The following is a 40529-nucleotide window of genomic DNA, read 5'->3' on the forward strand; positions in this document are numbered from 1 at the left end:
CATCTGTCTTTCCTGGATGGGCATTTACCCAGTTGGATGGAATCATGACAGTAAAAAAGAATGTGCCTTGGCACATTCTTGCGCCTCGCGCGGTCGCTTGCGACAATCTACATCTTCGCGCGAGTGCGCATCCCTGGCACGTTAGTGCCTTTTTATGTAACAGGGAATTCCTCGGAATTTCCTGTTACATAAAAAACACAGGGCTGCTGTTTCTTTAGCTGCCCTGTGCATGGTATCTTATTCTCACTTCGTTTACGCTTCCTTCACGGCCTTCACGGCATCGTCTAAGAAGTCTGCTTCCACGTACTCCACGGTTCCCTCGTCGACGGCCTTCGCGATCGCCGGACGGATCGGAATCTGGGCAAGAACCGGGATTCCATACTCTTTTGCTACTTCATCGAGATGGCTCTCGCCGAAGACGGAGATCTTCTTTCCGCAGTCCGGACATTCGAGGTAGCTCATATTCTCAACAAGGCCAAGGATCGGAACGTTCATCTTCTTTGCCATGTTAACGGCCTTCTCAACGATCATGGCAACGAGCTCCTGCGGGGAAGTTACGATGATGATTCCGCTTACCGGAAGAGACTGGAATACGGTCAGCGGCACATCGCCGGTTCCCGGAGGCATATCAACAAACATGTAGTCAATATCCTGCCAGAGTGTCTCACTCCAGAACTGTTTTACCGCACCTGCGATCACCGGACCACGCCAGATCACCGGGTCCGTCTCATTTTCCAGGAGCATGTTGGAGGAGATCACCTCAACACCTGTGGAGGAGACTGCCGGGACAAGGAGTTTTCCATCCGGAGTCACGGTCACACCGTCATGGATTCCAAATGCTCTCGGAATAGACGGTCCTGTGATATCCGCATCCAGGATTCCGACTCTCGCGCCTGTTGCACGCATGCGGCATGCCATCAGGGAAGTTACTAAGGATTTTCCGACGCCACCCTTACCGCTGACAACGCCGATGACTTTCTTTACGGAGCTTGCCGGATTTAACTTCTCAAGGAAACTCTGCGGCTCGCTCGTTCTGCTTCCGCAGTTTGCGGAACATGTTCCGCAGTTGTGGGTACAATTTTCTGCTGTTTCGCTCATTACTATCTCACTTTCTAACTTTTATTCTCCCACCAGATCCGTTATTCTCGGGTTCCGGGAGCCATGGCAGCCCGCGGCTGCCACATTGCATATTTTCTTGTATCGGTTCAACAGGTCAGCGCTTGCTGCTCTGACCGGAAGGTTACATTTTCTTTTAAATATGCGGTTCTTATTCCTTTAAGCCTGTCTCGATCAGATTGCAAACGGCCTCAACAGCCTCATTCTCATCCGGACCGTCACAATGTACTGTGATCTCATCGCCGCAGCGGATTCCGGATGCCATTACGTTTAATACGCTCTTCGCGTTGATTTCCTTTTCTTTATAAAAAATCATCACTTTAGAATCGAACTTCATGGATGTCTGGCAGAGCAGTCCCGCCGGGCGAAGATGAAGACCTGTCGGGTTTACGACTGTAACTTTTCTTTCTACCATAACCTGTTCCTCCTATTCTGTTTATAAAAGGTTCATAAACGTAAAAACCGCCCCAAATGATTACTTTTCATTTACGACGTTTCAGACTTTATGACTCAGCAGTCTCATTGTATACTACATTTTCCATGATGTCAATGGAGCGCTCCGGAATGAATTGACATTTTACATGGTCCGGGATAAAATCAAAACGATCTACGGTAAAAGCTGGAAATTTACAGGACTAAACCATTTTAGTACATCTAAGGAGTTTCCCAATGAAAACACTCGCCCCAAACTTATATAAGGTCACCCTGACCAACAAGGCCATGCGGACCTCATCGAGAAATCTATATATGATAAAAAGTGATGACCGCAGCCTCATGATCGACACCTCCTGGAAGGTTCCGGAGTGCTTAAACGATATGGAAAACGCCTTGAAGGAGCTTTCCATCGACTATAAAGACCTTGATATCTTCGTGACCCACAACCACGCGGACCACAGCGGATATGTCTCCTATTTTACGGACCGTGGTGCCCGGGCGTTCATGAACCCTGTGGAGATCACGGAAGCCTCCGACCGCTACCACCGCCTCTACGAGAACAACACCATGCGCCGGTCTTATACCAGGGAATGCGGAGTCACAAAGGAACTGGCTCCCGATGCCTGGCAGGAGATCAACACCGGTGCGGACCGGCTTGCAAAGGAAAACAACATAAATTTCAATTTTCCTTTTACTCCCATCTCGCCGGGAGACATCTTCTCCTGCGGAGACTATCATTTCGAGATTGTCCCTCTCTACGGTCATACTTCAGGACAGTGTGGCCTCGTGGAACGGAACAAAAAGCTTTTTTTCTGCGCCGATCAGGTGATCCTCGGTCTTACCCCCATCGTCATCACAGCAGGAAAAGACCAGCATCTCCTCGCCGAATATTTTGCGTCCTTAAAAGAACTGACGGCCGATTATACCGGATACCGCTTTCTCCCTGGACACTATGGAGAGTTCACCGAGATCCGCGAGGAGACTGACCGGATCATCTCTGAATATGAGACACGCTGCACCCAGCTCCGTCTGGCTTTAGCGGAAAGCCGCCGCCCGATGACACTTTTGGAGCTCGATCAGGCACTCTATGTCCAGCGCATGCAGACCTACCGGTATTCCTACCTTTTCTCCTATCTCAACACCTGGCCGAAGCTCTTTTCCTGCCTTGACTGGCTTGCGGAGACGGGCGTGATCAGGCGCGCCGAAAAAGACGGTATCCTATTCTGGGCGCTCCGCTGAGCGCGCTTCCGACTCTCTCTTTGAGAACACGCAGCCGCAGTAATTCTGGCGGTAGAGCGCGTGTTCTCTGGAAAGCTCCGTGGATCTCTTATATCCGTTTCTCTTCTTGAAATCTGAGGGCAGGAATTCTACACCATACTCCTCTCCCATCTCTTCCCCGATCCGGTTCAACCTCTCTGCGTCCTTTAAGGGGCTTATCGTGAGCGTCGTCGTAAAAAAGTCGAAGCCGCCGGCCTTTGCCTCCCTCGCCGCTTCGGAGAGACGGAGCTTAAAGCATTCCGTGCATCTGGCACCGCCTTCCGGTTCCTGCTCCAGTCCCTTTGCCGCCGCATAGAAGTCATCCGGCACATAGGTTCCTGCCACAAAATGGATCAGATGACGGTCCGCCTCATATTCCCACTCCCTATTGAACTCTCTGATCAGCCGTTCCTGCTCAGATGTCCGCTCCTCGTACTCTGACGGCGGGTAGATATTCGGGTTATAATAAAAGACCGTGATCTCAAAATATCTGGAAAGATACTCCAAAACGTAACTGCTGCAGGGCGCGCAGCAGCTGTGAAGAAACAGAGTGGGCATCTTCTCCTCTTTCTGCAGTTCTTCCAGTTTTTTATCTAATTCTTTCTGATAATTTCGCTTGTTCATATGTTCTCCCGGCAGATATCACTGCCCTGACTCACTCCCAACAGAAAAAGGCAGCTGGATCTTCTCCCGCTGCCTGTATTTCTATTTCTCCAAAACGAGATCTTACAGGAAATCCCTGATCCGTTTGCTGCGGACCGGATTTCTAAGTTTTCTCAGTGCCTTCGCCTCGATCTGACGAATACGCTCTCTCGTTACGTTGAACTCTTTTCCGACCTCTTCCAGAGTTCTCGGATGTCCGTCCTCGAGACCAAAGCGAAGCACAATGACCTGGCGTTCTCGCTCCTTGAGATCACCTAAAAGTGCGTCGATGTGCTCTCTCAACATTACGGACTCCACATTTCCCTCCGGTGTAACGGCGTTGCTGTCCGCAACGAAATCGCCGAGGTTGGAATCGTCCTCCTCACCGATCGGAGTTTCTAAGGATGCAGGCTCTCGCGCGATCTGCATGATCTCCATAACCTTGTCCTCGGACATCTCAAGCGCTTCCGCGAGTTCTGTCACGGACGGCTCATAGCCGAGTTCCAGAGTCAGCTTTCTCTGCATCTTTGACATTTTGTTGATCGTCTCTACCATATGCACCGGAACACGGATCGTTCTCGCCTGATCCGCAAGGGCTCTCGTCACAGACTGACGGATCCACCAGGTCGCATATGTACTTAACTTATATCCTTTTGTATAGTCGAACTTCTCAACGCCCTTGATCAGACCAAGGTTTCCTTCCTGTACAAGATCCAGGAAACTCATTCCACGTCCGGTGTAACGCTTTGCGATACTTACGACGAGACGAAGGTTTGCCTCGATCAGACGCTCTTTTGCAGACTCATCTCCCTCTGCCTTTCTCTTCGCGAGACGAAGCTCCTCATCCGCGGAAAGAAGCGGCACGGTACCGATCTCCTTTAAGTACATGCGGACCGGATCCTCTGTTCCGATACCTTCCAGAAGATCGATGGCGTCTAAGTCAATGTCCTCTCCGTCCTTGTCCTCACGGTAGTCATCATCCAGATCATCCAGAAGCATGGAATCATCCGCAAGCATTGCGTCATCAATTACCGGCACAACGTCGATATTGCTGTGCTCTAAGTAATTATAAATTTCATCCATCTGCTCCGGTCCGAGGTTATCTCCGGCAAAAAAGTCGTTGATCTCCGTCGCGTCAAGTGCGTTCTGTTTTGACTTGCCCAGTGCGACAAGTTTCTTAAGTTTGTCTAAAAATACTTCTTTTTCCACTGAATAACGTCCTTTCAGGTTGGGGCTGCTCAAACTGCTCCACGATAGTTCATTATATACTATCCAGCGACAATTTTCAATGCTTTTCTACGCCTTTTTTGTTGAATTTTAACATTTTATTAGCACTTTTTGTAATTATTCAGCAGGTCTGCGCACTTGCCGCCCCTGTCATCCCGCCGTCTTCTCCTCCTGCTTCTCCGGCTCCGGGCTGCAGCTTAAGGTCACTGCTTCCTTCACATTCTCGATCTTTGCCTCAGTAACCGATCCGCCAAACTCACCGTCGAGGACCCACGGGATCTCTTCCTTGGCGGTGACCGTAAACTTTGAAGATTTCACGCGGATCACGTCCTTATTTTCCTGTTCCGGGAACAGAAGCAGACCACTTATAATATTCGGAAGATCCGCCGGAGTCTTCGGTGTCCGGATAAACACGCCCTCAAACAGGCCGTCATGGAAGGAAACATCCTTCGGCGCAAGTCCTCTGAAGCCTCCGACACTTGTGGTGTTCGTCACCATTCCGAAAACGAACTCTCCATCCGTCTCACCGTCATCCCATGTCAAATGCATCCTGTAGGATTTGAGATTTCCCAGTGCCTTGATGGACTCCAGGATATATGCCTGATGCCCAAGAACGTTCTTGATGTCCTGGGGCGTGCTGTACGACACTTCCGTGAAAGCGCCAAATGCGGCGATATAAACAAAATACCGCTCATCCCCAAATTTTCCGATGTCGACGCCGTAGGACTTTCCGCTCACCACATCCTGTGCCGCCTTCGTGAGATTCGCCGGAATCTTTAAGCTTCTCGCGAAATCATTCGTGGAACCTGCCGGGAGATATCCGATCTCCGGGCGTTTTTCCAGCCTCATGATGCCGGAGATCACGCTGTTCAGCGTTCCATCCCCGCCGCTGCAGACGAAAAGTTCCACATCCTTACCGTATTCCTCGGCAATCTTCGCCGCATCCCCCGGTTCCTGGGTCACATAGACAGAGGGCAGATAGCCTGCTCCACAGAAAATCCCGAGAATATCGGACAACTGGTTCTTGATGGCTTCCTTCCCGGAACGGGGATTAAAAACAAATAACATTTTTTTCATTTTCATCATGAACACGCTCCATAAAAGACGCCCTTATGCGCCATAATACTAACAAATTTCAAGAGAATTTACAGCCATTATATCATGACTGGCTTTCCAGCAGCTTTCTATACGCCGCAAACGCGTTCGGGATCGGGTACTTCTCCTTCAATTCCCCTCTGTCCGCAAACAGCATTCCCGGGATCTCTTCCCCTGCCTTCACCAGGTACCCGCTCATATGCCACTCCACATGGCTAAAAATGTGCTTTGCCTCCGGCAGTTTTTCCTCCACCGATGCCCCGCCACCGAGACGTTCCAGCACCTCTTTCTCTGAAAATTTTCCTTCCAGATTCGGAAATTCATACAGGGATGCCAGCAGTCCGGTGTCATCCCGCTTTCTAATGGCTATTTTATCCCCGTATTTCACTAATAATACGGTCTTTTCCTCAATTTTCCTTTTCTTTTTCGGTGCCTTCACCGGGATCGCAGAGATCAGGTTTCTTTTTCTCGCCTCGCATACCGTATAGAATGGACATGGAAGATCGCAGAGAGGGGCACCATTGGGGACGCAGACGATGGCTCCGGTCTCGATGAGCGCCTGGTTGAAATCTCCTGGCTCATCCTTTTTGAGTGTCTTTAAGACCTCTTCGACCGCAGCTTCTGTCTTCTTCTTTACCGCTTGTTTTAAGATATCTTCGTAGCTTCCGGCAACTCTCGAAAGGACCCGCATGACATTTCCGTCCACCGCTGGGACAGGGAGTCCGAAAGCGATGGATCCAATGGCACCCGCCGTGTAGCTTCCGATTCCCGGAAGCGCAAGAAGCGCTCTGCGATCTGCCGGAAGTTCTCCGCCGTACTGGGAAACGATGATCTTGGCCGCTTTCTTCAGATTTCTGGCCCTGCTGTAATATCCGAGACCTTCCCAATACTTGAAAAGCTCTTCTTCCTCACACTCAGCCAATGCCTGCACCGTCGGAAAACACTCCATAAACCGGGCAAAGTAGGGCTTTACCGCCTCCACTCTCGTCTGCTGCAGCATGATCTCCGAGATCCAGATCCGGTAGGCATCCTGGTTCTCCCGCCAGGGGAGATCTCTTTTATTCCCCCGATACCAGGAAAGGAGTGGTCCTCTTGCGGCTTCCAGACGCTCCGTCAGGGTGAGGTCTTTCTCATCCGGAAAGATTTTCTGGAGACCGGAATAAAGATCCGCCCCCGAAACATTCATTTCTTCCTTATACATATCCATAGACTCCGCGGACGGAAACTTCCCCGGAGATAATCTCCTTTAATGTGCCATCGGAGAGACGGACTAAAAGTGCGCCTTCCTTGTTGATTCCCTCAGAGACACCGCGGTACTCGCCCGCCGGATCCAGAACGCACACCTCGTTGCCGAGATTTACAAGGTTTGCATTGTACTCTTCAATAAGTCCCGACATGTCCTGTGTCTCAATGAAGGTGTCATAATATCCCTCAAATGCCTCCATGATCGCCGCGATGATCTCGCTTCTCTTCTGGATCTTTCCGCTCTCGATCCGCAGGGACGTCGCTGTCGCCTTGATGTCATCCGGAAATTCCGTCTGGTTTACATTGATGCCGGTTCCCGGGATCACGTACTGGATTTCCATGAGCTCCGTGCTCATCTCCGTTAAGATTCCGCAGATTTTCTTCTTATTCAAAACAAGGTCGTTCGGCCATTTGATCTCAGATTTCAATCCTGTCGCCTTCTCGATTCCCTTTTTCGTGGCCAGCGCCATGACGAGCGTCAGCATGGATGCCGCCATGGGATCGATCTGTGGTCTTAAGAGCATGCTCATCCAGATCCCAACGCCCGCCGGAGATGTCCAGACACGACCTCTTCTGCCCTTTCCGCCGAGCTGGCGTTCCGCGACAGCCAGGGTTCCGTGGGGCGCGCCCTGTTCCGCGAGACGGCGGATCTCATTGTTCGTGGAGTCGGTCTCCTCGAAGAACGCCACCTGCGTTCCTGCCCATTTCGTGTGGATCGTGCTTTCCAGCTCTTCCTTTGAGAGCACATCCGCCGATCCCTTTAAAATATATCCTTTATTCCGGACGGCCTCGATCTCGTAGCCCTCCTCCTTTAACTGGTTGATGACCTTCCAGACCGCCGTTCTCGAGACACCGAACTTCTCGCAAAGCTCCTGACCGGAAATATAGCCATCTGTCTCCTTCAATAATTTCAGGATCTCTCCCTTCATCTCATTACCTCCACCAGATACTCATTGCGCTTAAAAATGTAAAGATCAGCAGAGTCGTTCCGAACACCATCTGGAACACCGCCGCCGTTCTTCTCCGCCTCTCCCGTTTTGCCCGGGACAGCCAGTATTTTCCTGTGACCAGATTTAAAACTGCCGCCAGGAAAAATATCGCCGGAAAGAGGAACATATACCTCTCCGTGTCAAGGAACGAGATAACTGCCATCACCACCACAGCGATGCCGATGATGATGTGCATGGCATCAAGAGCCATGGACTCGCTCCTGACTTTTCTTCTCTTATTGTTTTCCGCCATATTTCAGCGTTCTCCTCATATTTTCTGCCGGATCTGTCGTTTTCCCAGGATCAGCCGTGCTGCCTGGTACTTTTCCAAGACTTCCGATGTGCTGCCACGCTTCCCTATCCTATCGTCAGCCTGTCTGAAAAAAGTTCATGGATCTTCCCCACGATATCGTCCGGCGTGTAAACCTCGTAGACTTCCATCTGCATCTTTTTCGCGAACACTTCCAGGACTGCCCCGTAGAGATCCCTGTAATCCCATTCCGGCTGCAGCCGAAGCTTCCTGGCAAGAAACGGAAATATCTTCTCCGTGTATACACGATAGCCTGTGAGCTTTGCAAACTCATGTTCCTTTACATAAGGTCTCAGCCACTCCTTAAACATGTCAAGTTCCGACATGATCCTGCCAAAATAATACGCCTCGGAATATGGCATGTCAAGATAATATTTCCTTCCGCAGAGTCCGTAGAGGAATCTCAGCCCGTCAAAATAGCCGAGCTTCATGTTTTTCCTCGTTCTCGCACTGTCAAATTCCAGGATCCCGCCGAGATTTCTTCTTGGCGCGATCTCGTGGACCGTCACGTCCTCCGGGATATCCATGAACCTTCGCCGGTCCACGCCGATCCCATAGAGGCGGATCACGATGATATCCTTATATCCCCGGTCCGTCAGGAGATCCACCGGCACATTGTTGACGCTGCCGCCGTCAAGATACGTCTTTCCACCCAGCTTTTCCTGCTTAAATCCTGGGAAATAGGCGCTGGCCATCATTATATCCTTTATGGTCCCCAGAGGTGCTACCTTTACATCGAAGTCCTCCTCTTTCCGGTCCGTGACTGAAAAGGACGCGGCGCAGAAATCCCGTGGTGAGCGCCTGATCCGCTCCTCATCCACCGTCTCTTCCAGAAGTTTTTTGAGTGGGGCGATATCGAGCCCCCTGTCTGAAAACAGCCGTCTGAATTCTGCCGCCGCGTCGGTCACTTTCATGGATCGCACGCCAAATTTCTTTAATTTTCCGATCATGGAATCGTCCACATTGAACACGGTGGAGTAGGTCATGTTTCCCCAGATCTCCTCCGCCTTCCCGAGATCATCCATGCAGATCAGGGCGCCGTTTAACGCCCCAACGGACGTTCCCGCGACACCCTTTATCTTCATGCCGGCTTCCCGGAGCGCTTTCCAGACACCGATCTGGTATGCGCCCCTGGCACCGCCGCCCTCTAAAACGATTCCATATTCCTTTTCAAGATCAATTCTCAGTTTCACTCTTTTTTGCGATCTCCGTTACACTTGTCACAAGACCTGCGAGGGATTGGATCTCAGACGGGATGATGATCTTTGTTGCCTTGCCGTCTGCCGCCTTCGCGAACGCCTCAAGACTCTTTAACTGCAAAACTGTCTGGTCTGCTCCGGCTTCCTTGATCATGCGGATACCATCGGCGTTCGCCTGCTGGATCTTGATGATCGCCTCCGCCTGGCCTTCTGCCTCGCGGATCCGTTTCTCCTTCTCCGCCTCCGCGTGAAGGATCGCTGCCTGCTTATCTGCCTCCGCGTCGAGGATCGCGGACTGTTTCTTACCCTCTGCCACGAGGATCGTGGACTTCTTCTCACCTTCCGCACGAAGGATCGCCTCACGGCGCTCACGCTCTGCCTTCATCTGTTTCTCCATGGCATCCTGGATCGCTGCCGGCGGAATGATATTCTTTAACTCCACACGGTTTACCTTGATGCCCCACGGGTCCGTGGCAACATCCAGGGCGGAACGCATCTTTGTGTTGATGGTCTCACGGGAAGTTAAGGTCTGGTCGAGCTCCAGGTCACCGATGATGTTTCGAAGCGTGGTGGCTGTCAGATTCTCGATGGCCATGATCGGGTTCTCAACACCGTATGCGTAGAGCTTCGGGTCTGTGATCTGGAAGAACACGACCGTATCGATCTTCATGGTGACGTTATCCTTTGTGATCACCGGCTGCGGAGCGAAGTCAACGACCTGCTCTTTTAAGAGGACCCGCTTTGCAACGCGGTCAATAAACGGAACTTTGAAGTGGATTCCCACATTCCATGTCTCAAGGTACGCGCCGAGTCTCTCCACTACCATCGCCTGTGCCTGGGGCACGATGCGGATGCAGGAAACGAGGATCAGCAGAATGATAAAGATCAGTACTAATACTAAAATTGTTGGCATATTTATGTCCTCCTTTATGTTTTTATGGGGGATTATCTTTATCCCCCATTTTTTTCTTCAGCCCATTCATATTACTATGAGCAAGCCGGAAACTTTTTATCAGTTCCTATTCTCTGTTTCTGGAATCATCTCCACAATGAGCTTCACGCCCCGGACTTCCTTTATGACCACATGGGTCCCCACCGGGATCGTCACCGCTTCATCCGCGGATCTCGCCGTCCACTCCTGGCCGTCGATGACAGCGGCTCCGGACGGCTCATTGTTGTCGATTTTTTTGATCACTTTTGCCTTTCTTCCGATCAGCCCGTCCACATTCGTCTTCACGGTCTCCCGGTTGACGAACCGGATAGCGAGCGGTCTTGTAAAGAGAAGAAGGACAAACGATACGATCAGGAACACCACAAGCTGCGACTGCACGGAAAATTCCAGTACCGCAGCAAAAAACGCGAACACAGCCCCGCCCGCAAACCAGATCGTCGTAAGCGCCATGGTCGCCGCCTCGATTCCGATCAGAATTACAAAGGCCACCAGCCATCCGATCATATCCATAAAATCACTCCTTTATGCGCGCCGCTGTCTTGCCGTCTCAAACATCAGGATCGATGCAGCGATGGCGGCATTTAACGACTCCACCTTTCCGGCCATGGGGATCTTCACCCAGGTGTCTGCCATGTTGGAAAGCTTTTCCGTCAGCCCGTTTCCCTCATTTCCGATCAGGAACGCCGTATTACCAGTATAATCTTCCTGCTCGTAATTATTCTTTCCTGCGAGATGGGCCGCAAATACCCGGATCCCCCGCGCTTTCAGATCCAGAACGGTCTGCTCCAGATCGTCCGTGTAGAAGAACGGGACACGGAATACGGATCCCATGGTGGAACGGATCACCTTCGGGTTGTAGATATCCACAGTATCACGGCTCATAATGAGTCCCGTGATCCCCGCGCCCTCTCCGGCTCTCAGGATCGTTCCCAGGTTTCCTGGATCCTGAAGATTTTCCAGCACCATCAGATGAGCTGGACGGTCACTCTTTAAGAGCTCGTCCATTCCGTAGGAAAACTGTCTGACAAGTGCCAGCACACCCTGGGGCGTCTGCGTGTCGGACATCACCGCAAACACAGAGTCGCTGACAAGTTCGTATCCCGGGTACTCCGCAAGAATTGCGGCATTCTCCGGATTTTTCGCGAAAGTTTCAGAAACATAGATACTTTTAACCTGATCCTTCGGGAGCTCAGCGGCCATCCGCACTCCCTCGACGACGAAAAGTCCCTGCTCATTTCTCGCTCTCGCTTTTTTCTTTAATTCAATGACTGCTTTTACCTGGTCATTTTTTGTGCTTGTGATCATCTCCCTTCCTCCGGGTCAAGTTTCTCCACTTCATCCATCCAGATCCGTCTCGCTGCGTCGCTCGGCATTCTGAGATCACCTCTCGGAGAAACCGCAACAGATCCGACCTTCGGGCCGTCCGGCAGGCAGGAACGCTTGAACTGCTGTGCGAAGAACCGGCGGTAGAAGGTATTTAACCACTTGTAGATCACCTTGTCCTCGTAAACTCCCGCGAAAGCGATCTTCGCCAGGCGGTAGATCTTCGCCGGATGATAACCGTAACGGAGAATATAATAGAGGAAGAAATCGTGAAGCTCGTAAGGTCCGACCAGGTCCTCCGTCTTCTGGGAGATCTTTCCGTCCTCCGGCGGCAGAAGCTCCGGGCTCACCGGGGTATCGAGAACATCGTTGAGTACATCTGCCAAGGCCTTGTCGCCGCAGGTATCCGCGTAGTAGCGGACAAGATGACGGACAAGCGTCTTCGGAACAGACGCGTTCACGCCGTACATGGACATGTGGTCGCCGTTGTAGGTCGCCCAGCCAAGAGCCAGCTCAGACATATCTCCTGTTCCGATGACCATGCCGTTCGTCTTGTTCGCAAGGTCCATGAGGATCAGGGTGCGGTATCTTGCCTGGGAGTTCTCGTAAGTCACATCATGGATCGCCGGATCATGTCCGATATCCTCGAAGTGGGTGGAAACTGCTTTTCTTATATTTACCTCTCTTAATGTCGCACCCAGCTTCTTTGTGAGCGTGACTGCGTTGTTGTAGGTTCTGTCCGTAGTTCCGAAGCACGGCATCGTGACGGAGAGGATATTTTCTCTCGGAATGCCAAGCATATCGAAGGCTCTCGCTGTGATGAGAAGTGCCAGGGTGGAGTCGAGTCCGCCGGAGATTCCTACAACTGCGCTCTTGGCACCGGTGTGGGCGAGACGTTTCTTTAAGCCCATGGCCTGGATCGTTAAGATCTCCTCACAGCGGGCGGTTCTCTCTTTCTCGTTTGACGGAACGAAAGGTGCCGGATCGATATAGCGTTTTAATGTGAGCTCCGTTTTGTTTAAGGTGAAGTCCATGTAATCATAGTCCTCAGTCTCCGCACCCGGCTGACATGTGGTCATTCTTCTTCTCTCGTTTTTAAGTCTGTAAAGATCGATGTCCGCCGTGATCATGCCGTTTTTGAAACGCTCGGATTCCGCAAGGATATTTCCGTTCTCGGCAATGATATCATGTCCGCCGAAGACGAGGTCCTGGGTGGACTCGCCCTCTCCGGCATTGGCATAGATGTACGCACATACGAGGCGGGCAGACTGTCCGGCGATCAGTGTCTCACGGTATCCCGCTTTTCCTGTGGTCTCATCGCTGGCGGAGCAGTTTGCGATCACGGTAGCTCCGGCTTTCGCGTGGGAGACGCTCGGTGGATCCATCGTCCATACGTCCTCGCAGAGTTCTGCGGCGACTATGAGTTCCGGGATATTCGTGCAGCGGAACAGGATCTTGCTTCCAAACGGGATCAGGCTCTCTCCCCACTCTACCACATCCGGTTTTACCGGACCCGGGTTGAAATGGCGTAGCTCATAGAATTCAGAATAGTTCGGAAGATGTCTCTTCGGAACAAGGCCTAAAAGCTCGCCATCCTTGATGGCAGCCGCTACGTTGTAGAGTTTTCCGTCCTTCATCCACGGAAGTCCGATGAAGGTCAGCATATCCATATCCTTTGATGCGTCTAAGAGCCATAAGAGTTCTTCCTTCGCCTGATCGATCAGGGTGTCCTGCAGAAACAGGTCACTGCAGGTGTATCCGGTGAGACCGAGCTCCGGGAACACCAGGATCTTTACATCCCGGGATGCTGCCTCCTGCATCATCTTCCAGGTCTGTTCCCGGTTAAACACAGGATCTGCAACCTTTAAATCTGGGGTGGCCGCCGCCACCCGGATAAATCCGTCTTTCATTTTTGTTCTCCTTATTACATTCCGACTTTGATAGCCGCGCTGCAGCGCAGAATTTCAGTCAGTTTGGGAATATATGCCGTTATACAACAATTCAGTCATAAACGGGCTTTCTATTGTTTTGAAAATTTCCGTATGGCTGAATGATTACTTTTTATTATACACTTTTTTTCTGAAAAGGGCTATGGATTTTCATCTGTTTAAGAAATATTTCATGAATAGTCCGACCATGCGTCAGTCTGGCAAATATGTGTGCGCTGCACTCTTGCCTGCATAAGCACTCACATTCGCTGAACTGCATACGGGCAGCGCTTAAACGGCGAAAGGCTGTGCTCCCCCACTGAGCACAGCCTTTCATTCACGTACAATTTCCTTGCATTATACAGTTCCTCGAAATTGATACCCCTTCAATTTCAATGCTTATGCAGTATAACAAAATATTACCGGAAATGCTATGGTAAATATAGTTAAATTTGCACAATTTTATTGTATATATTTACTATCTTCCGCACAAATGTCCGCTGGGGAAAAGCAGATTCGTTGTTTTTACAAAAAAACAATCTATTCTATGGTGGTTCTGCCCAGTGGAATTGGAACTTTGTATACAGTACGCATTTTCGGCGGTTTGCAGGCCGCAGGTATCTCCCGTATAATTTCATGTTTTTTTGAAATAATATCTGCAAAATATCGTCTGAAGGAATCACTCCCCCTTCACGTGACTCATGACTGCCCCTTTCGATTATTGATCACCGGGTCTGCTTTTTAAAAGAAATGTACCTTGGCACATTCTCGCACCGAGCGCGGTCGCTTGCAACACTCTACATCATCATAACTCTTGAAAGGACATGATATCCATGAACATTTCATCCAATTTCGATCAGAACATCTCCCGCTTTCACGAGATCCTGGATGTCCAAAAAAACTTCGATATCGTCTACCACACTCTCACTATTGCGGACAAAAAAGCCTGCCTGTACTTCATTGACGGCTTCACAAAGGACGAGATCCTTCTGCGCCTGATGCAGGATTTCGCCTCCGTAAAACCGGACTCGTTCCCATCATCTGCCCATGATTTCGCAAAGCAGTACGTCCATTACGGCGAGACCACCGTGGAGACCGATGATAAAAATATCTTTACACAACTCCTCTCCGGCCTCTCCTGTCTCCTGATCGACGGGTATGACCGGGTGATCCTCATCGACTGCCGTACTTACCCGGCCCGCGGGGTCTCGGAGCCCGAAAAAGACAAGGTGCTCCGAGGCTCCCGGGATGGCTTCGTGGAAACCATGATCTTCAATACCGCCCTGATCCGCCGCCGGATCCGGGACGTGAATCTCACGGTGGAGATCATGCAGACCGGAGAAAGCTCCCACACAGACATTGCGATCTGTTACATGAAACGTCGTGTGGACGAGGACCTGCTAAATAAGATCAAGGACCGCATCGAAAATCTGCATGTAGATGCTCTGACTATGAATCAGGAAAGTCTGGCAGAATGTATCTTTCCCCACAAATGGTTCAACCCGTTCCCAAAATTCCGTTTTTCTGAACGTCCGGACACGGCTGCGGCGTCTATTCTGGAGGGAAACATCGTCATCCTTGTTGACAATTCCCCCGCCTGCATGATCCTGCCGTCCTCAGTCTTCGATATTATCGAGGAGGCAGATGACTACTACTTCCCGCCGGTGACCGGAACCTACCTGCGTCTCTCCAGGATGACAGTCTCCTTCCTCACCCTGTTTCTGACCCCGGTGTGGCTTCTCTTTATGCAGAACCAGAACTGGATCCCAGGCTGGCTGGAGTTTATCAAGCTGGCGGATGACATGTATGTGCCGCTGATCTTCCAACTCCTGATCCTGGAATTTGCCATCGACGGCCTGCGCCTCGCCGCTGTCAATACGCCCAGCATGCTGACCACACCGTTAAGTGTTATCGCCGGTATTGTTCTCGGCGAATATTCTGTAAAATCCGGCTGGTTCAATTCCGAAACCATGCTCTACATGGCGTTTGTCACCATAGCCAATTACTCTCAGGCAAGCTTCGAGATGGGTTACGCGCTAAAATTCATGCGTGTGATCCTGCTGATCCTGACCTCCCTCTTAAACGTCTGGGGCTTCATCCTCGGCACCGCCATCGCCGTCTGCTCCATCGTATTCAACCGCACCATCGCCGGAAAGAGCTATATCTATCCGCTGATCCCGTTTTCGTGGCCGGAGATCAAAAAGCGGTTTCTGCGGGGACGGCTGCCGCATACAGAGAAAAGCCAGCGATGAATCGTCTTAAAAAAGAATGTGCCTTTTGTGCAATGGGGAATTCCTCGGAATTTCTTATTGCACAAAAAATCCGTGTCCTGCAGATTTCGTTATGCAGGGCACGGATTTCTTCAATTGTAAACATATCAAATCTTTAACGACCACTTACTGAGATCCCAAACCTTTGACACCAGTCCGTCATAGAACTCCGGCTCGTGGCAGATGATGAGGACTGCTCCTTTGTACTCCGAAAGCGCTCTCTTAAGCTCGTCCTTCGCATCCACATCCAGATGGTTCGTCGGCTCGTCGAGAAGCAGAACGTTGGTCTCCCGGTTCATAAGCTTGCAGAGGCGGACCTTCGCCTGCTCACCACCGGAGAGGACGCGGACCTGGCTCTCGATATTCTTTGTAGTCAGGCCGCACTTTGCAAGGGCAGAGCGGACTTCGTACTGGGTGTAGGACGGAAACTCCTTCCAGATCTCCTCGATACAGGTCGTCGTATTTCCCGGTGCCATCTCCTGCTCGAAGTAACCCGGGAACTGATAGTCACCGACCTCAACGGTTCCGGAGATCGCCGGGATCAACCCCTGAATGCTCTTTAAAAAGGTAGTTTTTCCGATACCATTCGCACCAATGACCGCGATCTTCTCGCCGCGCTCCATGAGGAAATTAAGCGGTTTTGAAAGTGGTTCATCATAACCGATCACAAGATCCTTCGTCTCAAAGATCAGTTTTCCGGTTGCCCTTGCATTCAGGAAATGGAACTCCGGCTTCGGTTTTTCCTTTGCAAGCTCGATGACCTCCATTTTGTCCAGCTTCTTCTGTCTCGACATCGCCATGTTTCTCGTCGCAACACGGGCCTTGTTTCTCGCAACGAAATCCTGAAGCTTCGCGATCTCCGCCTGCTGGCGGTTGTAAGCTGCCTCCAACTGGCTCTTTTTCATCTCGTAGACTTCCATGAACCGGTCATAGTCACCCACATAGCGGTCAAGCTTCTGGTTCTCCATATGGTAGATCAGGTTTACCACGCTGTTTAAAAACGGGATATCGTGGGAGATCAGGATAAAAGCGTTCTCGTAATCCTGAAGATACCGCTTCAGCCACTCGATATGCTGTACATCCAGATAGTTTGTCGGCTCGTCGAGGAGCAGGATATCCGGCTTCTCAAGAAGAAGTTTTCCGAGGAGGACCTTCGTTCTCTGTCCGCCGGAGAGCTCGTCAACATCCTTGTCAAGTCCGATCTCATCGAGACCGAAGGCGCGTCCGATCTCCTCCACTTTGGAGTCGATAATATAGAAATCATGCGCCATCAGAAGGTCCTGGATCGTTCCCAGCTCCTCCATCATGGCGTTCATCTCATCCTCGGACGCATCTCCCATCTTCGCGCAGATGTCGTTCATCTTCTCCTCCATCTCAAAGAGGAAGGAAAAGGCACTCTTAAGCACGTCGCGGATCGTCATACCCTTCTCAAGCACGGTATGCTGGTCTAAGTAGCCCACACGGACATTTTTTGACCACTCAACCTTTCCCTCATCCGGCATCATCTTTCCGGTGATGATATTCATAAATGTGGACTTTCCCTCACCGTTTGCTCCGATGAGACCGATATGTTCCCCCTTTAACAGGCGGAAAGAAACGTCCGTAAAGATAGCCCGGTCTCCGAAACCATGGCTCAGGTGTTCTACATTTAAAATACTCATAAAACTTCTTTTATTCCGGCTTTTCCTTAAAATTCAGCCGTTTTCCCTTTCTCCTGGGACCCCAGGTAAACCTATATAAATAATGTCATGATCGGATCTGCATTTAACAGGCGCATGATAAAAAGCGCCAGAAACGGCAACGTCAGTCTGAAAAAAGGCTGTGCAGGGAACAGCGTTTCCGCCGCCTGTACAGCCTTTTGCTGCCCTCTCGGGATTAAAATTATTCGTCTACGCTGTAGTTCGGAGCCTCTTTTGTGATGTGGATATCATGCGGATGGCTCTCGCGGAGTGCGGCTGCGGAGATCTTAACAAAATGACTGTTCTCCTGAAGCTCTTTGATATCATGAGCACCGCAATATCCCATACCGGCACGAAGACCGCCCAGCATCTGGAATACGGTATCCTCAACGAATCCCTTGTAAGCAACACGTCCTTCAACGCCTTCCGGAACAAGCTTCTTCGCGTTCGACTGGAAGTAACGGTCCTTACTGCCGTTCTCCATAGCAGAAATAGATCCCATTCCACGGTAAACTTTATATTTTCTTCCCTGATAAAGTTCGAAGTCTCCCGGGCTCTCATCGCAGCCCGCGAACATGGATCCCATCATGCAGACATTACCGCCGGCTGCGAGAGCCTTTGTAACATCTCCGGAATACTTGATACCGCCGTCGGCGATGATCGGAATACCGTACTCCTTCGCAACTGCATAGCAGTCCATAACCGCAGTGATCTGCGGAACACCGATACCTGCAACGACACGCGTCGTACAGATCGATCCCGGTCCGATACCAACCTTGACAGCGTCAACGCCGGCCTCGATCAGGGCTCTTGTAGCCTCACCCGTTGCAACGTTACCGGCGATTACCTGAAGATCCGGGAATTTCTCCTTGATCATCTTTACGCAGTTGATAACGTTCGCAGAGTGTCCGTGCGCAGAGTCGAGAACAACAACATCGACCTTTGCATTTACAAGGGCTTCCGTTCTCTCAAGAACATTTGCTGTGATTCCGATTGCAGCACCGCAGAGAAGTCTTCCGTGGTCATCCTTTGCGGAGTTCGGATACTTGATCTGTTTCTCGATATCTTTGATCGTAATGAGTCCTTTTAAGTTAAAGTTTTCATCGACGATCGGAAGCTTCTCGACTCTTGCCTTTGCAAGAATGCGCTTTGCTTCTTCCATGGTTACGCCTTCTTTAGCTGTAACCAGATGCTCGGAAGTCATGCACTCTTTGATCTTCTTGGAATAATCTTCCTCAAATTTCAGATCACGGTTTGTGATGATTCCGACGAGCTTTTTACCCTCAGTGATCGGAACACCGGAAATGCGGAATTTTGCCATCAGCTCATCTGCATCTTTTAATGTATGTTCCGGGGACAAATAAAATGGGTCTGTGATTACTCCGTTTTCAGAACGTTTTACCTTATCTACCTCTTCAGCCTGCGCCTCGATCGACATGTTTTTGTGAATGATACCGATTCCGCCCTGTCGCGCCATAGCGATCGCCATGCGGTGCTCAGTAACGGTATCCATGCCGGCACTCATAAATGGAATATTGAGTTTGACTTTCTTTGTCAGGTGTGTTGAAACATCAACCTGATTTGGGATTACTTCAGAATATGCAGGTACAAGGAGCACATCATCAAATGTAATACCATCACCAATGATCTTACCCATTTTATGGTTCCCTCTCTTTCTTCTGTTTTATTATGTTTAAAAAAAATATAACTAAAAACCGTCATAACGTCAGTTCCAGTTATTACAGTAGAGTATAACAGCTTTGTCGAATTTTAGCAACAGGCAATTCATATAATTTTTTTACGATTTTATATTATTTTTGCTTATAAACATACAGAAAATTTCTTTTTCCTTCTGTCATTTTCCAACGTATCTTTCGTTTTCTTCCAACAGCTGCGTTTTCCCTCCGGATGATCTACCTGTAGTCCTTTAATATCTCCAGGAATTCCCGGTTTTCTTCATGGGAGCGGACGCAGATCCTGTAAAATCGTCTGTCAAGCAGTCTGTAATTCCTGCATGACCGGATCAGGATCCCCCGTTCCAGAAAATATTCGTACAGCCAGGATTCCTGACCGGTCTTGAAGTCCTTAAACAGGAGGAAATTCGCGTCCGAGTGGAATACCGTGAAGCCTGCTTTCGTCAGTCCGTCAGAAAGATACTGCCGTTCTTTCGCCACCGTCTCCCGCATCTTTTTCAAAAAAGGAATCCGTTCTTCCGAAAGTGCCGCATATCCCGCCTCCTGCGCCGGGATCGAAACACTCCAAGGCTGCCAGTTCTCCTCCATCCGTTCTAAGAGCTCCCTGCTCGTACAGAATCCATATCCCAGCCGCAGTCCCGCCATGGCATATGTCTTTGTGAATGCCCGGAGAAGAAATAAGCTTCCGCCATGTTCCGGTCTTCCGGTCTCCCAGTCGAGAAATTCACGGATACAGCCGCAGCTTCGCTCCTCATCAAGGAATTCCACAAAGCATTCGTCCAGAACCAGCAGGATCCCATGTTTCTTGCAGTAGTCTAAGATTTTTGAAAGATCTGCCTGACGGATCATGGCCCCTGTGGGATTCGCCGGAGTGCATAAAAATATGATCTCCGGCTGCTCTGTTCTCAAAAAATCCAGAAATTCCGATACGTTTAAGAAAAAAGATTCCGCCTCTTTTAAATAGAAAAAAGCGATTTCTGTCCCACAGGATCTCAACGCCGTTTCATACTCCGCGAAAGATGGCGCAGGGATCACTGCCTTTTTCGGCCGTACCTCCTGTACCAGCCGGAAGATCAATTCCGCCGCCCCGTTTCCGAAGATCATCTGATCTTCCGGGACACCGGTAAGCTCTGACAACCGTCCCCGCAGGTTTTCGCAGGAGCTGTCCGGATATCCTGTACAGAAGGCAATGCTCCTCTGGGCTGCCTCCCAGACAAAATTTGGCATTCCCAAGGGATTTACGTTGACCGAGAAATCCAGCTCCACATTCCGGTTCCGGTAGATATCACCGCCGTGTCCGTACTCCATCATGTCTCACCGCCCTTTAAAGCCATCGGGATCCCGCAGACAACGCGGCATACCTTCACCGCCCGCGCCGCCAGATACTGGCAGGCGTCCCCACTCATCTCCCGCCACAGGCGGTCTGTTTTATCGATGGGAACAATTCCGCAGCCGATCTCGTCGCAGGTGATGACTGCGTTGGGATTCTTCTCAAGGATCATATCCAGATACCGGTACATGACCTCTTCGATCCGGATCTCGATATCTTCCGTTTCTTTCGTCTGCACTCTGACCATCTTTGTTTCTCCGGCAGATGTTCTTTCAGCCGGATCCCTCACAGCTTCAGTTCTCTCATTGATTTCACTGCGGATACTGTCGCAGAACACTCTGTCATCCTCTCTCTTCGCGTCATACTCACCCAGTACTGTGTCTATCAGCCTTCGAATATAGATATGAAGATTCAGAACAGCCTCCGAATCAAACGCGTCTTCCAACGGTGACTGTTCGCCGTCTGCCACAAGAATGAAGCGGTTTTCTTCCGTCACCGCCTCACGCATCGCAAGGTTTGATTTCCCCTGATACGCGCCTCCTACAAAAAGCCTGATCCCTCTCTGACGATCCACAGATCGATCCGTTCTTCTCTCTTCCACTTCCGTATCTTCCCTCTTCTTTTTCTTCACCATCACCGGCTCACCGCAGATCACCTCGTACACTTCATCCGCCTCCCCGGCCAACGCACAGTTGATTCCGCCCAACAGCTTCCGGTACGCTTCCGTCTCCTCCGAGTACGGCCCCTGATCCCCGGACACATCATTTGTCACGACTACCAGAAAGTCCGCATTTTTTCTGATCATCCTGATTCCTTCCAATGTCCGTTCCATCGCGCCATTCTCCGGATCTTCCATGTCCCGGCGGTACATCTCGTTCGCCGCAAGGTTGGAAACACACTCTAACAGACACCGGCTCCTGGCAGGGACCTCCGCCTTCGAAAGGTCCACAGGGCACTCGATGGTCATAAAATTCTTTTTTTCCCGCATTTTGCGGTGTTTTCGGATCCGCTCCCTGCACTCCTCGTCCCAGGCGATCATGGTTGCAAGATAGAAGGACGGCTGATGGCGCAGATCCGTTTTCCGGGCGCCGCCGCGCATCGATTTTCCGGCGGCTTCCGCCATCACCTCTTCTTTCTTTGCCTGTTCTACGATCAGGGTCTCTGCAAATGCGGACTTTCCGCTGGAGCTTCCCCCATTTATCAGGATCATCATATTCTTTCTACTCTATCCTCTCGATTTTTCTTCCCGATCCGCATTTTCTCCGGACTTTCCGATCATATAATACGCTGCGGCCACTGTCACGCCGTCCTCCGCTTCCTTATGGATCAGGATCCTGCACTCAGAAGCTCTCACGCCCAGCCTGCACGCAGCCACTGCGGACCGCTCACAGACATTTCCGGTTCCCGTGGTCTTTTGCACAAATTCCGACTCCGGGAAATCCCCCGGCTGTCCATTTAACTCCTCACTGGAAAATGTCAGAAACGGCACCTGAAGTTCCTTTGCGAATTCGATGAGTCCCTGCTCCTGCTTCTTGATGTCGATGCTCGCCGCCGCAAAGACGCTTCGCAGATCGATCCCGTTCCGCTCCATCGCACTTTCCACCGCAGTCCGGATCTTCTCAACAGGTGTCCCGCGTTTACAGCCGATTCCAAGCGCCACACACCGTGGGATCAGGCGCAGGACGCGGTTCTCCGGAATCCCTTTCTTTTCTTTTCCGGACACCGTAATCCAGAGATTCCGCTTACAGATCCGATCCTCAAAAAGTCCCTCCGGAATCTTCTTCCACGCTGAAAATCCGAAATCTGAGAACACTCCCACCGGCTCACCCGCAAGGATATCAGCCGAAATCTCCTTCGCAAGTTTCCGGTCCGTGATCACAAATCCATGATCCTTTGCGAACACGTCCACCGCAAATTTCTTCTCCACATCCGTCGCCGTCGTCACCACCGGCACTGCTCCGATCCCGGAAGCCACCATTTCCGCCAGCCGGTTCGCTCCGCCCACATGTCCGGAGAGAAGCGGGATCACAAACTGTCCCGCCTCATCCACACAGACCACCGCAGGGTCCTGAAATTTATCCCGCACATATGGCGCAATGGAGCGCACCGCGATCCCACAGGCACCCACAAAAATAAGAGCATCGTCCCGCAGAAAAGCCTCCTTCGTCCACTCCGAAAGTCCGCCCTCCGGCACTGCCTGATAAGGCACTCCGGCATCCGTCGCCGCAAGCTGGAGCGCGTACCGCCCGGCGATCCACAGAAACTGATACAGAGTACCCCCCTCACAGGATCTGTCCTCGGTCTTTGCGCTCCTATCACGATGTTCCGGACAGGACGCATTCGCGAAAGCTTCAGAAGCTCCGGAAAGGGTGTCATTGATCCGCTTCATCGTCTCAAATCCGTCTCTCGTAAAACAAATAAGCGATATATTCATAATTGATTCCCTTCCGAGATCTGATTTTTCCATATCGTTGAACTGCTGCCTCTCTCTCCCCTAATTATAAAAGAAAACCGCCATTGTTTCAATGGCAGTTTTCCCCTGAATTCTCCTTGTCCTGCGTTTTTGCGGACATTTCTCTCTTCTTTTTTGTCACAAGACCGCCGATCCTGCCGCTCTCTTTTGCGGTAAGACACCGCCAGCCACCGGCGATTACCTTGTCCGCCAGCCCCAGCTCCTTCGCGATCTCGAATTTCATCCGGTCCTCCGGCTTTAAGTGCTCCGGATCCACCGGTTCTCTTTTTTTCTTCGACACAGGCTCACGCTCCTTCCATAAGGAGAGTATGCCCGCTGTCCGGCATTTTCATACAGATTGTTTTCTAGCAAGATCCCATTATTTATTTTGCGTATCCATTCTCACCCTGGAACACGACGATCTTTTCTGCTTTATTTCCGTTCTCATCATTCCAGATCAGGATCTCGGTTCCTTCTGTGAGGTCTTCCTCGGAGACAATATTTCTTGTCAGATATGGAAGAAGTCTTGTTTCAGTGGTAATCATGTAATTGATCCCATTCTCGGCTGTGAGGATCCGCTCACCTTCTGTATTTGCAGCCATCAATTCCTTTACCTTCGTGTATCTCGGGAAATCATATCCCTCTGCCTGTACTAAGATCAGCAGACCATTTGCGATCGGCGGAAGGCTCAACGTCATTGCCTCGTCTACATAAGCGCTGATGGTATTTCCTTCTTTCAGATCACTGAGTTCCACCGGATAACCATTCTCTGCTTCCAGAACCTTCGTATCCTCTGCGATCGTAATTACAACATCCTCATCAAATCCATTATCCTGGCGATGCATCGTAAGCTGTCCATCTTCCACAGAAACGATCGTTCCCATCATCGGATCAGACTCACTCGCGGACTCCGTGTCTGCCGCTCCACTTTCCTGACCGGTACCGTCCGGAAGTTTTCCCGCCTCGTTTTCCGTAGTCGCAGATGTCTCAGTTCCTGCAGGAGTCTCAACAGCTGTCGTTTTTATCTCCTCCTTTATCTGTCCATCCGCCTTGCCGCATCCGGTGATCCCCATAGATGCGATCATCATGGCCGCACAGGCCAGCGCTGTCATTCTTTTCATATTTTTCGTCATAATAAAATTCCTCCTGTTCTCTTGTATCGGTCTTTGCCGGACTGCATTGTTTTACAGCGTTCTCCTTCAAATACCGATTTGCGGCCGTCCTGATTTTCCAAGGTTACTGTTCACAGTAACTTTTCAGGTTCTTCCGCCGTCTTTTGCTTTTGTACGGTTATCTTAACATACAAACCTTGAGATTACACTATGATTTCAATTACAAATCTCTTACGCATTTTTGTAGTGTGGACACAATTTGCGGCATTTCTGCGGCAGGCTTCGCGGCCTCTGAAATCCGTTTCGATCGGCATCGAAAAATAACTCCAACGCATGACAATGCCGCAGACCCACGCAGGCATGAAATTTGACTCACTGTTTATAAAAATGAATGTGTCCTGTCACGCAAAAAGGACATCGCCCGTAAAGAACGATGTCCTCGAAAATTCTTATTTAAGCATCACCTTCGGATTACTCCTCTGTCTGCTCCTGTGCGTTGTCAGCCTCAAGAGCCTTCATGCTTAAGCTGATCTTTCTGTCTGCCTCGTTGAAATCAACGATCTTAGCAGTGATCTCCTGACCGATGGAAAGTACATCAGCCGGCTTAGCAACGTGCTCTCTGGAGATCTGGGATACATGAAGCAGAGCGTCTACGCCCGGCTCAAGCTCAACGAATGCGCCGAAGTCAGTCATACGAGCTACCTTACCTGTAACTACGTTGCCTACTGCGTACTTCTCAGCAGCGTCAGCCCACGGATTTGTCTCCGGGAACTTCATGGAAAGGGCAATCTTCTCACCGTTGATGTCTTTGATGAGAGCTGTTACCTTATCGCCAACCTTGAAGACCTTCTTCGGGTTCTCGATTCTGCCCCAGGACATCTCGGAGATGTGGAGTAAACCGTCAGCGCCGCCAAGATCGATGAATGCACCGAAATCAGTTACGTTCTTAACAGTTCCTTCTACCTTGTCACCTACATGGATCTTCTCGAAGAGAGCTTTCTGCATCTCAGCCTTCTTAGCAACGATAAGCTGCTTGCGGTCGCCGATGACTCTTCTTCTTCTCGGATTGAACTCTGTGATAACGAATTCGATCTCTTTATCAGCATATTTGGATAAATCTTTCTCATATACGTCGGATACAAGGCTTGCCGGGATAAAGATTCTAGCTTCGTCCACGATCACACTTAAACCGCCGTCAAGAACCTGGGAAACCTTTGCTGTAAGAACCTCGTGGTTCTCAAATGCCTCCTCAAGTCTCTTATTTCCTCTGTCTGCAGCCAGTCTCTTGTAGGAAAGAGCGACCTGACCTTCACCGTCGTTCACCTTTACGACTTTGGCTTCCATCTCGTCACCAACATGTACAAGATTTCTTAAGTCTACGTTGGACTCGTTTGTGTATTCACTGCGGGTAATGATGCCATCAGACTTGTAACCAATATTTAAAACGATTTCGTCTTCTTTTACGTCAATGACCTTACCGGTGACAACCTCTCCTGTACGTATTGTTTTTAATGATTCTTCTAACATTTGTTCAAAACTTAACTCTGACATTTAGTATGAACCTCCTCGATAATATTGTTTGGGGTTGACGCCCCGGCCGTAATACCTACACTGCGCACAGAACTAATACATTCAGGATTAAAGTCGCCCAGAGTCTGGATGTAATAGGTGTTTTTACATTCCTTCCGGCAGATATCGTATAGCTTCTGGGTATTCGAGCTGTGTTTCCCGCCGATAACCAGCATCACGTCCACCTGCGAGGCTATCCTCATCGCTTCCACTTGTCTTTCCTGTGTTGCATTGCAAATCGTATTTAAAACAGTTATATCATACCTCGTTTTAGAAATTTTTTCAACTATATCTTGAAATTTCTTGTAATTAAATGTCGTCTGGGATACAATACAAAGCTTCTCATTTTCCGGAAGCTGCAGCTTAAGAAAATCATCCATGTCCTCGATGACCGCTGTCCGCTCATCTCCCCATCCCTTGATGCCCTGCACCTCCGGATGGTCCTCACTGCCTATGATCAGAACTTTTCTTCCTTCTGCTGACTGTTTTTCGACGATCCGGTGGATCTTTTTCACATAGGGACATGTGGCATCCACGATTTCCACATCGTTTTCCTTTAAGATCTCGTAGACATTTTTTCCGACACCGTGGGAACGAATCACCACGACCGCGTCACGGAGTGTCTTTAACTCTTCCAGGGAGTCTATGACCTCCACGCCTTTTTCCCTGAGATCCCCGACGACCTGCTCGTTGTGGATAATGGGACCGTAGGTGTAGATCGGTTTTTCCGACTTTCCGATCTGCTCATATACTTTTTCCACGGCACGCTTCACACCAAAGCAGAAGCCTGCTGTCTTTGCAACTGTTACTTCCATCTTACGCACCCTGCTTCTTATCGATCATCGCTGTGATCGTGTCCACGACCTCTTTTAACGTCATGTCGGAGCTGTCAAGGAGTACGGCGTCATCCGCCTGTTTCAACGGGGAATTCTCCCGGTGCATATCCCGGTAGTCCCGATCGATGATGTCCTTCTCGATCTCATCGAGATCGCAGGCTGTTCCTTTCTCCTTAAGCTCATGATAGCGGCGTTTCGCCCGGACTGCGGAGCTTGCGGTCAGATATACCTTCACATCGGCATCCGGCAGAACACAGGTTCCGATGTCGCGGCCGTCCATGATCACGTCCGCCTTCTTTGCCAGGTCTTTCTGGAGTTCCACGAGTTTCTCACGGACCTTCTTGTAGACGGATGTGGCTGAAGCCATGTTTCCGACCTCCTCGGTGCGGATCAGGCCAGATACATTCTCACCGTTTAATATTACCTGCTGCGCGCCGTCCTCGTAGCAGATCGTGATCTCCACCTTGTCAAGTACCGCGTTGATAGCGTTCTCGTCGGTCTTATCGATTCCCTGGCGCAGAAAATATAACGCCATTGCCCGGTACATTGCTCCGGTATCCACATAGATAAAATTCTTCAGAGCTGCCACAGACTTTGCCACGGTGCTCTTTCCGGCTCCTGCCGGTCCGTCTATCGCTACATTAAAAGACATGTTATTCTCCCCTTAGTTTATTCCAAGATTTTTTATTTATTCGTGACGGTTCTATATCTTTACAGCCATACGGGTTCAAAGTTGCTTCTCAGATCCGGTGCTCTATACGCTTCTGCCTGCCAGCATTCCGGTCGACCAGGCGATCTGAAGGTTGAATCCGCCGGTCACACCGTCCAGATCCAGAACCTCGCCCGCAAAATAGAGGCCCTGCAGCTTCTTCGATTCCATAGTGGACGGATTCACTTCCTTCACATTCACTCCACCCTGCGTCACGATCGCCTCATTGTATCCCCGGAGTCCTGTGAGTGTCACGGAAAACGCTTTCGTGAGGTCCACCAGACGTTTTCTCTCCTCCGCAGTCACCTCATTGACCTGTTTTTCCGGATCGATGCCGCTCCGCTCTATTATCACCGGGATCAGCTTTGCCGGGAAGAGGTGATTTAAGGAGTTCTTAAACTGCTTATTTTTCGCCTCATCGAAATCCCGCAGGATCCTCGCATCCAGCTGCTCTTTCGAGAGTGCCGGTTTCAGGTCGATGTCCATTCTGAGCGGTGTTTTTTTGATGATCTTCGCCGCATAGCTGCTGGCGCTCAAAACGACAGGCCCACTGACGCCAAAATGCGTAAACAGCATCTCGCCGAACTCTTTCCAGAGCACTTTCTTTCCGTTCCAGACAGTCACCTCGATGTTTCTTAAGGAGAGTCCCTGAAGTTCTTTCACATCATCTTCTGCACACACGAACGGAACAAGCGCCGGTGACAGAGGTGTCACCGTGTGGCCCGCCTCTTTTGCAAAACGGTACCCGTCTCCCGTGGAACCTGTCGACGGGTAGGAAAGTCCGCCTGTGGCGATCACCACTGCATCGGCATCCACACTCTTTCCAGACTTTTCCAGAATGATCCCTGCCGCCTTTTCGTCCCTGATCACGATATCCCTGACCGGTTCATTTAAGAAGATCTTTACGCCCAGAGATTTCATCTTCCGCTCCAGGGCTCCCGTCACATCGGAAGCATGGTCCGATACCGGGAACATTCTCGCTCCCCGTTCTTCCTTCACCGGGCAGCCGTTTGCCTCCACAAGATCCACGATATCAAAGTTTGTGAATCCATAGATGGCACTGTAGAGGAACTTGCCGTTGGAGACCATATTTCTGAACAGGTCCTCCGTATCACAGCCGTTCGTCAGATTGCAGCGTCCTTTTCCCGTGATATAGATCTTTTTTCCAAGCTTCTCATTTTTCTCATAAACGGAGACATCATGTCCGCACTCCGCGGCGCCGATGGCAGCAGCCATTCCCGCTGCCCCGCCGCCTATAATCACTACTTTGCTCATCTTTTTCTGTTCTTTTCCACTTCTTTTATCTTTTTTTCCATGGCATCCGCCACAGTTTCAAGGACCTTGATTCGCGCATACCACTTGGAATTTCCTTCCACAACGATCCAGGGGGCATCCTTTGTAGAGGTCTTTTCCAGCATTTCATTCACAGCAAGAACGTAAGCATCCCACTTTTCCCTGTTTCTCCAGTCCTCGTCCGTGATCTTCCACCGTTTTTCCGGGTTCTTCATCCGGTCATTGAACCGCCGCTCCTGCTCGTCCTTGTCGATCTGGAGCCAGAATTTTAAAACAAGAGCTCCGGAGTGCACAAAATGTGCTTCCATCTCGTTGATCTCCCGATATGCATGGTGCCAGTCCTCCTCGGAACAGAAGCCCTCGATCCGCTCCACCATGACTCTTCCGTACCAGGTGCGGTCGAAGATCGCGATGTGTCCTGCCTTCGGCACATGATTCCAGAATCGCCAGAGATAGTGATGGGATTTTTCCACGTCGTTCGGGGATGCTGTCGGGCAGACCTTATATCCGCGGGGATCAAGATGGCTCGTCAGACGTTTGACCGCTCCTCCCTTTCCGGCGGCATCCCAGCCCTCAAAGCCAAGGATCACCGGGATCCGCAGACGGTAGAGTTCTCCGTGGAGCACTTCCAGTCTTTTCTGGAGCTTGTCCAGTTTTTTCCGGTATTCCGCCTCCTCAAGGCGCTTTGTCAGGTCCGCTTTTGCAAGGATCCCTTTTTCATATCTGTCAGGCGGAACCGGTTTTTCAAAGATCTCCGCCTCTTTTCCCGCCCGTTTTTTCTCAAGCGCCTTTTCCAGAACATCTGCCACCGTCTTTATGACCATCAGAGCCGTCCCGCTCTTTTCCTTCGCGTCGATCACGTACCAGGGCGCGTAAGGCGTATCCGTTCTCCTGATCATCTCATCGCTGAGCTTCTTATATTTTCCGTAATGGGCATTTCTCGCAAGTTCTTTCTCCGTGACGCGCCACGCGGTATCCTTTGATTCCAGAAGTTTTTTAAACCGTTTTTCCTGTTCCTTCTCGGAAATATCCAGAAAAAATTTGATGAGAACGGTTCCGCCGTCCACCAGGCATCTCTCAAACGCGCAGATATCCTCAAACGCGGCATCTGCTTTCTTTTCATTCAGCTTTCCCTCGAACCGGTCCGCCTGAACCCTCCGGTACCAGCTTGTGTCATAGATCGTGATCCGCCCATCCGCCGGGGCATGGACCGCAAACCGCCAGAGGAACGGGCGGAGCGCTTCCTCCTCGGTATCCTTATCTCCGGTGTAAACGTCAAAGCCTCTCGGATCCAGCGCCTGCATGAGCCGCCCGATCTGCACGCCCTTTCCGGCACCGTCGTAACCGTCAAAGGTAATATAGACAGGAATCTTTTCCTCTTTGCATTCCCGCTGAAGGTTCCCGAGTCTCAGCATTTCTTCCTTCAGAGCTTCTTTTTGCTGTTTCTTCTCATCTCTCATGGACCGATCCCTCCATTCCATTTTATGGTCTGTCAAACAGTCAGGTTCATCGTCAGCCTTTCCGGATCCCGGTGATCTGTGATCTACCGGTTCATTCTCGCGTGTTCCTTCGCAAGCTCCCCGTATAATGTCAGCGCGTTCCAACTCTGGTTCGTCGGCGTAAGGACTGCCTTGTAGTCGATCCGTCCGGCCCCAGTCTTTCTCAACGCAAGGATCACCATGTCCACCTGCCTCGAGGTGAGTCCCGCCATCACCATCATCTCTTTTTCAAAGTCATCTCCTGTATAGAGCTCCCCACAGGGCACGAGTTCCTTCAACCCGGCAAGATATCCCACCGGTTCCAGATACTCTTCCTTTTTCACAGCCCGCAGCTTCATTCCAAGCGGGAACAGCGCCCTCTTGATCTTCGCAAGTCTCTCGCCTTCCGGCAGATGGTATAAAAGAATGATTGGTTTCATATATGATCTGACCTTTCCGTTTCTCATCCCCGACGGATTGGGACCGCAGGGCATTATACTGTTCTCATTATAGCAATTCCCGTTTCTGTTTGCAACTTTTGGCTGTACCGGTAAAGCAAAAGCAGGGGCTGGTTCATTCCAGCTCCTGCTCATCAAAAATCGGGGCAACAGGATTTGAACCTGCGACCTCTCGGCCCCCAGCCGAGCGCGCTACCAAGCTACGCCATACCCCGGGAACAGAAATTATTATACCAGAAACCGGAAAAAAAGCAACCGGAAAATATCGTCAGAAACATACAGAAAAGGAAAAGGACCCGCAGATTCCGCAGGTCCTTTCAATTTTTTATAAAAAAGAATGGGCCTTGGCACATTCTCGCGCCTCGTGCGGTCGCTTGCGACAATCTACATCTTCGCGCGAGTGCGCATCATTGGCACGTTAGTGCCTTCTCACTTCAGCACTCCATTCACTGCGCGGATCACAAACATTGTGGCCACCATAAGCGCAATGGCGATCGGCAGGGCAATCCATGCGGACTGTACGAAGCCCGCGATAATGTAGGAGACGAAGGACACAGCCGCCGCCGTGACCGCATACGGAAGCTGGGTCGTCACATGGTTTACATGTTCACACTGGGCTCCGGCGGATGCCATGATCGTCGTGTCGGAGATTGGAGAACAGTGGTCACCGCAGACAGCTCCTGCCATGCAGGCAGAGATGGAGATGATCATAAGATCCGGGTTGCTGTTTTCAAACACAGCAACAACGATCGGGATCAGGATCCCGAAGGTTCCCCAGGATGTTCCCGTCGCGAAAGCCAGGAAGCAGCCCACAACGAAGATGATCGCCGGAAGGAAATTTAAGAAGGAACGGGCGCTGGACGCAACCACAGTCGCCACATAGACATCTGCGCCGAGGCTGTCCGTCATCGCCTTCAGTGTCCACGCGAAGGACAGGATCATGATCGCCGGGACCATGGACTTAAAACCTTCCGGAATGCAGGCCATGCACTCAGAGAATTTCAGGACCCGGCGCACCTGATAGAGACCGATGGTGATCAAAAGTCCGAAAAAGCTTCCCATCGTAAGTCCCAGGGACGCGTCACTCTGGGAGAAGGCTGTCACAAAATCCTCTCCTGAGAAAAATCCACCCGTATAGAGCATACCGATCATGCAGCAGATGATCAGGGATATGATCGGGATCAGAAGATCCAGAACAGTTCCCCTGACAGAGACCTCCGGCTGTTTCTCCGTGTCATACGGACGTCCCGGCGTGGTATAAAGGTCCCCCTTGAGCGCATTCTTCTCATGGAATTTCATAGAGCCGAATTCTGTCCGTAAGAGTACCATTCCGATCATCATCACGATCGTCAGGATTGCGTAAAAATTGTATGGGATCGCCCGCACGAAGATAGAAAATCCGTCCTCGCCCTCAACAAATCCGGTAACCGCGGCCGCCCAGGAAGAGATCGGCGCGATAATGCAGATCGGAGCTGCCGTCGCGTCAATCAGGTACGCGAGCTTTGCTCTTGAGACTTTAAATTTGTCTGTCACAGGGCGCATCACGCTTCCCACGGTCAGGCAGTTAAAATAATCGTCGATAAAGATCAGACAGCCCAGCAGGATCGTCGCAAGCTCCGCGCCCACGCGGCCCTTAATATGATCCGCCGCAAACTGGCCGAATGCTGCCGACCCGCCGGCCCGGTTCATCAGGCACACCATCGTGCCAAGGATCACAAGGAAGATCAGGATTCCCACATTGTAGCTGTCAGAGAGAACGTTTATCATTCCGTCCTCAAAAATATGGGTGATCGTTCCCTCAAAGCTGAAACCGGAATACAGGATTCCACCCATAAGAACACCGATGAACAGGGAACTGTACACCTCTTTTGTGATAAGTGCCAGCCCGATCGCCACGACCGGCGGAACGAGCGCCCAGAACGTCGCATAGACCGCCGGCACATACTCTTCTGTCTGCTCCGCGCCAAATACGGTTATCGCGAACATCAGGACCAGCACCACAGAAAGCACTGCTGTCCTTTTTATATTTTTCTTCATATCCGTCATAACGGACTCCTCCCTCCTGTCTCCGGAGAGTTCCACGCTCTCCGATTTTCCTGTTACATGAAGAAATCCCCTCTCATCAGTACAATTCTGGTGAAAGGGGATCACAACATACACAATCACGATTTTTTATTCATCCCAGTTGTGGTATACAGCCTGTACGTCATCATCCTCGTCAAGGAGATCAAGGATTCTCTGCATCTTCTTGATCGCTTCCTCGTCAGTAAGTTCTACCCAGTTCTGCGGGATCATAGTAATATCAGCCTCTACCATCGGGATTCCGGCTTTCTCGAGAGCCTCGCGGACTGCACTGAAGTTGTCCGGATCTGTGATAACCTCGTAGCTGTCCTCCTCCTCGGAGAAATCCTCAGCGCCTGCATCGAGTGCAGCCATCATGAGCTCGTCGGCATCCATATCACACTCTTCTTTGTCGATCACGATCTGGCCCTTGCGGTCGAACATGAAGGAAACGCTTCCCTGTGCGCCTACGTTTCCGCCGCCCTTTGTGAAGGCGCTTCTTACGTTTGCTGCGGTACGGTTCTTGTTGTCAGTCAGTGTGTCAACGATGATCGCAACACCGCTCGGACCGTATCCCTCGTATGTTAAGTTTTCGTAGTTTACGGAGTTTAAGTCACCGGCTGCTTTCTTGATACCGCGGTCGATGGTATCATTCGGCATGTTGTTTGCTTTCGCTTTTGCAATCACATCACGCAGCTTGCTGTTGTTAGCCGGATCAGCGCCGCCCTCTTTAACTGCGACAGCAATCTCTCTTCCGATTACGGTAAAGATCTTACCCTTTGCTGCGTCATTTTTCTCTTTCTTATGTTTGATGTTGGAAAATTTATTATGTCCTGACATCGGTTCAGCTTCCTTTCTCTTCGCATCTCGCTCTTTTTTATCTCTCGTGCACCAGTCCCAAGGATCTTTTCGTGCGCATTATACATAGTCTAAAATATTCTAACATCATTTTTCTGATATGGCAAGCGCTTTTTCCGGATACCCCTGCTCCACTTTTCCTTGACACATTCCACTCTGAGTATTTATACTCATTTCATAGCGATCCAGTGCCTTCCGGCCTATGATCTTCCGGGGTCAGCCCGGCAGATTCTGTGGATGGATGCATCTGACCTGCATTTTTGCGCAAGTGCGCATCATTGGCACATTAGTGCCTGTTTGTATAATAGGGAATTCCTCGGATTTCCTGTTACAAAATACTAATTATGGAGGACATGACGATGAAGAAGATTGAGATCGACACATTCCTGAAGTTCCGTTTTTTGAGCAACCCACATTTCTCACCCGATGGAACGAAGATCGCCTTCACGGTATCCGTACCGGACCGGGAGACCAATGGCTATCTGTCTGACCTGTACCTGTATGATCTCGGGAAGAAGACTGTCTCCCGTGTCACCTGCGCCGGTGACGCGAAGATCTGGTCCTGGACAGCAGAAAATACGCTGATCTTTCCTGCGGCCCGGACTGCGTCCCTTAAAAAGGAAAAAGAAAACGGCACTTCTTTCTTTTATGAAATCTCCCCGTCCGGCGGCGAAGCCTCATGCCGCGCATCGGTTCCGGCTTCCGTCACAGGGATCCGTCTTCTCCCGGACAGGCGTTACCTCCTGACGATCCGCCATGACAATTATAAGGATACGAGAAAGAAATCCTACGAGGTCTTCGACGAACTTCCGTTCTGGGGCAATGGTCAGGGATACACGAACGCGAAGAGGAACCGTTACGCCATCTATGATATGGGATCCGGTAACCTCACTTACGTAGCGGACGAATGGACCGACTGCTCCCAGTATTCTGTCCTTGGAAACCTCCTGCTCTACAAGGCATATCCGTGGAAACAGAGTGTCATGGGGATCCGTCCGGGCGTTTATCTCTATAACCTCTCCACCGGAGAGACGAAAACCTTGATCGCGCCGGATTCCATGCGCACCGGAGTTGTCTCCCTCTTAGACGAAAAGACTGCACTCATTGCGGCAACGGATGACTCCTATAAAGATACGACGAAATACTGTGACTTCTACCATATGGATCTCGCGGATGGATCCATGAAGCTGATCCATCCTTATGAGTCCTCCATCGGCGGCTCCTCCGTGGGCTCCGATTCCAGATTCGGCGCAGGACAGACGTTTAAGGCTGTGGACGGAGAATTTTACTATATTTCCACCGTGGGAGATTTTTCCCATCTCTATAAGATCTCCCGGGGCGGCACCGTCTCCGGGCCGCTGACGGCAGGAAGCTCCTGCGACAGCTTCGATCTCGCGGGCGGACACATCGCCTCCATGGAATTCCACGGACTCCACATTGCGGAACTCTTTGTAGACGGCGAGCAGGTGACCCACATGAATGACTGGCTCACCGACGAATATGACGTACAGACACCGGAGGCGTTCTCTTTCACCGCCAGCGACGGCTACGAGATCCACGGATGGGTCTTAAAACCGGCAGGTTTCGAGGAAGAAAAGTCCTATCCCGGCATCTTAAATATCCACGGCGGTCCGAGAACCGTTTATTCAGACGTCTACTATCATGAGATGCAGATGTGGGCAAACCGCGGATATTTCGTGTTCTTCTGCAATCCGAGAGGATCTGACGGGCGGGGCACAGATTTTGGAAATATCAACGGAATCTACGGAACTGTGGACTATCAGAACCTGATGGATTTCACGGATGAAGTCCTGAGGCGGTACCCGATGATCGATCCGGAACATCTCGGTGTCGCAGGCGGCTCCTACGGCGGATTCATGACAAACTGGATCATCGGACATACAGACCGGTTCCATGCCGCCGCTTCCCAGCGTTCCATCTCCAACTGGGTATCCTTTGAGCACAACTCCGATATCGGACACACCTTCATCTTAAACAACCAGGGAGCCAACACGAGGACCGACGTGGAACTTCTCTGGAAGCAGTCCCCACTCCAGTTTGCGCCGAACTGCAAGACACCGACACTCTTTATCCACTCCGATGAGGACTACCGATGCTATATGGCGGAAGGACTCGCCATGTTCAGCGCCATCAAGCGGAACGGCTGCCCGGCAAAGCTCTGCCTGTTCCACGGGGAAAACCATGAGCTGTCCAGAGGCGGAAAGCCGGAGAACAGGATCGACCGGATGACGGAGATCATTAACTGGATGGATGAATATTTAAAATAAAGGAAACGATCTTACCGTTCTTTTTTATATGTGCCACGAGATTTCCTGTTGATGAAAAAGAATGTGCCTTGGCATATTCTCGCGCCTCGCGCGGTTGCTTGCGACAATCTACATCTTCGCGCGAGTGCACATCTTTGGCACGTCAGTGCCTTTTTATGTAACTGGGAATTCCTCGGAATTTCCTGTTACATAAAAAATGGCTGCAGGGTCGTATTCCCTGCAGCCGCAGTTCTTATCATTATCGATTTACATAATTCAGCACCAATGCAAGAATCAGCATATGGACCGGATAAAACGCATAACAGCTATACTGGAAGACTTTCGTATGGCAGCCCTGCCGTCCACGATACAACCAGATCAGAAGCAGTGAAAGCAATGCAAGTCCCTGCTGGCAGAGTTCAAAGTCCATCCCAAAAAGCCGGATGGGGTACATCAGACCTCCCAGCAGCTCTACATTGACCCAATAGAGCGCCAGAATCTGTCCGGCAAAACACCACCATTTTCTTCCCCGGAAAAAGTAAAAAATAAACAGTGTCAATACACCGGCACCATAGTAATCTGCCATTCCTACCGTCCCAAGCGCACTTCCAACCAGCACGACCAGAACCGCCGTCGGAAGAAAGATCGTAAGCTTCTGTTTTTTTCGAGTTTTTTCCATCAAATGGATTCCGGAGAGTCCTATCAACAGCGTCCAGATCACATTCTGATGAAACGGATAGAACCAGGTTCCGCCATACATCAGATCAAAGGGTATCTCCGACAGCACCGCAAACAGCAGCAGCCGGAGAATGTACTTTTTAAAGCTGTGCGTGTGAAAATATCCTTCCACTGCCATAAATGCAAAGATGGGAAACGCGAGCCTTCCTACGCAGGTCAGCCAGTCCTGAGCCGGAAGGAGCGTAGCCCAGAGATGATCCATCAGCATAAATGTCATGGCGATGATATGAAGCATTGCCGCACTGATGTCAAAGGTTCCTGACTGAGATGAATGTACTTGATTTTTTACCATATTGTCACTCCTGTTGTTTTCTCTCAGTCCAATTATACTTCCTTTTACCGTCTCTGGTCAAATCCTTATCAGTGACAACGTTTCTTCTACCTGCCGGGCTCACGAGTCAAGACCATCGGCTTAGCCGGTGGCTTTATAATATTAGGTTGTTACAGTGCGTTGATTTCTTTTTCTAATTCGCTGACTGCGCTCATGACAGTCTCAAAGGTCGGCACATCACCATAGAGCATATCCTTCATTGCTTCGTAATCTGCGGCCAATGCTGCAAAGCGATACTCCGGGGGAACAAGCTTCAAGGTGCCGGGAATAGCTTCCTGATACTTTGCCCAGGCTCTCGGATAAAACTTCATCTTGAAGTCCACCACTGTCTTCAGCAATTCCACCCGGGCAAAGGCAGCTTCTTTCACAGGTGTCATGGACATACGGTACAGATCATAGTAGTGCCGGGAATAACGCTGCGGCATTTCCGAACTCTCGGGTCTGTTGGCTTCATGGTGCAGAATCGTTGCCTTCTCCCAGAAAGTCCGCTCCGGCGCAACGGTCAGAATAGCCGTATCCTTTTGTGCAAAGACTTTCGGATAATAGATTGCGGCATAGGGCTCGATCCGAGCGATTTTTGCGGGCGTCCAAGCGGCCAGCGCACCGATCTCCAAACGAATAACCTGCAAGGTAGCGGGATTTGTAAACAGGTGCGGATAGGCAAAGGTAACTGTCTGTTTGTCCTTTTCGTCTATGTAAATATTCGCCTCACAGCCAAGCTCCTGAGAAAGTTCTGCCTGAATGGTGGGACAAAACTGCTCCGCAAGAAAAACCTCTGCCCGAGCATTGGCTTCTTTGTTGAACGTATCCTGTTTGGTGTTGGAACGTTTTTCCCATGGCTCGTCCTTACCGTATCCCAGCACCCGCCAATCCAGAATCAGATCAATATCTTCGGAAAAGCGGCTGATCAGATTGAATGCCTTGGAAAGACTGGTGCCGCCTTTGAAGGTAATAGTCTCTTTCCACGGGCAGCGGTGGAACAGATAATCCAGCGTAAAGCATACCCAAAAATCTTTCTCTACGATGGCATCATTCAAACCCATCTTATCGGCTGTATTTCGGAACAGTTCGCGCCGGTCGCTTTCCGGCAATCGTGCTACATTCCTCATTGTGTGTCACCTCCACACATTTTTCGTATCGTATCATAAACCCAATCCGTGGATTCCGTTGCCTCTTTCAGACAGGCTTGCTTTTCAGCCTCGGACAGCTTTTCAGAAAGCGTCTGTATGATCTCCGGCGTCACGTTGGTCCTTCCCAGAGTTTTCAGCGCCTGGATCACCAAACTCGTCATGTAAGACAGACCCGTGATTTCCTTGTTGGTTCTATGCTTAAATTCCAGCTTGGTGGAATTCCACTCATAGGTCTTATACGGACCGTCGCTGATGTAGGACCAGACCGCCGTTACCTGTGTAGAGAGCCCCAGCAGGTTCAGGGCCGTATTTCCGCACGGGGCAATGGTCCAGTGGTAACACCGTGCCAATGCTTTGGCAACTGCATCCGGGTCGGCCGCTACATATTCATCAAGCAGTTTGCTGTACTTTGGCTTTTCGTAAATGCCTCTGATAATTCTGCGGATAATGCCAGATTGGTAAAGCCGCTTCAATCCTTGGCGAATTGTTGCGGTGTCCGCAATATCTGCAAAATCAGGAGCAACAAAAACTGCACCATCCTCAGCAGCAAGAATTCGCGCTCGTATTTCCTGCATATATCCATTGTCCACAGCTGTGCCCTCCTTTTATGATGTCACGAATATTATATACTATTCGTGACATGTTTTCAATACAAACATCGGAATTTTCACTTTATTATTTTCAAAATCTTGATGTTTATTCGGAGAGCGCGATATAGCATAGGATGCATATTCCGCAGGTGATGGTTGCACATGAGGTAAAGTCTTTCGTTTTTTCAACTCTGAATACAGCCATTACAAGACCTCCTTTCCTTTGAAAATGGGTATGAAAAAAAGGGCATCCACTGGTTAAAGTGAAACGCCCACGTTAAGAACAATATTGACTTTTCTTAAATCTGAGACAGGATTTCTCCAATATCTCCATTGATACAAATGGACTTCTTTCTGATTTCGTCAGGCGCATACGCCTCTCCATAATTGAGACAGGCATAAGTGGCATCTTTCCAGTCATGAGCCATGCGCCAGAAACTGTACTTCACTATGGTTGGGGTGTTGTAGCCGACACCCAGCTCCAGAAAGAGAATTTTCTGCTCACTTCGAGTGCGGAGAAAATTTTCGTACCGCTCCGCTGCCTTGTGCCAGCCTTCGTCATCCACAAAGGTATCATCGCAGCGGAGATTCATGGTCATGGGCTTGCCGCAGTGAGGGCAGACGGGTAAAAGTTCTGTCGGTACTTTCATATTCTGCTGCCGCTTGACCATTTCACGAATCGCGGCTTCGTTATCAAAGGTTTCCTGACAGCACGGCTCACTGCACTGGAACAGGCCGTAATCGCCCTGCGTGTAAAACAGCCGCTTTTTATCAAAGCCTGCTTTCTGAAAACAGTGATCCACGTTGGTCGTGATAACGAAATAATCCTTGTCAGACACCAGCTTCAAAAGGTCATCGTAGACCGGTTTGGGGGCATCCATATAGCGGTTGATATAGATGTATCGGCTCCAATAGCTCCAATGCTCCTCCGGCATGGCAAAGGGATAAAAGCCGCCGGAATACATATCCTTGATGCCGTACTTTGCCGCAAAGTCGGAAAAGTATTTTTCAAACCGTTCGCCGGTGTAAACAAATCCGGCTGAGGTGGAAAGCATCCCCTTGATTGACTTGTTTACACCTTCCAGTGCTTTGGAGAGCTTTGTGGTACCGCCGCCGATCTCTACGGTGATGCCCTGGCTTCTGGATGCCATGTGGATGACCACCTCCTTCCTATATTGTCAAGCCCTAAATCATTGATTTTTCAGGCTTTTCTTTAAATATTTACCTCACAAAACAGAGCCGGAAGTGTATGACAGTCATTGTATCTTGTCCTGAATAGCTAAAAGAGGGTGCAGTTTATAAAGCGTCCCACTGATCTGCTTTATTACTTCTAGGATATTGTACCATAGATTGCTTATTTCGGAAATTACTTTCCTGTAAAAATGGGCAGAAGAAAACCTCCAAATCTTTTGGGAAATTGGAGGCTTGATTCTACTCGTTTCCATTTACATATGTTGATAATACCCTTTTCAAATAAGCACTATCATATTTTGAATATAACTCAGAGTATTTAAATGACATCATTCTAAATTCTTCTAATATGTTATTCTTCTTCACTTCATCCAGCGTTTGAAAATATACATCACTCATAACATTTTTTGATGTTATATCCAAACAAAACTTCTCCATCTTTACAATTTGTAAGAGTTCATCTAAACCTCCGTCATCTGGTAAATCCATTTCTAATTTTTTGTATTTTGCTGTATGATAAGAATGGTCTTCTATGTATTGATTACAAAATTCGATAAACTCATCACAACTGCTATGAAATCCTTTTTCTCTCAGTTTTTCAAAATCTTTAAATTGTTCATTCATTTCTTCTATACACGCCAATAAATCGTTCTTTACTTCTCTAACAACTTCTTGCCTTGTACTATTGAATATTACGGGTACTTTTACACCACTTGTCCGGATTGAGGAAACCATTGTTCCGGATTGATGGAAACCGCTCTTCCG

The 40529-nt window shown here is 50.1% G+C and carries 36 protein-coding genes and 1 tRNA gene; 3 read left to right on the plus strand and 34 right to left on the minus strand.

Annotation, left to right across the window (positions count from 1 at the left end):
* Nucleotides 1-252 precede the first annotated feature (252 nt).
* Complete coding sequence (locus GPK83_RS09120) at nucleotides 253-1098, minus strand: Mrp/NBP35 family ATP-binding protein (protein ID WP_021905989.1); 846 nt, start codon at nucleotides 1096-1098, stop codon at nucleotides 253-255.
* Between the two features lie 169 nt (nucleotides 1099-1267).
* A complete protein-coding gene (locus tag GPK83_RS09125; protein WP_021905988.1) occupies nucleotides 1268-1531 on the minus strand; it encodes an HPr family phosphocarrier protein in 264 nt (87 codons plus the stop codon).
* 254 nt (nucleotides 1532-1785) lie between these two features.
* On the opposite strand from GPK83_RS09125, the gene GPK83_RS09130 reads away from it, so the two are divergent.
* Complete coding sequence (locus tag GPK83_RS09130) at nucleotides 1786-2790, plus strand: MBL fold metallo-hydrolase (RefSeq protein WP_215704598.1); 1005 nt, start codon at nucleotides 1786-1788, stop codon at nucleotides 2788-2790.
* On the opposite strand, the gene GPK83_RS09135 is transcribed toward GPK83_RS09130, so the two are convergent.
* From GPK83_RS09135 to GPK83_RS09185, 11 genes are all read right to left on the minus strand, one after another.
* The gene (locus GPK83_RS09135) at nucleotides 2770-3432 is read right to left on the minus strand and encodes an epoxyqueuosine reductase QueH (protein WP_215704599.1); all 663 of its coding nucleotides are present in this window, start codon (nucleotides 3430-3432) and stop codon (nucleotides 2770-2772) included. The two genes, GPK83_RS09130 and GPK83_RS09135, sit on opposite strands and share 21 nt — an antisense overlap.
* A gap of 102 nt (nucleotides 3433-3534) precedes the next feature.
* Nucleotides 3535-4659 (minus strand): RNA polymerase sigma factor RpoD, encoded by a 1125-nt coding sequence (gene rpoD, locus GPK83_RS09140; RefSeq protein ID WP_021905985.1) that lies wholly within the window; start codon nucleotides 4657-4659, stop codon nucleotides 3535-3537.
* A 168-nt stretch (nucleotides 4660-4827) separates the two neighbouring features.
* Nucleotides 4828-5763 carry a YegS/Rv2252/BmrU family lipid kinase gene (locus GPK83_RS09145; RefSeq protein WP_343220730.1) on the minus strand — a complete coding sequence of 312 codons (936 nt, stop codon included), beginning with the start codon at nucleotides 5761-5763 and terminating at the stop codon, nucleotides 4828-4830.
* Nucleotides 5764-5836: 73 nt separating this feature from the next.
* Nucleotides 5837-6973 carry an A/G-specific adenine glycosylase gene (gene mutY / locus GPK83_RS09150; RefSeq protein ID WP_252196287.1) on the minus strand — a complete coding sequence of 379 codons (1137 nt, stop codon included), beginning with the start codon at nucleotides 6971-6973 and terminating at the stop codon, nucleotides 5837-5839.
* Nucleotides 6966-7946, minus strand: coding sequence for a biotin--[acetyl-CoA-carboxylase] ligase (locus GPK83_RS09155; protein ID WP_215704600.1), 981 nt, complete (start codon nucleotides 7944-7946; stop codon nucleotides 6966-6968). Before GPK83_RS09155 ends, mutY begins: the two co-directional genes overlap by 8 nt.
* 4 nt (nucleotides 7947-7950) lie before the next feature.
* The gene (locus tag GPK83_RS09160) at nucleotides 7951-8259 is read right to left on the minus strand and encodes a DUF6637 family protein (protein ID WP_015554881.1); all 309 of its coding nucleotides are present in this window, start codon (nucleotides 8257-8259) and stop codon (nucleotides 7951-7953) included.
* 104 nt (nucleotides 8260-8363) lie between these two features.
* Nucleotides 8364-9509: a patatin-like phospholipase family protein gene (locus GPK83_RS09165; protein WP_215704601.1), complete on the minus strand. Its 1146-nt coding sequence runs from the start codon at nucleotides 9507-9509 to the stop codon at nucleotides 8364-8366.
* Nucleotides 9493-10428 carry an SPFH domain-containing protein gene (locus GPK83_RS09170; RefSeq protein ID WP_015554882.1) on the minus strand — a complete coding sequence of 312 codons (936 nt, stop codon included), beginning with the start codon at nucleotides 10426-10428 and terminating at the stop codon, nucleotides 9493-9495. Before GPK83_RS09170 ends, GPK83_RS09165 begins: the two co-directional genes overlap by 17 nt.
* 99 nt (nucleotides 10429-10527) lie before the next feature.
* The gene (locus GPK83_RS09175; RefSeq protein ID WP_015554883.1) at nucleotides 10528-10977 is read right to left on the minus strand and encodes an NfeD family protein; all 450 of its coding nucleotides are present in this window, start codon (nucleotides 10975-10977) and stop codon (nucleotides 10528-10530) included.
* A 12-nt stretch (nucleotides 10978-10989) separates the two neighbouring features.
* On the minus strand, nucleotides 10990-11772 hold the full coding sequence (locus GPK83_RS09180) for an RNA methyltransferase (RefSeq protein WP_117484326.1): 783 nt from the start codon (nucleotides 11770-11772) through the stop codon (nucleotides 10990-10992).
* Nucleotides 11769-13700: an NAD(+) synthase gene (locus tag GPK83_RS09185; RefSeq protein ID WP_215704602.1), complete on the minus strand. Its 1932-nt coding sequence runs from the start codon at nucleotides 13698-13700 to the stop codon at nucleotides 11769-11771. The genes GPK83_RS09180 and GPK83_RS09185 overlap by 4 nt, the downstream gene beginning before the upstream one ends.
* Nucleotides 13701-14551: 851 nt before the next feature.
* Here GPK83_RS09185 and GPK83_RS09190 point away from each other — a divergent pair.
* On the plus strand, nucleotides 14552-15970 hold the full coding sequence (locus GPK83_RS09190; protein WP_117552202.1) for a spore germination protein: 1419 nt from the start codon (nucleotides 14552-14554) through the stop codon (nucleotides 15968-15970).
* A 125-nt stretch (nucleotides 15971-16095) separates the two neighbouring features.
* Here GPK83_RS09190 and GPK83_RS09195 read toward each other — a convergent pair whose 3' ends face one another.
* The 16 genes from GPK83_RS09195 to GPK83_RS09270 all read right to left on the minus strand — a co-directional run bounded on the left by GPK83_RS09195 (nucleotide 16096) and on the right by GPK83_RS09270 (nucleotide 33499).
* Nucleotides 16096-17649, minus strand: a complete 1554-nt coding sequence (locus GPK83_RS09195; RefSeq protein WP_215704603.1) for an ABC-F family ATP-binding cassette domain-containing protein — start codon at nucleotides 17647-17649, stop codon at nucleotides 16096-16098.
* A 220-nt stretch (nucleotides 17650-17869) separates the two neighbouring features.
* The gene (gene guaB, locus GPK83_RS09200) at nucleotides 17870-19324 is read right to left on the minus strand and encodes an IMP dehydrogenase (RefSeq protein WP_117469874.1); all 1455 of its coding nucleotides are present in this window, start codon (nucleotides 19322-19324) and stop codon (nucleotides 17870-17872) included.
* Nucleotides 19325-19580: 256 nt separating this feature from the next.
* Nucleotides 19581-20672 (minus strand): histidinol-phosphate transaminase, encoded by a 1092-nt coding sequence (locus tag GPK83_RS09205; RefSeq protein ID WP_117469875.1) that lies wholly within the window; start codon nucleotides 20670-20672, stop codon nucleotides 19581-19583.
* The gene (locus GPK83_RS09210) at nucleotides 20669-21901 is read right to left on the minus strand and encodes a bifunctional adenosylcobinamide kinase/adenosylcobinamide-phosphate guanylyltransferase (RefSeq protein WP_252196288.1); all 1233 of its coding nucleotides are present in this window, start codon (nucleotides 21899-21901) and stop codon (nucleotides 20669-20671) included. Before GPK83_RS09210 ends, GPK83_RS09205 begins: the two co-directional genes overlap by 4 nt.
* Nucleotides 21902-21916: 15 nt before the next feature.
* Nucleotides 21917-23125, minus strand: coding sequence for a cobalt-precorrin 5A hydrolase (locus GPK83_RS09215; RefSeq protein WP_215704605.1), 1209 nt, complete (start codon nucleotides 23123-23125; stop codon nucleotides 21917-21919).
* 88 nt (nucleotides 23126-23213) lie between these two features.
* Nucleotides 23214-23444: a small, acid-soluble spore protein, alpha/beta type gene (locus GPK83_RS09220; RefSeq protein ID WP_117484334.1), complete on the minus strand. Its 231-nt coding sequence runs from the start codon at nucleotides 23442-23444 to the stop codon at nucleotides 23214-23216.
* An 82-nt stretch (nucleotides 23445-23526) separates the two neighbouring features.
* Nucleotides 23527-24276 (minus strand): hypothetical protein, encoded by a 750-nt coding sequence (locus GPK83_RS09225; RefSeq protein ID WP_215704606.1) that lies wholly within the window; start codon nucleotides 24274-24276, stop codon nucleotides 23527-23529.
* A 450-nt stretch (nucleotides 24277-24726) separates the two neighbouring features.
* Nucleotides 24727-25806: a 30S ribosomal protein S1 gene (rpsA, locus tag GPK83_RS09230; RefSeq protein ID WP_117469879.1), complete on the minus strand. Its 1080-nt coding sequence runs from the start codon at nucleotides 25804-25806 to the stop codon at nucleotides 24727-24729.
* Nucleotides 25794-26639, minus strand: a complete 846-nt coding sequence (gene ispH, locus GPK83_RS09235; protein ID WP_215704607.1) for a 4-hydroxy-3-methylbut-2-enyl diphosphate reductase — start codon at nucleotides 26637-26639, stop codon at nucleotides 25794-25796. Before ispH ends, rpsA begins: the two co-directional genes overlap by 13 nt.
* Nucleotide 26640: 1 nt before the next feature.
* Nucleotides 26641-27312: a (d)CMP kinase gene (gene cmk, locus GPK83_RS09240; protein ID WP_215704608.1), complete on the minus strand. Its 672-nt coding sequence runs from the start codon at nucleotides 27310-27312 to the stop codon at nucleotides 26641-26643.
* A 102-nt stretch (nucleotides 27313-27414) separates the two neighbouring features.
* A complete protein-coding gene (locus GPK83_RS09245; protein ID WP_215704609.1) occupies nucleotides 27415-28644 on the minus strand; it encodes an NAD(P)/FAD-dependent oxidoreductase in 1230 nt (409 codons plus the stop codon).
* Nucleotides 28641-30122, minus strand: a complete 1482-nt coding sequence (pap, locus tag GPK83_RS09250; protein WP_215704610.1) for a polyphosphate:AMP phosphotransferase — start codon at nucleotides 30120-30122, stop codon at nucleotides 28641-28643. The genes GPK83_RS09245 and pap overlap by 4 nt, the downstream gene beginning before the upstream one ends.
* An 83-nt stretch (nucleotides 30123-30205) precedes the next feature.
* Nucleotides 30206-30580 (minus strand): DUF3783 domain-containing protein, encoded by a 375-nt coding sequence (locus GPK83_RS09255; protein WP_252196289.1) that lies wholly within the window; start codon nucleotides 30578-30580, stop codon nucleotides 30206-30208.
* Nucleotides 30581-30739: 159 nt separating this feature from the next.
* Nucleotides 30740-30813, minus strand: a tRNA-Pro gene (locus GPK83_RS09260).
* Between the two features lie 214 nt (nucleotides 30814-31027).
* On the minus strand, nucleotides 31028-32635 hold the full coding sequence (locus tag GPK83_RS09265; protein ID WP_215704615.1) for a Na+/H+ antiporter NhaC family protein: 1608 nt from the start codon (nucleotides 32633-32635) through the stop codon (nucleotides 31028-31030).
* Between the two features lie 135 nt (nucleotides 32636-32770).
* Complete coding sequence (locus tag GPK83_RS09270; RefSeq protein WP_015554900.1) at nucleotides 32771-33499, minus strand: YebC/PmpR family DNA-binding transcriptional regulator; 729 nt, start codon at nucleotides 33497-33499, stop codon at nucleotides 32771-32773.
* Nucleotides 33500-33876: 377 nt separating this feature from the next.
* On the opposite strand from GPK83_RS09270, the gene GPK83_RS16875 reads away from it, so the two are divergent.
* Nucleotides 33877-35805 (plus strand): S9 family peptidase, encoded by a 1929-nt coding sequence (locus tag GPK83_RS16875; RefSeq protein WP_252196290.1) that lies wholly within the window; start codon nucleotides 33877-33879, stop codon nucleotides 35803-35805.
* 238 nt (nucleotides 35806-36043) lie between these two features.
* Here the strand turns inward: GPK83_RS16875 and GPK83_RS09280 are convergent, their stop codons facing one another.
* The 5 genes from GPK83_RS09280 to GPK83_RS09300 all read right to left on the minus strand — a co-directional run.
* A complete protein-coding gene (locus GPK83_RS09280) occupies nucleotides 36044-36814 on the minus strand; it encodes a TraX family protein (protein WP_117469884.1) in 771 nt (256 codons plus the stop codon).
* A 149-nt stretch (nucleotides 36815-36963) separates the two neighbouring features.
* Nucleotides 36964-37962 carry a nucleotidyl transferase AbiEii/AbiGii toxin family protein gene (locus tag GPK83_RS09285; RefSeq protein ID WP_117469885.1) on the minus strand — a complete coding sequence of 333 codons (999 nt, stop codon included), beginning with the start codon at nucleotides 37960-37962 and terminating at the stop codon, nucleotides 36964-36966.
* On the minus strand, nucleotides 37959-38573 hold the full coding sequence (locus tag GPK83_RS09290; RefSeq protein ID WP_117469886.1) for a DUF6088 family protein: 615 nt from the start codon (nucleotides 38571-38573) through the stop codon (nucleotides 37959-37961). Before GPK83_RS09290 ends, GPK83_RS09285 begins: the two co-directional genes overlap by 4 nt.
* 299 nt (nucleotides 38574-38872) lie before the next feature.
* Entirely contained in the window at nucleotides 38873-39724 is an 852-nt protein-coding gene (locus tag GPK83_RS09295; protein WP_345941792.1) for a Sir2 silent information regulator family NAD-dependent deacetylase, read from the minus strand.
* A 280-nt stretch (nucleotides 39725-40004) separates the two neighbouring features.
* The coding region (locus GPK83_RS09300) for a hypothetical protein (protein ID WP_215704612.1) at nucleotides 40005-40529 on the minus strand (525 nt) is incomplete at its 5' end.

The sequence above is a fragment of the Clostridium sp. MCC328 genome, assembly GCF_018785465.1.
Taxonomy (GTDB): Bacteria; Bacillota; Clostridia; order Lachnospirales; family Lachnospiraceae; genus Pilosibacter; species Pilosibacter fragilis.

Excerpts from the sequence above, each read along its gene's own strand:
- GPK83_RS09120 (WP_021905989.1), bottom strand. The coding sequence starts at position 1,098 with ATGAGCGAAACAGCAGAAAATTGTACCCACAACTGCGGAACATGTTCC.
- GPK83_RS09125 (WP_021905988.1), bottom strand. The coding sequence starts at position 1,531 with ATGGTAGAAAGAAAAGTTACAGTCGTAAACCCGACAGGTCTTCATCTT.
- GPK83_RS09130 (WP_215704598.1), top strand. The coding sequence starts at position 1,786 with ATGAAAACACTCGCCCCAAACTTATATAAGGTCACCCTGACCAACAAG.
- GPK83_RS09135 (WP_215704599.1), bottom strand. The coding sequence starts at position 3,432 with ATGAACAAGCGAAATTATCAGAAAGAATTAGATAAAAAACTGGAAGAA.
- GPK83_RS09145 (WP_343220730.1), bottom strand. The coding sequence starts at position 5,763 with ATGATGAAAATGAAAAAAATGTTATTTGTTTTTAATCCCCGTTCCGGG.
- mutY (WP_252196287.1), bottom strand. The coding sequence starts at position 6,973 with ATGTATAAGGAAGAAATGAATGTTTCGGGGGCGGATCTTTATTCCGGT.
- GPK83_RS09155 (WP_215704600.1), bottom strand. The coding sequence starts at position 7,946 with ATGAAGGGAGAGATCCTGAAATTATTGAAGGAGACAGATGGCTATATT.
- GPK83_RS09160 (WP_015554881.1), bottom strand. The coding sequence starts at position 8,259 with ATGGCGGAAAACAATAAGAGAAGAAAAGTCAGGAGCGAGTCCATGGCT.
- GPK83_RS09170 (WP_015554882.1), bottom strand. The coding sequence starts at position 10,428 with ATGCCAACAATTTTAGTATTAGTACTGATCTTTATCATTCTGCTGATC.
- GPK83_RS09175 (WP_015554883.1), bottom strand. The coding sequence starts at position 10,977 with ATGGATATGATCGGATGGCTGGTGGCCTTTGTAATTCTGATCGGAATC.
- GPK83_RS09180 (WP_117484326.1), bottom strand. The coding sequence starts at position 11,772 with ATGATCACAAGCACAAAAAATGACCAGGTAAAAGCAGTCATTGAATTA.
- GPK83_RS09185 (WP_215704602.1), bottom strand. The coding sequence starts at position 13,700 with ATGAAAGACGGATTTATCCGGGTGGCGGCGGCCACCCCAGATTTAAAG.
- GPK83_RS09190 (WP_117552202.1), top strand. The coding sequence starts at position 14,552 with ATGAACATTTCATCCAATTTCGATCAGAACATCTCCCGCTTTCACGAG.
- GPK83_RS09195 (WP_215704603.1), bottom strand. The coding sequence starts at position 17,649 with ATGAGTATTTTAAATGTAGAACACCTGAGCCATGGTTTCGGAGACCGG.
- guaB (WP_117469874.1), bottom strand. The coding sequence starts at position 19,324 with ATGGGTAAGATCATTGGTGATGGTATTACATTTGATGATGTGCTCCTT.
- GPK83_RS09205 (WP_117469875.1), bottom strand. The coding sequence starts at position 20,672 with ATGATGGAGTACGGACACGGCGGTGATATCTACCGGAACCGGAATGTG.
- GPK83_RS09210 (WP_252196288.1), bottom strand. The coding sequence starts at position 21,901 with ATGATCCTGATAAATGGGGGAAGCTCCAGCGGAAAGTCCGCATTTGCA.
- GPK83_RS09215 (WP_215704605.1), bottom strand. The coding sequence starts at position 23,125 with ATGAATATATCGCTTATTTGTTTTACGAGAGACGGATTTGAGACGATG.
- GPK83_RS09225 (WP_215704606.1), bottom strand. The coding sequence starts at position 24,276 with ATGACGAAAAATATGAAAAGAATGACAGCGCTGGCCTGTGCGGCCATG.
- rpsA (WP_117469879.1), bottom strand. The coding sequence starts at position 25,806 with ATGTCAGAGTTAAGTTTTGAACAAATGTTAGAAGAATCATTAAAAACA.
- ispH (WP_215704607.1), bottom strand. The coding sequence starts at position 26,639 with ATGGAAGTAACAGTTGCAAAGACAGCAGGCTTCTGCTTTGGTGTGAAG.
- cmk (WP_215704608.1), bottom strand. The coding sequence starts at position 27,312 with ATGTCTTTTAATGTAGCGATAGACGGACCGGCAGGAGCCGGAAAGAGC.
- GPK83_RS09245 (WP_215704609.1), bottom strand. The coding sequence starts at position 28,644 with ATGAGCAAAGTAGTGATTATAGGCGGCGGGGCAGCGGGAATGGCTGCT.
- pap (WP_215704610.1), bottom strand. The coding sequence starts at position 30,122 with ATGAGAGATGAGAAGAAACAGCAAAAAGAAGCTCTGAAGGAAGAAATG.
- GPK83_RS09255 (WP_252196289.1), bottom strand. The coding sequence starts at position 30,580 with ATGAAACCAATCATTCTTTTATACCATCTGCCGGAAGGCGAGAGACTT.
- GPK83_RS09265 (WP_215704615.1), bottom strand. The coding sequence starts at position 32,635 with ATGAAGAAAAATATAAAAAGGACAGCAGTGCTTTCTGTGGTGCTGGTC.
- GPK83_RS09270 (WP_015554900.1), bottom strand. The coding sequence starts at position 33,499 with ATGTCAGGACATAATAAATTTTCCAACATCAAACATAAGAAAGAGAAA.
- GPK83_RS16875 (WP_252196290.1), top strand. The coding sequence starts at position 33,877 with ATGAAGAAGATTGAGATCGACACATTCCTGAAGTTCCGTTTTTTGAGC.
- GPK83_RS09280 (WP_117469884.1), bottom strand. The coding sequence starts at position 36,814 with ATGGTAAAAAATCAAGTACATTCATCTCAGTCAGGAACCTTTGACATC.
- GPK83_RS09285 (WP_117469885.1), bottom strand. The coding sequence starts at position 37,962 with ATGAGGAATGTAGCACGATTGCCGGAAAGCGACCGGCGCGAACTGTTC.
- GPK83_RS09295 (WP_345941792.1), bottom strand. The coding sequence starts at position 39,724 with ATGGCATCCAGAAGCCAGGGCATCACCGTAGAGATCGGCGGCGGTACC.